Below are 51,017 nucleotides of genomic sequence, written 5' to 3' on the forward strand. Positions count from 1 at the left end.
TGATGGACGGCTACATCGACAGCGCCGAGCGCACGGCCGAAGCGATGCGCGACAACGCCTACCACACGGGCGACATCGCCACGCGCGCTGCCGACGGCTACATCACCTACGTCGGCCGCAGCGACGATGTCTTCAAGGCTTCCGACTACCGCATCAGTCCGTTCGAACTGGAGAGCGTGCTGATCGCGCATCCTGCCGTCGCCGAAGCGGCCGTCGTGCCCAGTCCGGATCCCGTGCGGCTGGCTGTGCCGAAAGCCTTCATCGTGCTGGCGCCGGGATGCGAGCCGGGCCGCGCCGTGGCCCGCGAGCTGTTTGGCTTCCTGCGTGAACAGCTGCCGACCTTCAAGCGCATCCGCCGCATCGAGTTCGCCGAGCTGCCCAAGACCATCTCCGGCAAGATCCGCCGGGTGGAGCTGCGCGCCAACGAGGCCGAGCGGCGCGCGGGTGGCACGCGCGGCGCGCTGGAGTTCTTCGAGGAAGATTTCTTCGGGGTGTGACGGCGGTCGCGGATTGCGGGCGAGGCCCGCAATGACATCCCATGCATTGCGGCAAACATGTTGGCCTCCTCCTACAGAGGCCGCACTGCCCGCCCGCCACACTTTTTGCCCGACCGGCCTTCGCCGTGCTCGGCCCTTGGAGAAATCGCATGAGCAAGAAAACGACTGGCGACCAGATGCTGGAGCGCCTGCATGCCTGGGGTGTGCGGCGCGTGTTCGGCTATCCCGGCGACGGCATCAACGGACTGATGGGCGCTTTCCACCGCATGGGCGAGCGCATGCAATTCGTGCAGGCTCGGCACGAGGAACTGGCCGCCTTCATGGCCTGCGCGCATGCGAAGTTCACCGGCGAGGTGGGCGTGTGCATGGCCACCTCGGGCCCGGGCGCGATCCACCTGCTCAACGGCCTCTATGACGCGAAGGCCGATCACCAGCCGGTGGTCGCGATCGTGGGGCAAGCGGCGCGCTCCGCGATGGGCGGCGACTACCAGCAGGAGGTCGACCTGATGAGCCTCTTCAAGGACGTCGCGCACGAGTTCGTCCAGACCGCGATGGTGCCGGACCAGATCCGCCACCTGGTCGACCGCGCGGTGCGCATCGCGCGCGATCAGCGCACCGTGACCTGCATCATCGTGCCGCACGACCTGCAGGAGCTGGAGGCGGTGGAGACGCCCGCGCGCGAACACAACACCGTGCACAGCGGCATCGGCAGGACCGGCCGCAGCGTGGTGCCCTCCGCGTCCGGCCTGCACGCGGCGGCCGACGTGCTGAACGCCGGCAGCAAGGTGGCGATCCTGGTCGGCGCCGGTGCGCTGGAGGCGACCGACGAAGTGATCGAGGTCGCCGAATTGCTCGGTGCCGGGGTCGCCAAGGCCCTGCTGGGCAAGGCGGCCTTGCCCGACGACCTGCCCTTCGTCACCGGCGCCATCGGCCTGCTCGGCACGCAAGCGAGCTGGCAGCTGATGAACCAGTGCGACACGCTGCTGATGATAGGAACGAGCTTCCCCTATTCCGAGTTCCTGCCGGCCGAAGGCAAGGCGCGCGGCGTGCAGATCGATCTCGATGGCCGCAAGCTGGCGCTGCGCTATCCCACCGAGGTCAACCTGGTCGGGGACAGCCGCGAGACTCTGCGCGCGCTGATCCCGCTGCTGCAACGCAAGGCCGACCGGGGCTGGCGCGAAACCATCGAGAAGGAAGTGCGGCAGTGGTGGGACGTGCTGCAGGCGCGTGCCATGAACGCTGCCAACCCGATCAATCCGCAGCGCGTCTTCTGGGAGCTGTCGCCCCGCCTGCCGGACAACTGCATTCTCACCTGCGACTCGGGCAGCACCGCCTTCTGGTATGCGCGCGACCTCAAGGTGCGGCGCGGCATGAAAGCCTCGCTCTCCGGCGGCCTGGCCACGATGGGGCCGGCAGTGCCTTATGCGCTGGCGGCGAAACTGGCCTATCCGGAACGCGTCGTGATCGGCATCAGCGGCGACGGCGCCATGCAGATGATCGGCATCAACGGCCTGGTGACCATCGCGCATCGCTGGCGCGACTGGTCCGATCCGCGGCTGGTGATCCTGGTCCTGAACAACGGCGACCTCAACATGGTGACCTGGGAACAGCGCGTGATGTCCGGCGACCCCAAGTTCAAGGACTCGCAGGTGCTGCCCGCCTTCCCGTATGCGGAGTACGCGCGCAACCTGGGCCTGCTCGGAATCCGCGTCGACCAGCCGGAGGCGATCGCCGGCGCGTTCGACGAAGCGCTGCGTGCCGACCGCCCGGTGCTGGTCGAAGTAGTGACCGACCCCAATGTGCCGCCGCTGCCGCCTCACGTCGCAGCCAAGCAGGCGAAGTCGTATGCCAAGGCCATCGCCCACGGCGATCCCGACTCGGTGCAGTTGGTGATCGCCACGGCCAAGGAGTGGTGGGACGGGCTGGTGGCCGGGCGCAAGGAGTGAAGCGCCAATCGATGTCATTGCGGGCTTGACCCGCAATCCATGACGGCGTTCGATCAACCGCCGCGTGGATCCCGGGTCAAGCCCGGGATGACATCCGAATACTGCTCCGGGATAACGTCCGGAAGCATGTCATTGCGGGCTTGACCCGCTATCCATCGGCGTAGATCAGCCGCGCCGCCCGAACAGCAGCCCCGCGACCGCGGCCAAGCCCAGTGCCGCGAGCCCCACCTCCGTGCGATGCGTGGTCAGCCAGAACTGCGAACTGTCCGCGTGCGCCTGCGCGTCGAAACGTCCGTGCGCGCCGTGGTCGCCCGGCACCGGCTCCCACAGGTTGTCCTTGCGGCCTGGCGGCAGCGGTTCGTCGGTGTGCTGGCCGTCGACGGCGGTGCGCCCCAGCATTTCATCGAGCAGGCCGGGAATGAATTTCGTGCCGACAATGGCTTGCACGGCGGGCCATCCGACCCACAGCTCGCGGCGCCTGTGCGTCGCCGCGAAGTAGACGGCGCGCGCGGCCAGCTCGGGCTGGAAGATCTTGCCCATGGGGCGCGGGCGCTTGGTGAGATTCGTGCGGCCCCAGTCGAACTGCGGCGTGTTGAAGGCCGAGAGCTGCACCATGGTCAGGTGCACGCGGCTGCGGTCGTGCACGAGCTCGGAGCGCAATGAATCGGTGAAGCCGCGGATGGCCGCCTTGGCGCCGCAGTAGGGCGCCTGCAGCGGGATCGAGCGATACGCCAGCGCCGAGCCGACCTGCACGATCGTCCCGCGGTTGCGCGGCTTCATGCGGCGCAGCGCCGCGAGCGTGCCCCACACCGTGCCGAAGTAGGTGACCTCGGTGGCGCGGCGAAAGTCGGCCGGCGGAATCGACAGCGCCTCGGTGAAGATCGTCGCCATCGCATCGTTGACCCAGACATCGATCGTTCCCCACGCCGCTTCGACCGCGGCGGCTGCCGCTTCGACCTGGTCTTCGTCGGCGACGTCGGTGGGCAGCTCCAGCGCCTCGCCACCGAGCTCCTCGACTTCGCGCCGCGCGCCGGCCAGGCCATCGACGCCGCGCGCAAGCAGCGCCACGCGCCAGCCATGCCGGCCGAACTCCTGCGCGATCGCGCGGCCGATCCCGGCCGAAGCCCCCGTCACCACCACCACCGGCCTGCCGCCGTGCTCGTTCATGGATGTCGCTCCAGTTGCTGCGGCTGCTGGAAGGCCGCGGGTTGTTCGGAACGGGTCGCCTGTTCCAGCCCGCCCAGCACCAGCAGGATGCAGAAGGTGGCCAGCGCCACTGCCGCCACGATGCGCAGCAGCGCCCCGGCGCGCGCGAGCCCCATGAACAGCGTCACGACGATCGCCGACTTCACGACGGCGATGGCCAGGCCGGCCAGCGCGTTGCCAATGCCCAGGGGCAGGTAGGCACTGCCCAGGCTGGCCAGCATCAGCGCGATCAAGGCGAGCCAGGCGATGCCCAAGTGCCGGACGTGCCGGCGGAAGTCGCGATCGTTCATGCGTGCCGCTCCACCAGGTACAGCAAGGGATAGAGAAAGATCCAGACCAGGTCGACGAAGTGCCAGTAGAGGGCGACGGCCTCGACGCGTTCCGGCGTGGCCCAGCCCCGCCGCGCCGCGCAGGCCCGCGCGAACAGCAGAACCGCGGCGATGCCGCACAGCATGTGCACGGCGTGCAGCCCGGTCATCGTGAAATAGAGCATGAAGAACAGCTGGGCGCCGGGCTCGTGCAGCGTGAAGCCGGCGCCGGGGAACAGCCCCTCCTGCCATTCCATGCCGTACTCCAGGCCCTTGACGGCGAGGAACACGCCACCGAGGGCGGCGGTGGCCCAGAGCAGGCGCGCCGTCCAACGTCGATGCCCGTCATGGTGGACGCAGGCGACGGCCGACGCGATCAGCGCGCTGCTGGTGAGAAGCACGCCTGTATTCAGCGTGCCGAGCAGCACGTGGGTATGCCGGCTGGCCGACGCAAAGCCCGGCCCCGCATGCAGGCGCGCATATCCGTAGGCCGCGAGCAGGCCGCCGAAGAACAGCAGCTCGGAGGCCATGAAGATCCACATGCCGAGCGCCGGCGGCGCACCGCGCTCGGCGGGCAGGGTGGCCGGCACTGCGCTCACTGGACTACCCTCCGCACTACGCGCTGCGGGACTATTCGCCTTGGGGCGGCCCGGCGGCTCATGCGGGACTCCCCCGTGGCACCGTGGGGTCGTAGTCGTAGACGCGCTCGGGCGGCCGCGGCGCGGCGTCGAAGTTGTGCGTGGGCGGCGGCGAGGGCGTGGTCCACTCCAGGCCCTTGGCCTCGAAGGGATTACTGCCGGCACGGGCGCCGGCGCGCAGCGACCAGGCAAAGTAGAACAGCGGCAGCAGGTAGCCGATGGCCAGCACGACCGCGCCGGCCGAGGACAGCAGGTTCAGCACCTGGAACTCCGGCGGATAGCTGTGGTACCTGCGCGGCATGCCCTGCACGCCCAGGATGTACTGCGGGAAGAAGGTGAAGTTGAAGCCGAGGAAGACCATCACGGCGGCGATGCGCGCCCAGGTCTCGGGATACATCCTGCCGGTGGCCTTGGGCCACCAGAAATGCAGGCCCCCGAAGTAGGCCATCACGGCGCCGCCCACCATGATGTAGTGGAAGTGCGAGACCACGAAGTAGGTGTCGGTGAGGTGCACGTCCAGCGCCAGTGACGCAAGGAACAGTCCGGTGAGGCCGCCGATCGTGAACAGGCCGACGAAGCCCAGTGCATAGAGCATGGGCGCATCGAAGCGGATCGAGCCCTTGTACAGCGTGGCCGTCCAGTTGAAGACCTTGATGCCCGAGGGAATCGCCACCAGGAAGCTGAGCAGCGAGAACACCAGGCTGGCCGTCACCGACTGGCCGCTGACGAACATGTGGTGGCCCCACACCAGGAAGCCGATGCTGGCGATGCCGAGAATGGCATAGGCCATGAAGCGATAGCCGAAGATGCGCTGGCGCGCGAAGCAGGGCACGATCTCGCTGACCACCCCCATCGCCGGCAGCACCATGATGTAGACGGCCGGGTGGGAATAGAACCAGAACAGGTGCTGGAACAGCAGCGGGTCGCCGCCGAAAGCCGGATCGAACACGCCCACATGCAGCAGGCGTTCGGCGACCACCAGCAGCGCGGTGATGGCCAGCACCGGCGTGGCCAGCACCAGGATCACGCTGGTTGCATAGATCGCCCACACGAACAGCGGCAGCTTGAACCAGCCGAGGCCGGGCACGCGCTGCGCATGCACGGTGACGATGAAGTTCAGGCCGGTGACGATGGAGGAGAAACCGGTGATGAACACGCCGGCCAGCGCCACGCTCACCCAGCTGTTGGAGAACATCGTGGAGTAAGGCGTGTAGAAGGTCCAGCCGGTGTCGACGCCGCCCAGCGCCAGTGCCGCCAGCAGCGTCAAGCCGCCGGCGAGATAGAGGTACCAGCTCAGGAGATTCAGGCGCGGATAGGCGAGGTCGCGCGCGCCTATCATCAGCGGCAGCAGGAAGTTGCCCAGCACCGAGGGGATGGAGGGGATCAGGAACAGCCAGACCATGATCATCCCGTGGGCCGTGAACAGCTTGTTGTAGGTGTCGTGCGAGACGAGGTCGCCGGCGGGCGTGGCCAGCTCCAGCCGGATCAGCGTGGCCGCCGCGCCGCCCACGAAGAAGAACAGCGTGATCGACACCGCATAGAGGATGGCGATGCGCTTGTGGTCGGTGGCGAGCAGCCACGAACGCAGGCTGTGGCCGTCTTCGAGATAGGTCATCGCATCGCTCCCGCGCGCAGGTAGGCGATCAGCGCCTGGATGTCCTCTTCGCTCACCTGCCCGGCAAAGGAGGGCATCACCGGATCGAACCCTGCCACCACGTCCTTGCGCGGCAGCAGAATGGAGTCGCGCACGTAGTTGTCGTCCGCCACGACGGTGCGGCCGTCCTGCAGGTGCACCTGTCGTCCCAGCAGGCCGGCCAGCGAGGGTGCATGGACGGTGGAACCCGCCGCGTGGCAGCCGCTGCATCCGAGCTGCCGGAACAGCGCGAAGCCGTATTGCGCGACGCTGGGGCTGGAGGTGTCAGCAGCGAGCCAGCGCGCGTAGTCGGCCGGCGACAGCACCACGATGCGGCCGACCATCTGCGAGTGCTCCGAGCCGCAGTACTCCGCGCAGAACAGGTGGAACTCGCCCAGCTGCGAAGCCGTGAACCACAGGCCCGTGTAGCGGCCCGGCACCACGTCCTGCTTCAGGCGGAAGGCCGGCACGAAGAAGCTGTGGATCACGTCCTGCGAGGTCATCACCAGCCGCACCGGCTGGCCGAGCGGCACGTGCAGCTCGTTGATTTCGCGCCGGCCGTTGCGATGCTGCAGTTTCCACATCCACTGCTTGGCGACCACGTAGACCGGCAGCGCGTCGTCCGGCACCCGATAGAGCGCGACGAAGTCGTGCCCCGCCCAGACGAACAGGCCGATGAACAGCACGAGCGGAATGCTGATCCACGCGACTTCCAGGCCCAGCTTGCGGCCGACCCACCCGCGTTGCACCGTCGCGCCGTGGCGATAGCGCACGCAGAAGAAGACGATGGCCGCGCCGATCGCCAGCGCGATGGTGCCGCACAGCACCAGCATCGCGGTGAACAGCAGGTCGGTGCGACCGGCGATGGTGGAGGCGCTTTGCTGCAGCAGCCGGAAGCTGGCGCTCAGGCGGGCGTCGGTGTCGTTCATCGCCGGCCCCGTACCTGATGGCGCCAGGCGATGGCCACGAGTCCGGCCAGCGTGAGCAGGCCCGCCACGCGGGCAGCATCCAGCACCGCGGCGCTGTGTCGCCCCACGCTCGGCGCGAAGTGCGCGCACAGGACCGCCAGGCGCTCGCCGAGTCCGCCTATGCGTCCCTGGCCGGCCTCCGCCAGCGCGCTGCGCAGTTCTTCGGGCGTGAATTGCACGCCGTTCAGATAGCGCGCGACCATGCCGGCAGGCGTGGCCACGATTACCGTGGCCGGATGCGCGATCTCGCCCGCGGCGCCACCGGACGAGGGCGGCTGCGCCTGGTAGCGCAAGCCGATCGCTTGCGCGATGCGGCTTGACTGCGCGCCGTCGGCAACCAGCACGTCGAGGTGCAGCAGCGTGTCGGTGCCACGTGCGCCTTCGAGGAAGCTGGCATAGGCCAGGTCGAGATCGCGTCGCCGGTGCGCGTCGGCCGGTTGGTCGCCGGGAGCAATGCTGAAGACGACGATGCGCCAGTCGGAACGGGGCAGGCCGCTTTGCTGCAGGCCTTGCAGCAGGCCTTGCATCAACAGCCCGCACAGTTCGGTGCAGCGGTAGTACGCCGGCACGAGCAGCACCGGCTGGCCAGGATGGAAGTAGTCGCCCAGGCGCACCGGCTGGCCGAGGTCGTCGCGCAGGAGCGCGTCGAGCGGCAGCAAGGCGCCGGGCCGCTGCACCAGGCCGGCCTGCGGCGGCGACGGCAAGGCGAGCGGCTGCGCGCTGGCGCCGAGCGCCAGCAGCAGGAACAAAGCGGCGAGCAGGCGGATCAAGGCTTGCCTCCGGCTGGCTGCGGCGCCGAGGCCGCCGAAGCGGCCAGCATTGCCATCGCATCGGCAATCGGAATGCGCGCGATGCCGCGCTGCGCATCGAGCCAGGCAGCCGAATCCAGCTGGCGCTGCTGGTCGGCGCGGTAGCCCGCCAGGTCCGGTTGCGGCGCGCTTTGCAGCAGCGGGCCGGGCCGCAGCAGGTCGTAAGGCAGGCGCACGCGGCTGGTATCCGGCGGCATGCCCCATAGGTGCAGCAGCAGGAACACGCCGCCGATCACGGCCAGCACGGTGGCAGCGATGGCCAGTCCGCCCCAGAGCAGCGGCCGCACGGAGACATCACCCTGCATGTTGCAGCTCCCCCTCCGAGGGCGCGTAGGCTGCGCGCGATTTCCTTGCGGGCACAAGCATCAAGAGCGCGGCGCCCGCGAACAGCAGCGGGAACAGCCACCAGCCATGCAGCGTGTGCGGGTCGACCGAGGGCAGCACCGTCCAGGCGCTGTCCAATGCCGTGGCGGCCAGCAGCAGCATGGCCACGCGCACCAACCGGTGCGGCTGGTCCTTGATGCCGCGCATGAGGAGCGCGAGGAAGGGCAACACGAGTTGCACGATCACCAGCGCGAGCCCCACGCCGGCCCACCCGGTCTGCAGGCGCGGCACGTACCAGGCGATCTCGCGCGGCAGGTTCTCGGACCAGATGATCAGGAACTGCATGAAGGCCAGGTAGGCCGCGGTCATGACCCACATCAGCAGCAGGTTGCCCAGGTCGCGGCTCACCGGCACGTCGGGCTCCACGGGCCGGTGCGTTGCCTCGCCCGGCGCGCCGGGCGTCCACAGCACCGCCAGCGCCGCACCCGAGAGCGCCTGTGCCGACAGCACCACCAGGCCGAAGGCGGTGCTGAACCACCCCGGCACCAGTGACATCAGCAGGTCCACGGCGGCCAGCGAGGTGAGCAGCACGTGCAGGATCAGCGAGGCCGCGGCGCGTGCCTTGTGCAACAGCGAGGCCGGCTGCGTGATCCACCACCAGGCCAAGGCATAGACGACCAGTCGCGCAATGAAGAAGCCGGGCGACAGCCAGGCGCGCAGGAAGCCGGGCCGCGCGATGTCGCGCAGCCAGCCGCTGGCCGGATCGGCCCAGGGATAGAGCCACCGGTGCGCCACTGCCAAGGGTAGCAGCGCCAGCAGCAGCCAAGGCAGCGCGCGGCGCGCCGCGAGCGCGGCAGCCTGCACGGGTTCGCCCCAGCGCCCGCCCGTGAGCCGGCTCATCCAGCCATTGACGAAGGCGCCCAGCATCAGCCCCAGCGCCCACCACCACGCGGCCAGCCAGCCGGCCAGCAGAATGCGCGGAGCGAGCAGCGCACCGGCGACCGCCGCTGTCGCGACGAGCACCAGCCCCGCCAGGGATGCGCGCTTCATCGCTTGCCTCCCGGGCCATCCGACAGCTTGGCGCGCACTGCCGGCGGCAATTGCGCCGCGCTCGCGTTCTGACTCAATTGCAGCGCGCGGATGTAGGCGACGATCGCCCAGCGATCCGCCGGCGCCACCCGGTCGCCATACGAATGCATGATCCCGTAGCCCTTGCTGATCACGTCGTAGAAGTGGCGGTCCGGTGCGTCGCGCAGGCGCTGCTCGTGATAGCTGGGAGGCCGCGGGAAGCCGCGGCGCACCACCGGGCCGTCGCCGTCGCCGACCGGGCTGTGGCAGGGCAGGCAGTAGATGCCATAGCGCTCCTGTCCGCGCGCGAGCAAGGTGCTGGTGATCGCCGGCAATTGCGCGCTGTCCTTGGCGACCTGCCATTGCGTGGGCAGGTCGCGACCGGCGCGGCCGCTGCTGGTGGCCGCCAGCGTGCCGGCGGCCACGGGCACTGCGCCCGCCGGCGCCGGCCGATCGGCGCGGCCGTCCGGGAACAGGGCACTCGCTTCGTCGCGGTCGTAGCGTGGCTGGCGATACATGTCGTGCATGTGCCGCTCGCAGCCCGCCAGCAGCAGGCACGCGCAGGCGCAGCTTGCAAGGAGTCGGCTCACGGCTGCACCTCCACGCAGGCGATGGGCCGCAGGTCCTGCAGCAGTGCTCGCGCCTGCTGCGCGTGGAAGGCCGCGTCGTCGCTGCGCAGGCACAGGAAGAACCGGTTGCGGGTGGCGAGGTCGAAATCCGGTGAGCCGAACAGCGGATGCCGCAAGCGCGGCAGCCCGGCGCTCACGAGGAAGGACAGCACCGCGGCAAACGCCGCGCCCAGCACCGCGAGCTCGAAGCTCACCGGCACGAACATCGGCCAGCTATGCACCGGCCGGCCGGCGATGTTGACGGGGTAGTCGATCACCGCTGAATACCACTGCATGAAGTAGCCACCGGTGCCGCCCGCGAGGCCACCGAGGAAGGTGAAGAGCGGCACCCGATTGCGGGCACTCCCCAGGGCTTCCGCGAGGCCGTCGACCGGGAACGGCGAATACGCCTCGGCATGGCGGTAGCCCGCGGCGCGCACGGCACGCGCCGCGGCCAGCAGGGCGTCGGCGCTGGCGAATTCGGCCATGAGACGTGACGGCTCGCTCATCGCGCCTCCTTCACGCTCTCGCGCGCGAGCAGCCGCATCTCCGAAATCGAGATGGCCGGCAGCAGGCGGATGAACACGAGGAACAGCCAGGCGAAGGTGCTGATCGAACCGAGCAGGAACACCCAGTCCCAGGCGGTGGGAATGAAGCGGCCCCAGGAGGAAGGCAGGAAGTCGTGGGAGGTGCTCTGCACGACGATCAGCACCCGCTCCATCCACATGCCCAGGTTGATCAGCAGGCTGATGGCCAGCAGCAGCCCCGCGCTGCGCCGCACGCGCCGGAACCACAGCACCTGCGGCAGTGCCACGTTGATGGCGAGCATTGACCAATAGGCCGGTGCATAGAAGCCGGTCCAGCGATCCACCGTCATCGCGATCTCGTACTCGTCGCCGCTGTAGAAGGCCATGAAGATCTCGCTCGCATAGCCATAGGCCACGAGCGCACCGGTGGCAAGCAGCACCTTGGCCGCGTGGTCCAGGTGCACGGCCGTGATGAAGTCGTAGAGGTCGAAGGCGCGGCGCAGCGGGATGGCCAGCGTCAGCACCATGGCGAAGCCGGAGAACAGGGCGCCCGCCACGAAGTAGGGCGGGAAGATCGTGGAGTGATAACCCGGCGTGTTGCCGATCGCGAAGTCGAGCGACACCACCGAGTGCACCGACACCACCAGCGGCGTGGCGAGGCCGGCCAGCAAGAGGTAGGCCGTCTGGTGCCGCGCCCACTGGCCGGCCTCACCGCGCCAGCCGAGGGCCATGAGGCCGAAGACGATGCGCTTGAAGCGGGCATGCGCGCGGTCGCGCAGCGTCGCCAGGTCGGGAATCAGGCCCAGGTACCAGAACAGGAAGGACACGATGATGTACGTGCCGATGGCGAAGAAGTCCCACACCAGCGGACTGCGCCACTGCGGCCACAGGTTCATCCGGTTCGGGTAAGGCGCCAGGTAGTAGAACAACCAGGGCCGTCCCAGGTGCAGGATGGGGAAGGTGCCGGCCATGGCGGCGGCAAACAGCGTCATCGCCTCGGCGAAGCGGTTGATCGAGGTGCGCCAGCGCTGGCGCAGCAGCAGCAGGATCGCGGAGATGAAGGTCCCCGCATGGCCGATGCCGATCCACCAGACGCAGTTGGCGATGGCGAAGCCCCAGCCCACCGGAATGTTCACGCCCCAGATGCCGACGCCGGTGACGAACAGGTAGGTCGTCGCGCCGATGAACACCAGCGTGCCGGCGAGCGTGCCGAGAAAGGCCAGCAACCAGGGCCAGCGCACCGGCCGCGTCAGCACGAGGTCGCTGATCTTGTCGCCGATGCTGGCGTAGCCCCAGCCCGCGCGCAGCACACCGATGTCGCGCGAAGTGGTCGTGTGCTCGGCCGGCGTGCTCACTCGACTACCCCCCGCACTACGCGCTGCGGGACTATTCGCCTTGGGGCGGCCCGGCGGCTCATGCCTTCCTGGCCCCGGTGCGGGCGAGATAGGTGGTGCGCGGTTGCGTGTCCAGTTCCTCCAGCAGCACGTAATGGCGCGGCGATTCGCGCAGCTTGCGCACCTCGCTGGCGGGATTGCGCAGGTCGCCGAAATGGATCGCGCGCGTCGGGCAGACAGCCTGGCAGGCAGTGACCACGTCGCCGTCGGCCAGCGGCACGCCGGTGGCCTGCGCCTGCTGGCGGCCGCGGGCGATGCGCTGCAGGCAGTAGGTGCACTTCTCCATCACGCCGCGATTGCGCACCGTGACTTCGGGATTGCGCTGGCCCTTGAGCGACTCGGTCACCTCGTCGCTGTACTGCAGGAAGTTGAAGCGCCGCACCTTGTACGGACAGTTGTTGGAGCAAAAGCGCGTGCCTATGCAGCGGTTGTAGACCTGCACGTTCAGGCCTTCGCTGTCGTGCATGGTCGCGCCGACCGGGCACACCAGTTCGCACGGCGCCTTCTCGCAATGCATGCAGGGCACCGGCTGGAACACGCTGCCTCCCGGCAACTCGCTCTCGTAGCGGTCGACGCGGATCCAGTGCATCTCGCGGCCGCGCGCGACTTCCTCCTTGCCCACCACCGGGATGTTGTTCTCCGCCTGGCAGGCGATGGTGCAGGCGTTGCAGCCGATGCAGGCATCGAGGTCGATCACCATCGCCCAGGCATGCTCGCCTTGCGGGCTGGGCGGATAGAGCGACGCCAGCGACTTGGCCTCGGTGCGCCGGCCCGCGGGCAGCGTGCGCGCCGGCTCGCGACCGGCTGGATCCTGCGTGTTCTGCGTCAGCGCGAAATCGTGTCGGCCACCGATCCGTTCGAGGCGCACGGGCACCAGGCCCGAACCGATCGGCCGCAGGCGGTAGGCGTCGAAACCGACGCCGTTGCCCACACGCCCCGCCGACCGCCGGCCGTAGCCCAGTGGCAGGGTCAGCGCGCCTTCCGCGTGCAGCGGCTCGATCCACACGGGGGCCTCGACGCTGCGGTCGCCCTCGGTCACGCGCACGCGGTCGCCGGTGCTCACGCCCGCGGCCGCGGCGGTGCGAGGGCCGAGCAACAGGGCGTTGTCCCAGGTGTACTTGCCAAAGGGCCGCGGCAGTTCCTGCAGCCAGCCGTTGTTGGCGTGGCGCCCATCGAGGGTGGACGGGTCGGCGCTGAACACGGCGATCAATGCAGCCGATGCGGCCGGTGCCACGGAGGGCGGCGCGGTCGCCGGCGGCAGCGAGAGCGGCGCCATCGCGCTGCCCTCGACCACGCCGCGCTGCAGGCTGGCGCGCCAGCGCGCGTCGAAGTCGCCACCCCATTGCGCGCGCCAGCTCGCCTGCACGATGCGGTAGCCATCGCGCTCGTCGTCCTGCGCCAGCAGCGCCAGCACTTGATGCGGCGAGCGCGTGTCGTACAGCGGCGCGATCGCCGGCTGCAGCAAGGTGGCGCTGCCGTCGTGCGCGAGCGCATCGCTCCAGTGCTCGCAGGTGTGCGAGATCGGCAGGTGCCAGCCGCAGGCGCGCGCGGTCTCGTCACGCCAACTGCCCGCGTGGACCGTGAAGCGCACCTCCTGCAGTGCGCGCTCGAAGGCGAGCGCCGCGGGTGCGTCGTAGCCCGGATTGGCATCGAGCATCACCAGCGTATCGACGACGCCCAGGCGCATCGCATCCACCAGCTCGCCCAGGCTGGCGGCCTCCTTCGCCATCGCCAGCGGCGGCAGCAAGTCGAGGGTGCGGCCGACCGCGCCCAGGCGCTGGTGCAAGGCGTGCACGGTGGCATGACTGGCGGGGGAGAGGCAGTCGCCGGCGAGCAGCAGACTGTCGGGGCCGGCCGCGCGCAGGGCCGCGGCGAGTTCGTTGCCGAACGCAAGCGCCGCCGGCGAGATCGTGCCCGCGGTCGGTGTGCCGAGCAGCGAAGCGGCCAGCACCTGCACCACTTCGTCGAGCTGCGCCGGCGCCAGCGCAACGCGCCGATCCGCCCGCGCACCGAACAGGCCGGGCGCAACCTCTGCCGCGAACAGCGTGGGTGCGCGCTGCGCCGCGCGGGCGGCAGCCCAGTCCGCGGCGTGGCGCACGCAGCCCGGCCCGTCGCTGAAGGGATCCGCGCCCAGCGCCGCAATGCAGCGCGCCTTGTCCATGCGCGCGAGCACCTGCACGGCTTGTCCGAAGGCAGTGCGCGCGCCGGCCTCGGCCGCCGCGTTGTGCAGCGGCGCATGCTGATGCCAGCCCGCCTGCGGCAGGGCCGCGAGCCAGCGGGCGATCTGCGCGCGCAGCGTCGGCGAGGTGATCGGCCCGGTCAGCAGCCGCAAGCCTTCGCCGCGAGTGGCGCGCAAGCGGGGCGCCTCGTCGCGCCAGGCGGCAGTGAACGCATCCCAGCTCGATGCCGCGGCCGCCCGGCTGCGCGTGGGCTCGCCGGCGGCGGCCAGCCGCTGCATCACGGACTGCGAGCGGTCCGGGTCCCACAGGTCCAGCACCGCGCCCTGCGCAAAGGGATCGGTGGCGCCCAGGCTGGAGGGATGCGCCGGGTTGCCCTCGATCTTGATGGGGCGCCCCTCGCGCGTGCCGACCAGCACGCCCTGCGCGTGCCCCTCGCGCAGCACGGCGCTCGCGTAATACAGCGCATCGGAGGCGCCGCGCGCTTCCGGCATCTGTACCCAGGGATGGATACGCTCGCGCGGCTGCGGCGTGCAGCCGGCATTGGCCAGGGCCGCCGATGCAGCCATCCACGCCAGCGCGCGCCGGCGTGTGACGCCCGGCGGTGCGGCGGCGTGGAACACGAGGGGCTGTTCGTCCATGGGCGTCACCGGTGGCAGGTGGAGCAGTCGGTCAGGCGCTGGCGGCTTTCCAGGTGCATCAGTTGCGTGAGCTCCTGCGACTCACGCGCCGACACCGGGCCCGGCGGCATGCGGAACACGTCCTCGTGCGCATGCAGGTGCGGCGCCGGGTCGCGGTGGCAGCCCAGGCACCATTGCATCTGCAGGGGCTGCGCGCGCCAGGTGAGCGGCATCTGGTCGATGCGGCCGTGACACTCGTAGCAGGCGACGCCCTTGGCGACGTGCACGCTGTGGTCGAAGAACACGAAGTCGGGCAAGGTGTGCACGCGCTGCCACGCGATCGGGATGCCGGTGCGCGCGCTTTCGTGCAGGGGCTTGAGCACGTCGGCGTCCGGGTACAGCTGCGAGTGGCAGGTCAGGCAGATGCTGGTGCCGGGCAGGCCGGCATGGCGATCGGTCTCGACGCCGGTGTGGCAGTACCGGCAGTCGATGCCGTTGTCGCCGACGTGGTGCTTGTGGCTGAAGGGAATCGGCTGCTGCACCGGCCCGCCGATCTCCTGCACCGAACTCTCTCGCCAGACGCCCAGCGCCAGCAGCGCGGGGAAGCCGAGAAACAGCGCCAGCACGGCCAGCCGGATGCCGAGCACGAGCCGCTCGCTGAAGACCTGTTCGTGGGCGCTGCGCGGCATCGTCTCAGCACCGTGCGCGTTGCGCTTGCGCCGTCGTGACACGACCGGTCGGTTTCATTTGCCGGAAATCTATCACCGACCGTCTCTGCCGTGGGGCGGAAACGGCGTGAGCGAGGGACAAGCGCAAGGCCTGAAGAGCTATGCCCGCGGGCTTTGGCTGACGGGGCCCTTACCGCGCCACGATGCCGGCGTCGCGGATCACCTTGGCCCAGCGCTTCGTCGCGCGGGCGTGCCCTGGTAGCGCACGGGCAGCAGCCGCACGCCTACTGCGCGGACCGCTGGATCTGCCGCGCCAGCAGGCGGGCAATGGCTGGCCCGGTGGCCATCACGAAGAGCATGCGCAGCACCTGCATCGTCAACACGAAGGGCACGTCCACCGGCGACGAGGCCGCGATGATCGCCACCGAGTCGGCGCCGCCGGGGCTGGTGGCGAGGTAGGCCGTCAGCGGATCGATGTGCGCCCAATGCACCAGCGCCGCCCCGAAGGCGCCGCACAGCAGGATCAGCGTGAGCACCGAAGCCAGCACCTTGTGCAGCGAGCGCGCCGTGACGATCAGCACCTGCCGGTTGAAGCGCATGCCGATGGTCCAGCCCACGATGGCGTAGGCAACGGCCAGCAGGAGCGGCGGCAGTTCGATCGGGATGCCGAACACGTCCTGCAGCACGATGCCGGCAATCATCGGCAGCAGCAGGCCGCCGGCCGGCAGCCGCAGGCGCACGCCGATGGCCGCGCCGCCCAGGCCGACCAGCAAGGTGGCGAGCAGGCCCGGCCAGCTGGCGGGAGGCAGCAGCAATCCATGCGCGGGTGGCACCAGGTGCGGCAGCGTGCCGCCGGCCTTGCTGACCCACCAGTGAGACACCAGCGAGGCGGTGAAGGTCACGCACACCACGCGCAGGTATTGCATGAAGGCCACCAGGCGCACGTCGGCCCCGTGCGCCTCCGCCATGATCATCATCGCCGAGGCGCCGCCGGGTGCCGAGCCCCAGATCGCCGTGTCGCCGGGGAACACGTTCCAGCGCGAAAGCAGCCAGCCCAGCGCGTTGGCCAGCACCGTGACGGCAATGACCCCCGCGAGGAACGACGGCCAGTGCGCCAGCAGCGTGGAGCCGATCGAGGCCGGCACGCCGCGCGCAATCAGGCAACCGACCATGCCCTGTGCGGCAACGAAGGCCGTGCCGGGCAGGCGCACGTCGCGGCCCGAGACCGCCAGAGCGATCGCGGCCACCATCGGCCCGAGCAGGCGACCGGCCGGCAGGCCGATGGCGTCGAACAGCGCCGACAGCAGGAGGGACAGTGCGAGCAGGAAGGCCCAGCGGAGTTGTTGTCGGGTGGGCGTGAGGGACATGCGCGGGGCGGGGATTGCAGGGCGATTATCCGGGCAGAGTGGGCGCAGGCTCGCCGCGTGTGCACCGGCCGGGACGCACAGGGCCGCTGGATATAATCTTCGGTTGATCCTGAAAATGCGAATTCACTAGAGGACGCCATGAGCGACACGCTGGAAGAAGCCCACACCGGCCCGATCAAGACCCCCAAACAACTCCTGGTCACGGTGCTGTTTGCCTTCGTCGCTCCCGTGTTGATCATCATCGCGCTGGTGGCCTACGTGACCTCCGAGAACAAGCCGGCCGGCACCAACGAAGTCGAGAAGTACGTGCTGGGTGGCCTGACCGCGCAGGACCTGGAGCGCGGCGTCAACGAGCGCATCCGCAAGGTCGGCACCGTGGTGATCATGGATCCGAACCGGCCGCAGCGCACGGGCGAACAGGTGTTCAAGGCGCAGTGCACCACCTGCCACAGCACCGGCGCCGCCGGTTCGCCCAACTTCGGCGATGCCGGCGCCTGGGCCAATCGCATCAAGACCGGCTTCGACGCGCTGGTGAACTCGGCGCTGCATGGCAAGGGCGCCATGCCCGCGCAAGGCGGCGGCGAGTTCAGCGACCTCGAAGTGTCCCGTGCCGTGGCCTACATGGCCGATGCCGGTGGCGCCAAGTTCCCCGAGCCCGCCGCGCCTGCTGCTCCGGAGGCTGGTGCTGCCCCCGCTGTCACTCCGGTGGCGGCTGCCGGCGCGGCGCCTGCTGCTGCTCCCGCAGCAGCTGCCGCTGCAGCGCCGGCCGCTGCGACCACCGCGGTCGTGGCCGCTGCCCCGGCAGCGGCGGCGGCCCCCGCCGCTGCGAGCGGCAACGGCCAGGCAACGTATCAGCAAATCTGCATCGCCTGCCACGCGGCCGGTGTCGCTGGCGCACCGAAGTTCGGCGACAAGGCCGCCTGGGCGCCGCGGATCGCGCAAGGCCTGAACACGTTGCACAACAGCGCTTTGCACGGCAAGGGCGCGATGCCGCCCAAGGGTGGCAGCAGCGCCCCCGATGCCGACGTGATGGCGGCGGTCGACTACATGGTGAACGCGGCGAAGTAAGCGCGTCGCGCGCCAAGACAAAGCCGGCTCGCGCCGGCTTTGTCGCCTTGTTTTCGGATGTCATCCCGGGCTCGACCCGGGATCCACGACGGTGTCTGTTCAAGCGCCGCATCGATTGCGGGTCAAGCCCGCACTGACATCCGCAGGCGTCGCGCCCACCTCAGGCCGCGGGGCTCGCCCTCCGCCCCGCCACCGGACTCGGCACGAACGCGAAGCGCGTGGGCAAGTCCGCACCGCGCAGTTCCTGCGGCGTCCAGCGCCCCGACTCCACGGCCTCCACCGCCTGCACGACGTCCTGCGTGTGCACGATGCCGATGCCCAGGTCGGTGTCGAGATAGAGGCGACCCGTTTCGTCGGTGAAGCAGGCGCGCACCTGCGCGGGTCGGCCCGTGTGACTGGTCACGCCATCGCCAGCGGCCAGGCGCCACACCCAGGGCGTCGCCTGCAGTTCGACGTATACGCGCTGCGGCCCGTTCTGGAAGAACCACTGGCCGCCCTCGTCGCGGTCGTAGTTGCGATGGATGAAGTCGATCAGCTTCTCGTGCCGCAGCAGCGAGCCCTTGGCCTGCGCAAAGGCACCGGCCGCCTGGGTGCGGTCGTCGCGCATGTACCAGTTGCCGCGCTCGTCCAGGCCGAGCCAGCCGTAGCAATGCGGCACGTTGGGCCACTTGGCCATCGCCTGGCGCACGATGTCGTCCATCGCGCGATTATCGGCCGCCGCGTGTCAGTGCAGGAAGGCGTCGTAACCCGTCTTGAGGATCAGCGCGCTGACCACGAAGATGAAGACGCCGCGCACGAAGGAGGCGCCATGCTTGAGCGCCAGGTGCGTGCCCAGCAGGCTGCCGATCACATTGGCGATCGCCAGCGTCAGCGCGTACTGCCACCAGACGTGACCCTTGAACGCGAACAGGATCAGGGCGGCCAGGTTGGTGGCCGTGTTCAGCAGCTTGGCCGCGGCCGACGCATGCAGGAAGTCGTAGCCCAGTACCCGCACGAACAGGAAGACGAAGAAGCTGCCGGTGCCCGGGCCGAAGAAGCCGTCGTAGAAGCCCAGCACCAGTCCGATGCCGCACGCCGTCAGTGTCCGTGCCTGGCCGAACAGGCGCGGCGCGTGATCGCGGCCGAGATCCTTGCGTGCCAGCGTATAGAGCAGCACGGCGAGCAGCACGATGGGCAGCAGCTTGCGCAGGATGTCGGGCGAAATCGCGGTGACTGCCCAGGCCCCGGCAAAGCCGCCGCAAAAGCCCGTGGCCGCGGCCGGCAGCAGGCTGGGCCAGTGCATCTCGACCCTGCGGCTGAACTGGCGCGCCGCAATGGCGGTGCCCCAGATGGAGGCGCTCTTGTTGGTGCCGAACAGCGTGGCGGGGTGGGTGGTGGGGAACACCGCGAACAGCGCAGGCACCAGGATGAGGCCGCCACCCCCCACGATCGCATCGACAAACCCGGCCAGCACGGACGCCAGGGAAACCAGCAACAACTCCATTGGCGGGATTGTCGCATCCGGGCAAGAGGCGCCCGCCCGTCCCGCGCCCCAAAAAAAAGCGCCGCGAGTGCGGCGCTTTCGAGAGGGGTCGCGCGGCCTGCTTTGCAGTGCCGCCTGTTCGAATTCTTCGGGGGTTTGTCTCCTCGGTCCCTCGTCCTGTCGCTCCGGGGAGCAACGCGAGTGCATGAACTCTAACCGCATGCACACGGTTGGGGCATCGGGACTTTCCCGGCTCGTTCGACTGCCCGAAGCCGTGCATGGCGCGCCCCCATTGATACCTTCGACTGCACCACGCGGTCCCGTGTGGTGCGGGGCCGACGGGCGCCTTCTGCGCTGAGATGCCGAAGCAAGCCAGGCGCCCAACCGAAATCAGCAGCGCGCGTCCTGCGCGATCCACTCGGCGGCCTTCTCCGCCATCATCAGCGTCGGCGAATTGGTGTTGCCGCTGGTGATGGTGGGCATCGCGCCGGCATCCACCACGCGCAGGCCGGCCACGCCGCGCACGCGCATGCGGCCATCGAGCACCGCGCGCGGATCGTCAGCGCGGCCCATCCGCGTCGTGCCCACCGGGTGGAAGATGGTGGTGGCGATGTCGCCCGCCAGCCGTGCCAGGTCCTCGTCGCTCTGGTACTGCGGGCCCGGCCGCCACTCCTGCGGCTGATAGCGGGCCAGCGCCGGTTGCGCCGCGATCCGGCGCGTGACGCGCAGCGAGTCGGCGGCCACCCGCCGGTCTTCCGGCGTGCTGAGATAGTTGGTGGCGATCGCCGGCGCATCGGCGAACCTGTTGCTGCGGATGCGCACCCAGCCGCGGCTGGTGGGATTGAGATTGCAGACGCTCGCCGTGAACGCGTTGAAGCTGTGCAGCGGCTCGCCGAACGCATCGAGGCTCAGGGGCTGCACGTGGTATTCGAGATTGGGCTCGGGCTGGTCCGGCGAGCTGCGCGTGAAGGCGCCGAGCTGCGAAGGCGCCATGCTCATGGGGCCGCTGCGCTTGAGCGCGTATTCCATGCCGATCTTCAGCTTGCCCCACCAGCTGCTGGCCAGCGTGTTGAGCGTGGCGACGCCATCGACCTTGAACACCGCCCGGATCTGCAGGTGGTCCTGCAGGTTCTCGCCGACGCCAGGCAGGTCGTGCACCACCGGGATGTCATGCTGCTGCAGCAGCCCCGCCGGCCCGATGCCCGAGAGCTGCAGCAGGTGCGGCGAGCCGATGCTGCCCGCGCACAGCAGCACCTCGCGCGCCGCGTGCACCTGCACCATCTCCGAGCCGGTCCACACCTGCGCGCCGGTGCAACGCTGGACGCCATCCGGCCGCGTCTCGAAGTTCAGGCGCGCGACGTGGGCGCCGGTCCAGAGTTCGAAGTTGGCGCGCCCCGAGCACGCAGGCCGTAGGAAGGCCTTGGCCGTGTTCCAGCGCCAGCCGTTCTTCTGGTTCACCTGGAAGTAGCCGACGCCTTCGTTGCTGCCGCGGTTGAAATCTTCGCTGTGCGGGATGCCCGCCTCCTGCGCCGCCTGCGCAAACGCATCGAGCACGTCCCAGCGCAGGCGCTGCTTCTCCACGCGCCATTCGCCGCCCGTGCCGTGCAGGTCGTCGGCGCCCTTGTAGTAGTCCTCGTGCTTCTTGAACTGGGGCAGGCAGTTGTCCCAGGTCCAGGCGCCATCGCCGATGCCCTGCGCCCAGCCGTCGTAGTCGCGCGCCTGCCCGCGCATGTAGATCATGCCGTTGATGCTGGAACAGCCACCGAGCGTCTTGCCGCGGGGATAGCGCAGCTTGCGGCCGTTGAGCCCTTCGTCCGGCTCGGTGTAGTACAGCCAGTCGGTGCGTGCGTTGCCGATGCAATAGAGATAACCGACCGGAATGTGGATCCAGTGATAGTCGTCCTTGGTGCCCGCCTCGATCAGCAGCACCCGCTTGGCAGGATCCGCCGAAAGCCGATTGGCCAGCAGGCACCCCGCCGTGCCCGCACCGATGATGACGTAGTCGAAGTTGTTGTCGCTCAATCTCGGGTCTCCTCAGGCGCTCTGTGGCGGCTCGTCGAACTCCCAACGACCGGACGCAGAAAACGCGGAAGTTACGCAGAAGGCGCAGAAAAGACAAAGAAATCTTCAATGTCTTCTTCCGCGTCTTCTGCGCTACTTCTGCGCCTTCTGCGTCCGGTTGCTGGAATTCAGTTCGGCGTCGGCATCACGAACTCCGCGCCCTTGCCGATCGACTCCGGCCAGCGTTGCATGATCGATTTCTGCTTGGTGTAGAAGCGCACGCCTTCCTCGCCGTAGGCATGCATGTCGCCGAACAGGCTCTTCTTCCAGCCGCCGAAGCCGTGCCAGGCCATGGGCACCGGAATCGGCACGTTGATGCCCACCATGCCCACCTGCACGCGGCGGCTGAATTCGCGGGCCACGTTGCCGTCGCGCGTGAAGCAGGAGACGCCGTTGCCGTAGTCGTGGGCGTTGATCAGGTCAACCGCTTCCTTCAGGTCCTTCGCGCGCACGCAACCCAGCACCGGGCCGAAGATCTCCTCGCGGTAGATCTTCATGTCCGGCGTCACGCCGTCGAACAGCGTGCCGCCCAGCCAGAAGCCCTGGTCGCAGCCGGCGCCGATCTGTGCACGATCGAACTTGCGGCCGTCGACCACCAGCTTCGCGCCTTCGCTCTCGCCCTGCGCGATGTAGCCGGTGATGCGCTGGTGCGCGACGGAACTGACGATCGGACCCATCTCCGCATCGAGCTCCACACCGTTTTTCACTTTCAGTGAAGCGGTGCGCTCGGCCAGCTTGCCGATGATCCTGTCGGCGGCTTCGCCCACCAGGATGCCCACCGAGATCGCCATGCAGCGCTCCCCGGCGGAGCCGAAGGCCGCGCCGATCAGCGCGTCGACGGCCTGGTCCATGTCGGCATCGGGCATCACGACCATGTGGTTCTTGGCACCACCCAGCGCCTGCACGCGCTTGCCGTGGCGCGCGCCGGTCTCGTAGATCTTCTGCGCGATCGTGGTGGAGCCGACGAAGGAGATCGCCTTCACGTCCTCGTGTTCCAGCAGCGCGTCGACCGCTTCCTTGTCGCCCTGCACCACGTTGAACACGCCATCGGGCAGGCCCGCTTCCTTGAGCAGTTCGGCCATGCGGATGGAGGGCGTCGGATCCAGCGGGCTGGGCTTGAGGATGAAGCAGTTGCCGGCGGCGATCGCCACCGGGAACATCCACATCGGCACCATCACCGGGAAGTTGAAGGGGGTGATGCCGGCCACCACGCCCAGCGGCTGGCGCAGCGTCCAGTTGTCCATGCCGGTGGAGACCTGGTCGGTGTAGTCGCCCTTGAGCAGCTGCGGAATGCCGCAGGCGAACTCCACGATGTCGATGCCGCGCGCGACTTCGCCCTGCGCATCGGTGAAGACCTTGCCGTGTTCGGCCGTGATCATGTGGGCCAGTTCGTCCCGATGCCGGTTCAGCAGTTCGAGGAACTTGAACATTACCCGCGCGCGCCGGATCGGCGGCGTGTCCGCCCAGGCCGGGAAGGCGGCCTGCGCCGAGGCGACGGCCTGCGCCACTTCCGCCGCGTTGGCCATGGCCACGCGTGCGCTCACCTGGCCGGTGGCGGGATTGAAGACGTCGGTGCGCCGGCCGCTCTGGCTCGGCACGAGCTTGCCGGCGATCCAGTGTTCGATGCAGGTCTGGGTGGCGGGGGGGCGGGAGCTGTCGGGAGCGTTCATGGGGAGTTCCGCGTTGGGCCTTCTGCGTTGGGGTTCGTAGGTGGGCTGCGCGGTAGCGCAGCCCACCAAGCGGCCGTCCAGTCTAGGCCCGCTCGCGCCTTTTGCCTATCCGCCGCCGCCGATCACATTGTTTGCCAAAATGAACAATCCGCCATGACCAAAACCGCCCCCTCCCCCGAATTCGCCGACCTGCACCTGCTGACCGTGCTGGGCGAGACGCGCAGCTACACGCAGGCGGCGCGGCGGCTGGGGATTTCCAAGGCTTCGGTCAGCACGCGCATCGCCGATCTCGAACGCGCCGCCGGCGTGCCGCTGGTGCGCCGCACCACCCGCTCGGTCGCGCTCACGCAGGCCGGCCAACAACTGGCCGACGAAACGCGCGCATCCTTCGAACGCATCGCGCAGAGCTTTGCCGGCATCCGCGACCTGGCCGGGCATCCCCGCGGATTGCTGCCTGTCACCGCGCCGGTGGCGCTCGGGCGGCAGGTGGTGGCGCCGACGCTGCCGGCCTTCCTGCAGCAGTACCCCGAGATCCGACTGGAGCTGGACCTGAACGACCGGCTCGCGAACCTGCCGCAGGAGGGCTTCGACCTGGCGATCCGGCACACGCAGGCACCGCCGGAGACGCATGTCGCCTGGCAATTGTGCGGCTCGCGCTCCCTGCTGGTGGCGAGCGCGGAATACCTCAGGCGTCACGGGCGGCCGACGCATCCCTCCGAGCTGAGTGAGCACGCCTGCCTGCTCTATCTGCGCGACACGGCGGGGCAGAGCTGGTCGTTCGAGCGGGGCAGCGGGCGCAAGGCGGAGCGGGCGGTGGTCGCGGTCGACGGGCCCTTGCGCGCGAACAACAGCGAGGTGCTGCGCGACGCCGTGCTGGGTGGCCTGGGCGTCGGGCTGCTGCCGGATTTCAGTGCGACGATGCATCTGGGGCCGAGGCAACTTGTGCCGGTGCTGCCCGAGTGGCGGCCGCTGGGCTTCTTCGGCGATTCGATCTACGCGATCCGCCCGTGGGCGCCGCAGGTGCCGCGGGCGGTGCAGTGCTTCGTGGATCACCTGAAGGCGGTGTTCGCGCAGGGCTTCCGCGTGTAGGCTGGGTTCGCGCAGCGACCCCAGCGATGTGCGCCCGCAAACGCTGGGGTGCGCTGCGCGCAGCCCAGCCTACGAAAAGCCGGAAGGCACACGCACCGGCATCGCCAACAACACCTGCGCCATCCCCTTGCCCAGGGCATCGTTGCGCAGCGACGCGAGCCCGCCGCCATCGAGCGCCTGCATGCACACGAAGTTCAAGGCATGGATGCCGGGCAGGTCGTAGCGCGTCACATCTCCAAGCACCAGGTGGCCGAGCCAGGACTTCACCGCGGCTGGCGTCAGTTGCGCGCGCAACCAGGGCAGCCACTCGGGGCTGCGGGCGATCACGCCGATGTTGGACTGGTCGCCCTTGTCGCCGCTGCGCGCCCAGGCCAGTCGCACGAGCGGCACCTCGATCCAGTCCGGCTGCGGTGGCACCGCGTCCACCGCCGCGATCGACTGTTGCGGCGGCACCGCGGCCTGGCCGGTGCGCACCGCCACTGCGCGCACTTCGGTCCCGAGGTGCACCTGCGGCTGCACATGCCCCTTGTCGATCAGGAAGGAAATGCCGCGCACCACCGGCGCCACGGCGGGCCGGCCGCTCGCTCCCGTCGTGCCCGGCGACCAGCTGGTGCCGGCCGGCGCGATCTCGCGCGCGAACAGCTCCAGCGCCTCCTTCTGGGGGTGCGTCACGCTCACCTGCAGCACGACCTCGCGCACCTCCTGGCCGCGCGCATGCGGGCCGTAGTTGGCGATCTCCGAGCCCAGCACCTCGATGTGCGTGCGCGTGTACGGCAGCCAGCGGCGGCGCGCCAGCAGCTCGCGGGTGCGCGCCAGGATCCCCTCGCCCGTGCGCTGCGCCTTGCGCGCCGCGTCGAGCCCGACGACGGTGAGCTGCCCGGTGCAGCGATGGCCATCGAACCAGGTGGCCGACACCTTGTACGCCGGCCCGGGCGGGATGCCGCGCGCGCCGCTGACCTGCACGCGGTGCTCCCCGAGTTGTACGAGGCGCACCTGCGTGAAGTCGCAGGTCACGTCGGGCAGCAGGTAGCGGCGCGGATCGCCGATCTCGTAGAGCAGCTGCTCGGCGACCACCGCGGTGTTCACCAGTCCGCCCGTGCCGCGCGGCTTGGTCACAACGAAGCCGCCGTCCGACTGGCACTCCAGCACCGGATAGCCGATGTGCGCCCAATCGGGCACATCCTGCCAGTCGGTATGCAGGCCGCCGGTGGCCTGGCAGCCGCATTCGATCAGGTGCCCGGCCAGGCTGCCCTGGGCCAGGCGGTCCCAGTCGTCCTCGCGCCAGTCGAAGGCATGGAGCAGCGCGCCCAGCGTGACGGCGCTGTCGACGCAGCGGCCGGTGATCACCACCTGCGCGCCGGCGTCCAGGGCAGCGCGGATCGGCAGGGCGCCCAGATAAGCGTTCGCGCTGAGCAGCCGATCGGGCAGAGGCGCACCGCCATCCAGGTCGCCCACGCCCTGGGCGCGCATCTGCGGCAGGGCGGCAGTGACGTCGTCGCCGGTCACCACCGCGATCTTCAGCGTGACGCCCTGTTCGGTCGCCAGCGCGCGCAGCGCCTGGGCGCAAGCCTGCGGGTTCACGCCGCCCGCGTTGCTGATCACGCGGATGCCGCCGCCCACCACGTCGGCAAGGATCGCTTTCATGGTCACCTGCACGAAGTCGGTGGCGTAGCCCAGCGTCGGATCGCGCGAGCGCGCCGTGGCCAGCAACGCCAGGGTCAGTTCGGCGAGGTAGTCGAACACCAGGTAATCGAGCTGGCCGTGCGCCACCAGCTGCGGGGCGCCCACGCAGCTGTCGCCCCAGAAGCCCGAGGCGCCGCCGATGCGAATCGTCTTGTCCATGCCGCGTCCCCTCGTTGCGCCTCGTTATAGCGCGGGCTGAGCGCGGCCCTTTCTCCTACACGGCCGCCGAAGGCTCTGCCATTACGATGGACGCCCCAGGACATGACCGACGCCACGCCCCGTATCGAAAAGGCGCCAGTGCCGCAAGGACGCTCCGTCCGCCTGCTTGGCGAATGGACGGCCGGCCAGTTCGCCCGTCCCGGGGTGTTCCGCGAGCTGCTGCGCGGCCTGCCCCGGCCGACGGCGCAGCAGGGCTGGGACCTGCGCGAGGCCGCGCTGCTGGACCACGTCGGCGCGCAGATGCTGTGGGACCACTGGGGCCAGCGCTGGCCCGAGCAGGTGGAACTGCTGCCGCCGCAACGCGCCGTCCTGGAGCGGGTGGCGCAGTTCACCGCGCGACCGCCGCCCCATCCGCGGCCCGGCCTCTACGCGCTTTACCTCGGCTTTGGCGGCGAGCTGCTGCGGGCCCTGGGCCACATCCGTGCCTTCGTGCGGTTGATCGGCCAGCTCACGCTCGACCTGCGCGAGCTGCTGCGCGCACCGCACCAGGCGCCCTGGCGCGATTTCTCCGGCAACCTCTATCGCATCGGCGCCACCGCATTGCCGATCACGGCTCTGGTGGGCGGGCTGATCGGCGTCGTGCTGGCCTATCTCACGGCGCAACAGCTCAAGCAGTTTGGCGCCGACGCGTACATCGTCGACATCCTGGGGATCGCCCTGGTGCGCGAGCTCGGGCCCATGCTGGCCGCCATCCTGATCGCCGGCCGTTCGGGCTCCGCGATCACGGCGCAGATCGGCGTGATGCGGGTCACCGACGAACTCGACGCGATGCGGGTGATGGGCATCTCGCACACCTACCGCCTGGTGATGCCGCGTGCCATGGCGCTGGCCATCGCCATGCCCCTGATCAGCGGCTGGACCACGCTGGCCGGCTTGCTGGGCGGCATGGTGGCGGCCGACCTGTCGCTGGGCATCAGCCCGCTCTTTTTCGCCAAGGGCCTGCCCGCCGCCGTGAGCCTGCCCAACCTGATCCTCGGCACCTCCAAGTCGGTGGTCTTCGGCATCCTCATCGCGCTGATCGGCTGCCATTTCGGCCTGCGGGTGCGGCCCAACACCCAGAGCCTGGGCGAGGGCACGACGGCCTCGGTGGTGACGGCGATCACGGTGGTGATCCTGGTGGACGCGCTGTTCGCCGTGCTCTTCAGCAGCGTGGGGCTCTGATGCCGGAACCCGCCATCGTCCGCGCCGACTCCGAAGTGCCGCTGGTGGAGATCCGCAAACTGCGCTCGGAGTTCGAACTGCCGGACCAGCAGCGGATGGTGGTGCACAAGGACCTGGACCTCACGGTGAAGCGCGGGGAGGTGCTGTCGATCGTCGGCGGCTCGGGCTCGGGCAAGACGGTGCTGCTGCGGCAGATGCTCGGGCTGGAGCACCCGGCCGCCGGCGAAGTGCGCATCATGGGTCAGCCGCTGCAGACCATGTCGCGGCGCGGCGCGTCGAGCCGCATCGGCATGCTGTTCCAGCAAGGGGCGCTGTTCTCGGCCTTCACGGTGCTGGAAAACATCGCCTTCCCGCTGCTCGAACTCAAGACGCTGCCGCTGCCGCTGATCGAGGAAGCGGCGATGGTGAAGCTGCAGATGGTGGGGCTGAAGGCCAGCGACGCGGAGAAGATGCCGTCGGAGCTTTCCGGCGGCATGATCAAGCGCGCGGCGCTGGCGCGCGCGCTGGTGATGGACCCGCCGCTGCTGTTGCTCGACGAGCCCACCGCGGGGCTGGACCCCGACAGCTCGGACGGCTTCGTGCACCTGCTGCGCTCGCTGCACCGCGACCTGGCGCTGACGGTGATCATGGTGACGCACGACCTGGATACGCTGTTCGAGCTGTCCACGCGCATCGCCGTGCTGGCCGAGCAGCGCGTGATCGTCACCGACACGCCGCGCGAGGTGATCGCCTTCCGGCATCCCTTCATCGAGGAGTTCTTTTTGGGCGAGCGCGGGCAGCGGGCCATGGAGCTGCTGCGCGAGTACCCCTTCGCCATCTGAGAGCCATGAAAGAGTAGAACGCACCATGGAAAACAAGGCACATGCGATGGCCGCGGGCATCTTCGTGGCGCTGCTGACGGCGCTGGTGCTGGGGCTGGCCGCCTGGCTCACGCGCGACACGGGCAAGCACGACCCGTACGAGATCTCCACCCGGGAGTCCATCACCGGACTGGCGGAGCAGGCGCCGGTGCGCTTTCGCGGCGTCGACGTCGGCAAGGTCAAGCGCGTGGGCTTCGATCCCAAGGTGCAGGGCAACGTGCTGATCCGGCTCGATGTCGACCGCGATGCGCCGCTCACGCGCGGCACCTTCGCCACCCTCAGCTACCAGGGCGTTACCGGCGCGGCGTTCATCCAACTTGACGACGAGGGCAAGCCAGCGCCGCGCCTCGTCCCCAACGACCAGGTGCCGCCGCGCATCCCGCTGCGCCCCGGCCTGCTCGCGCGGCTGGAGGAGCGAGGCGAGGCGATCCTCGACCAGGTGCAGCAGGTGACGACGCGCGTCAACACGCTGCTGGGCGAGCCGAACCAGAAGCGCATCGCCAGCGCGCTTGACAACTTCAGTCGGGCGGCCGACAACACGCAGCAGCTGGCCGCCAACATCAACGCCACGGTCACGCGCAAGCTCGATCCCGCGCTGGACCAGGCGACGGTGACCTTGCGCGGCGCGCAGCGCACGGTGGACCAGGTCGGCGCCGCCGCCACGCAGTTCGGGCAGACGGCGCAGCGGCTCAATGCCTCGGGCGGCCCGATCGATCGCCTCTCGGACGGCACCGATGCGCTGTCGCATGCCGCCGAGACCTTCGGCGCGACGACGCTGCCGCGCATCAACCAGGCGACCGAGCAGACCACGCGCACGATGCGCACGCTCGATCGCGCCGCCACCGACTTGACGGAGAACCCGCAGATGCTGATCTACGGCGAGGGCACGCCGCGGCCCGGCCCCGGCGAACCCGGCTTCCAGGCCCAGGGGGCGCGGCGATGAGGTGGGGCGCTTGCGTGCTCCTGCTGGCCACTGCGCTGGCCGGTTGCAAGGCGCTGCCGGACAAGCCGCAGCACCAGACCATGTACGACTTCGGGCCGACCGCTCCCTATGAAGGCACGGTCTCGGCACAGCGCCCCGCGCTGCTGCTGCCCGATGTGGAGGCGAGCGGCATCCTGGAGACGTCGGCGCTGCTCTATCGCCTGGGCTACCAGGACCCGCACCAGCTGCTGCCCTATGCCTTCGCCCGCTGGAGCGCGCCACCGGGGCAGCTGCTGCGCCAGCGGCTGCGCGACGTGCTGGGGCGCGACCGGCCGGTGCTGGATAACGCCGGCGGCGCAGCGCTGACCCGCCGCGGCGCCACGCCGCCGCCGGTGCTGCGGGTGGAGCTGGAGGAGTTCAGCCAGCTGTTCGACGGGCCCGGCGACAGCAAGGGCGTGCTGCGCCTGCGCTGCACCTTGCTGGAAAACACCGCCGGCGGCGAGCGCCTGGTGGCGCAGCGCAGCTTCGACGTGCAGCGGCCGGCGCCCAGCGCCGATGCGGCCGGGGGCGTGCGCGCGCTCACTGCCGCCACCGAAGCCGCCGCGCAGGAGATCGCTGCCTGGTTGCGGCAGCCCTGAACACCATGATGATGCGACCGCTCGACGAACGCATCCGCGAGGCCGGACTCGAGGTCGTGGGCTGCTGCGATCGCCTGTCGCACTGGCCCGGCCTGATGCAGAACAGCTTCCTGCTGGAGGACTTCACGGCCGAGGAAGCGGACGTGCTGGGCTCGCTGATGCTGCGCGTGCGCGCACAGCCGGGGCAGATGCTGATCGTCGAAGGCGACGCGGAAGAATGGATGATGCTGCTGCTGTGCGGCACCGTGGACGTGGGCAAGCGCATCGGCCGCGAGGCCGAACGCGAGGAGCGCGGCGACAACACGCGCCTGGCCGTCCTGCGGCCGGGAACGGTGCTGGGCGAGATGTCGATGTTCGATGGCGAGCCGCGCTATGCCAGCTGCTGGGCGTTGTCGGAAGTGGAAGCGGCGGTGCTCGACCAAGCCGCGGTGGGCCGCCTGATCAAGGCGCGCCCGGACATCGGGGCCAAACTGCTGATCAAGCTGACTCAGTTGCTGGCGCAACGATTGCGCAACATCAGCGTGCAGCTGGTGAAGGTGCTGCATCGCGAAACGGGCTGAACGGCCCGGCGAAGGAGGACGACATGTTCCAGGCCCTGGTGCTCGACAAAGACCCCGAATTCCGTGCCGCCGTGCGCGCGGTGGACGACAGCTTCCTGCCCGAGGGTGACATCACCGTCGCCGTGGAATATTCGACCCTGAACTACAAGGACGGCCTCGCGATCACCAACCGCTCGCCGGTGGTGCGCAGCTGGCCGATGGTGGCGGGCATCGACGGCGCCGGCACCGTGCTTGCAAGCGCGTCGCCGCAATGGCGGCCGGGCGATGCGTTCGTGCTCAATGGCTTCGGCGTGGGCGAGACGCACAAGGGTTGCCTCGCGGGGCGCGCGCGCCTGAAGTCGCAGTGGCTGGTGCGCCGGCCGGCCGGCTTCAGCGCGCGGCAGGCCATGGCGATCGGCACCGCCGGCTACACGGCCATGCTGTGCGTGCTGGCGCTCGAAGGACATGGGCTGCGGCCCGGGAGCGGCGAAGTGCTGGTGACGGGCGCCACCGGCGGAGTCGGCTCGGTCGCGATCGCCTTGTTGGCGAAGCTGGGACACCAGGTGGTCGCCGCGACCGGCAAGGCTGCGGAGGCGGATTACCTGAAGGCGCTGGGCGCCAGCGCGATCGTCGAGCGGGCGGAACTCGCGGTCCCCGGCAAGGCGCTGCAGAAGGAGCGCTGGGCTGCCGTGGTGGACGCGGTGGGCAGCCACACGCTGGCCAACGCGCTGGCGCAGACGCGTTATGGCGGCGCCGTCGCGGCCTGTGGCCTGGCCCAGGGGCTGGACCTGCCGGGAAGCGTTGCGCCCTTCATCCTGCGCGGCGTGGCCTTGCTGGGCATCGACAGCGTGATGGCACCGATGGCGCGGCGCGAAGAGGCGTGGTCGCGGCTGGAGCGCGATCTGGATCCCGCGTTGTTGGAGCGGATGACGACGGAGATCGGATTGGACGAAGCGGTCGCCGCCGCGCAGAAGCTGATGGCGGGGGAGGTGCGGGGGCGGATCGTGGTGCGGACGTCCTGAGTCGCCGCACGGCCATGTGATTGCGGGCTGCGCCCGCGATCCACAACGGCGTGGCCGCGCGCTCCCCTATAGTGGCCGGGCGCATGCATTCCGCCCAGCCTTCACCGCGCGCTCGCCGCAACCGCCTCTTGCGCCACGCCAGCGTGGCGCAGCGGCGCGCGCTGCGCCTGCCCGGCGATGTCCGCGCGCTGCTCTGGTCCGGCACCTCGGGGCTGGTGTTCGTGGTGCTCAACGCGATCATGCGGCAGCTCGCGGTGACGCTCGGCACCTCGCAGACGCAGTTCCTGCGCTACCTGATGGGGCTGCTGGTGATGCTGCCGCTGGTGCTGCGCGCCGGCCCGCGCAGCTTCTGGCCGCACAACGTGGTGGGGCAGTTCACGCGCGGCGGCATTCACACCGTGGCCCTGGTGCTTTGGTTCATGGCGCTGTCGCACATCACCATTGCCGAGACCACGGCCATCAGCTTCACGACGCCGATCTTCATCATGCTGGGTGCGCTGCTGGTCTTCCGCGAGCCGATGCGCTGGCCGCTCTGGCTGGCCGCGGGCATCGGCTTCGGCGGCGTGCTGATCGTGGTGGCGCCCAAGCTCGGTGGCGCGGGCGGCAGCTACAGCCTGCTGATGCTGGCCTCCTCGCCGGTGTTCGCGGCCTCCTATCTCATGACGAAGGCGCTCACCCGCTACGAGCGCGCCGAGGTGATCGTCGTCTGGCAGGCGATCAGCGTGACGGCCCTCAGCCTGCCGCTCGCACTGTGGCATTGGCACGCGCCCACGCCCGGTCAGTGGGCGACCTGCCTGGTGTGCGGCATGCTGGGAAGCACGGGGCACTACTGCCTGACCCGCTCCTATGCGGCCGCTAACATCTCGGCGACGCAGTCGGTCAAATTCCTCGACCTGGTCTGGGCCACCCTGATCGGCTGGCTGGCCTTCGGCGACCAACCAAGCCGCTCGACCCTCATCGGCGGCCTGGTGATCTGCGGCTCGACCCTGTGGATCGCGCGGCGGGAGGCGCGGGGGGCGCGTCAGGGCGGTTGAATTCGGACATCCGGACATCCGGACGCAGAAGACGCAAAAGCTACGCAGAAAGCGCAAAAGGAAAGCCATTTCAAATGGTTCTCCTCGGGACCAGGTGCCGCGCGAATCAACACGCAGGGCACGCAAGGACCGCAGAGAAGTGCTTTCGAGGTCTTCTGCGCATTCTGCGCAACTTCTGCGTCTTCTGCGTCCGGATGCTGGTCTTTCGCCGTCCGACCCCCTCAAACCATCACGTTCGCGATCCCCGCTGCCACATGCCCCGACGGCACATGCAACGCTGCGTGCGTCACATGCCGCGTCTGGTCGTCGAAGAAGAAATCGGGTTCGAATTCGCGCAGGAATTCGCCCTTGGGCAGGCCGCCCAGGAACATCGCTTCGTCGACGTCGATCTTCCAGTCCATCAGCGTGCGGATCGCGCGTTCGTGCGCCGGCGCGCTGCGCGCCGTGACCAGCGCCGTGCGCACGCGCATCTGCGGATTGCTCGCCTGCTGCAGCCGGTGCAGCGCCGTCAGCAGCGGCTTGAAGGGGCCGTCCGGCAGCGGCTGCGTGGCCTTGCTCGATTCGTGTTCCTGGAAGGCCTCCAGCCCGCGGGCCTGAAACACCTGCTCCGCCTCGTCGGAGAACAGCACCGCGTCGCCGTCGAAGGCGATGCGCACTTCCTTCGGATGCGTGGCGCTGGCCAGCACCGACTCGGTCAGCACGCGCGCCGCCGGAAAGCCCGCGGCCAGCGCGCCGCGCACGTCGTCGGCATTGGCCGAGAGGAACAGCGTCGCCTTCAGCGGCCGCAGGTAGCCGAAAGGCGAGCGGCCCTGTGTGAACACGCCGCGCTGCAGGGCTATGTCGTTGGCCTGCGCGGAGCGGAACACGCGCATGCCCGAGACCGGGTCGTTGCGCGAGAGCACGACCACCTCCACCCGCTGCATGCCCGCATCGTTGAAGGCCAGCAGCTTCTTCACCAGCGAGAAGGCGATGCCCGGCTTGGCGGGGCGGTCGAGGCGTTCGAACTGCAGCCGCATGTAGCCGGTGGCATCGCCGCCTTCGAAGACACGGTTCTCCTCCTCGAAGTCGAACAGGGCGCGCGAGGAGATCGCCACCACCAGCTTGTCGTCGAGGGTTGGCGCGGCCACTATCGCACCCACTGGTTCAGCTGGATGATGGGCAGCAGCACCGCCAGCACGATCAGCATCACGATCAGCCCCATACCGACGATCAGCAGCGGCTCCAGCAGCGTGGCCAGCTGCATGGCACGGCGCTGCACTTCCGCCGACAGCTGCGTCGCTGCGCGCTGCAGCATCAGGTGCAACTGGCCGGTCTGTTCGCCCAGGCGCGCGAACATCGACAGCAGTCCTGGAAAGCGCTTCTTCTGCGCCAGCGCGGAAGCCAGCGGTGCGCCTTCGCGCACCAGCACCAGCGCGTCGAGCGCATCGGCGCGCATGGCGCGATTGCCCAGCGTCTCGGCCGCGGCCTGCAGCGCTTTCAGGATAGGCACGCCGGCGCCGGCCAGCATCGCCAGCGTGCCGGCAAAGCGCGCCGCGTTGTAGCCGCGCGAGAGCCGGCCCACCAGCGGCAGGTTCAGCCAGCCGGCATCGAAGCGCTCGCGGAAAGCGGGGTTGCGCAGCGCCAGCCGCAGCAGGCCAAAGCCCGCGGCCAGCGCGGCCAGCACCGCAAGTCCCCAGCTGCGCACGAAGGCGCTGATCGCCAGCATCACCACGGTCAGCACCGGCAGCGCGTGCTTGGTGCCGACGAACACGCTGGCCACCTGCGGCACCACGTACGTCATCAGCAGCAGCACGATCACGACGGCCGCCAGCGTGACGATCGCCGGATAGAGCGTCGCGGCCAGCAGCTTGGCGTTGAGCGCCTGCCGCTCCTCGAGGTCGTCCGCCAGCCGTTCCAGCACGGCGCCCAGGTGGCCGCTCTGCTCGCCCGCGCCGACCACGGCGACGTAGATATCGGGGAACTCGCGCGGAAAGCGCGCCAGCGCCTTGCCGAACGAGGAGCCGGCATTGACCTCGGCGCGCAAGGCGGCCAGCAGGTGGTGCAACTGCTGGTTCTCGGCCTCGTCGGCCAGCGCCGTGAGGGCGCGCTCCAGCGTGAGGCCGGAGCCGACCAGGCCGGCCAGCTGGCGCGTCCAGATCGCCAGGCCGGTGGCGCTGAAGACGGCGCGCTGGAACAGCACGATAGGCGCGGAACTGCCGGGCGTCTCGCCGGAGCCCACGGGGCGGACCTCGAGCGGCACCAGTGCGCGACCGCGCAGCAGGCCGCGCGCGGCCCGCGCGGTGTCGGCCTCGATCACGCCCTTCTGGGTGGCGCCCTCCGGGTCCAGTGCCTCGAATGCATATGCAGGCATGGCAGGATCATACGGGCGCGGGCCGCCGGGCTCGGGTGTCCGTGCGGCGGCGGCCTACATGGCTGCGCGCCGCGCTGCGTCAGCATGCGGTCTGCCCCGCATCATGGAGACCACGATGAGCGAGCCCTCGCAAGCCGGCGTCCGCCCGGACCGCATTGATCTCGACGACCCGCAGGCCGCGGCGGCCTGGGCCAGGCGCCTGGATGTCACGCCGGAGCAATTGCGCGAAGCCGTTGCCGCGGTGGGCGACCAGGCGGCGGACGTCGAGATGCACCTGAAGGGCGCCCGCAGCACCACCAACTCGGACCGCGTGCGCGAATTGGGCGGCTGACCCGTGCGGATGAAGAGCGTCCTCGCCGCCTTCGGCGTCGCGCAGGGGGTGCTGGCGCTGCTGTTCGCCCTCGCCAGGCAGGAGGACGACAAGCTCAAGTAGCGGACCGGCACGCTAGCATTCGCTTATGAGCGTCCACCTGCCCACCGCTTTGCCCGGGTGCGTGCTGCGCGCTTGGCGCGAGTCCGATCGCGCGGACCTGGTGCGCAATGCCAACGACCGGCGGGTGTGGCGCAACATGACGCACACCTTCCCGCACCCCTACACCGACGCCGACGCGCAGCTGTGGCTGGCGATTGCGGCCGATCCCGGCGCCAGCATCCAGCTCGCCATCGAGGTCGGCGGCCGGACCGCGGGCGGCATAGGCGCAATCGCGGGCGAGGGCATCTTCAGCGCCACGGCGCAGTTCGGTTACTGGCTGGGCGTGCCGTACTGGGGCCGCGGCGTCGGCAGCGCCGCAGCCGCGGCGTTGGCCGAACGCATCGCCGTGGAGCAACTCTTCGCACGGCTGGAGGCGCAGGTGTTCCAGTGGAACCCGGCCTCCATGCGCGTGCTGGAAAAGGCCGGCTTCACCCGCGAGGCCGCCCTGCGCAGCGCCGCCACGAAGGACGGCCAGTTGATCGACACCGTGCTGTACGCGCGCGTGCTGCGCAGACCCGGCGGCCCGCCCGCGTCATCAGGGTAAATTCCCCGACGCGGCGCCCGGCAGTCGACAAGAATTCGGGATCAAGAATTCCTGAGGAGGAGATATCGTGCGTCCCATCAAGATGCTGCTGGCCCTGCTGCTCGGGGTCAGCCTGGTCGCCTGCGGCAGCGGTCCGCAGCCGCAGGTCACCGGCGCACCCGAGGCGCGGGCGCCGCTCAAGGAGGTTGTGCAGCTGAAGCTGGTCGTGCTTTCCGGGGGCTTCAACTGGCCGCTCTGGGTCGGCATGTCGCAGGGCTTCTTCGCCCGCAATGGGGTCGGGGTGAAACTGGAGGCAGCGCCCACTTCCAGTTTTCGGCTGGTCGGCGTGGTGAACGGGACCTTCGACATCGCCATGGGTCCGGCCGACGAGACCATCGCCCAGCGGGAAGGACAGGGCACCCAGGGCGTGAACGCCAGCGACCTGGTGATCGTCATGGGCGGCGACGGCGGCTTCCTCCACCTGGCCTCCGTGCCCGAGGTCCACGGCATCGCCGACCTGCGCGGCAAGGAGCTCTCGGTCGACACGATCAGCACCGGCACCTCCTTCGTGCTGCGTGAGATGCTGGAGCGCAGCGGCCTGGAGTGGAATCGCGACTACACCACCGTGCCCGCCGGTGCGGTGCAGGAGCGCTATCAGCAGCTGCTGGCGCGCAAGCACGCGGGCACCATGCTGATGTCGCCGCTGGACGTGATCGGGCGCGAGCAGGGCCTGAACATCCTGGCCGACGTGCCCGGCACCCTGGGCCCCTACCAGGGCATGGTGGCCTCGGTGCGCCGCCAGTGGGCCCAGCAGAACGAGGCGGCGCTGATCGGCTTCATCCGCGGCTACCGGCAGTCGCTCGAGTGGCTGTACAACCCGGCGAACCGCGACGCGGCCCTGGCCGTGTTCCGGCGCAACCTCGAGTCCGATGCCGCCACCGCCCAGACGGCGTACCGCCTGCTGGTGGATCCGGTCAATGGCTTCGAGCCGCATGCGCGCGTCAACGAGGATGGCCTGCGCACGGTGCTGCGGCTGCGCGAGAAATACGGCCGCCCGGCCAAGAAATTGCAACCGCTGTCGGCCTACTACGAGCCCCGGTACTACGAGGCCGCGTCGCGCTGAGAGACAGGCGCGCAGCTCAAGGCTCCCAGCCCCCGCCCATGGCCTGGCTGAGGGCGACGAGCGTCGTCAGTTCGTCGGTCATGGCCTGGATCAGTGCCAGCTCCGCCGTCAGCACGCCGCGCTGCGCATCGAGCTGCTCCAGGTACGACGAATACCCCGCGCGGTAGCGCCGCTGCGCGTGGAACAGCGCATCGGCCAGCGCTGCGCGCTCAGCCTGCAGGTGCGTGCGCTGCTCGCGTGTGTGCACGACGGCGGAGAGGTTGTCCTCGACCTCGCGGAAAGCGGTGAGTACCGCGCGCTGATACGCATAGGCGGCCTGCTCGCGCCGGGCGCCAGCCGTATTCACCTGCGCCTCGATCCGGCCGCCGTCGAACAGCGGCGCCAGCACGCTCGCCCCGAGCGACCAGATCGTGATCGGTTCCAGCGGCGTCACTAGCAGCCGACCGAGACTGGCGGTGAGCTGCAGCGAGGGCAGGAACTGCGCGCGGGTGGAAGCCAGCGTCGCATCGGCGGCGACCAGCGTGCTTTCGGCCTGGAAGAGGTCGGGGCGGCGGCGCAGCAGGTCCGACGGCAATCCGGCGGGAATCGGCGGCGGCGTCAAGCCCGCGAGCGGCCGGCCGCGCGCGATGTCGCGCGGCGCGGTGCCGGTGAGCAGGGCCAGCGCGTGCTCCTGCCGCTCGATGGCCAGGCGGGTTGGCGGCACCTGCTGCGCGGCGGATTCGTATTCGGCCTCGGCCTGCCGCAGTTCCAGGTCCGAGGTGTAGCCCACGGCCGCGCGCTCGCTCGCGACGCGCATCGCATCGCGCCGCTGGCGCACCGTTTCCTCCAGCAGCGCCAGGCGCGCGTCGAGCGAGCGTAGCGTGATGTAGCCGGTGGCAGTGGCCGCCGCGACCGACAGCGCCGCGGCGGCGCGAGCCGCCTCGCCCGCCTGCGTGCCCGCGTGCGCCGCGCTGACCTGTTCCGCGATGCGCCCGAACAGGTCCACCTCGTAAGCAGCCTCGAAGACGCGCTGCCGGGTGGTCGAGGTGGTCGGCACACCGAAGGGGTTGTAGGTGCGGCCCCGGCTGTTGCTGTTGCTGAAATCGAGCGTGGGAAACAGCTGCGAGCGGGCGAGGTCTTCCTGCGCCCGCGCCTCGCGCACGCGGGCCGCGGCGGTTGCCACGTCGAGGTTGTTGGCCAGCGCCGCCTCGACCAGCGTGGTCAGCACCGGATCGCCGAAGCCGTTCCACCAGGCCAGGGCCAGCGGCGCCTGCGGGCCGGCCGCGGTGCGCCAGTCGGCGGGCACTTGGGGCTCGTCGCCACGCGCATCGCGCTGCGGCACGTGGCTGCACGCCGCCAGCAGCAGCGGCACGGCGAGCACGGCGAGGCGGTTCATGGGGCGGCGCGACTGGCGGTGTCCACGCTCGCCTCCACCGACATGCCGGGACGCAGCCGGGCCACCAGCGGCTGGTTCGGATCGAGTTCGATGCGCACGCTGATGCGCTGCGGCACCTTGATGAAATTGCCGGTCGCGTTGTCCGGCTTGATCACCGAAAACTCGTTGCCGGCCGCAGGTGCCAGCCGTGCCACGCGGCCGCGCAGCGTGGCGCCGCCAAGCGCGTCGACCTTCACCGTCGCCAGCTGACCCGGCGCCATGCGGGCGGTCTGCGCCTCCTTGAAGTTGGCCACCACCCAGACCGTGGGCGGGACCAGGAAGAGCAGTTGGGTGCCGGCGGTGACGTACTGGCCCACGCGCACGCCGACCTCGCTGACGGTGCCGTCGCCCGGCGCGGTGATCACCGTATTGGCCAGGTCGATCTGCGCCAGTTGCTGCGTGGCGCGCGCGCTCTCCACCGCCGCTGCCAGGCCGCCTCGGCCGACGGTCACGCTGCGCGCCTGCTCCTGGGCGACGGTGTGCTGCGCCTGCGCCTGGCGCAGCGCCGCCTCGGCCTGGCGCAGCGTCGCCACCGCCTGGTCGCGTTCGCGCAGCGACACCGAACGGTCCACGGCCAGTTCCTCGATGCGCGCGAGATCGGTGCGGGCGCGGGTCACCTGCGCGGCGGCATTGGCCACCGCCGCCGCCTGGCCTTCGACCGAGGCGGCGCTCGAGCGCTGGCTCTGCGCAAAATTCGCGAGGTTGGCGCCCTGGGTGGAGACGCCGGCCTTGGCCTGCTCCACCCGCTGCGCGTACACGCGGTCGTCGATGCGCACGAGCACTTCGCCCTGCCTGACCGCCTGGTAGTCCTGCACCAGCACCTCGCGGACGTAGCCGCTCACCTGCGGCGCGATGATGGTCGTCTGGCCGCGCACGAAGGCGTTGTCGGTGGTCTGCAAGGCGCGCGTGAAGGGCGGCAGCCGCCACGCATACAGCACGACCAGCGCACCGATCACCGCCAGCACCAGGATCACCACCGTCACCCCCCAGCCACGCTTGGGGGGCGCCCAGCCGCGGGAACGCGCAGCCGGCGTCTGGGGGGTCTCCACGGGATCGTCGAGGCGTTCGTTCGCTTCGAGGTGGGCCGCAGCCGCGGCCTCGTCGGCGCGCGCGCGCTCCAGTTCACGCTCGGCTTTCATGTCCGCATCCGGTCGATCTCTCTCACCCATTGGCTCTGGCCTGCCTCAGTTTCTGGAGCGCTGCGATGTCCTCCGCCAGCGGATTGATGCCCTTGCGCCGGAAGTACAACCAGCGGGCCGCGATCAGCACGAAGGCCACCGCGGCCAGGAGCGCGATCAAGAGGAACACGTCGTTGTAGGCCAGCACGTTGGCCTCACGCGTGACCTGCTGCCCGAGCAGCGCCGCGCCCTCGGCCTGGCGCAGCGCCGGATCGCCGAGCACCCGCGCATAGGCGCCGGAGAGTTGCGCCATGCGGTTCACGTCCAGTGGATCGGTGAGCTGGATGCCTTGCACCAGCTCGTTGGAATAAAGGCGCTCCCGGGCAATCTGGATCGATCCCAGCAACGCCGTTCCGGCCAGTCCGGCTACGGTTTGCGAGATGCCGAAGACGGCGGTGTAGCTGACCATGTGGCTGGGGCCGCGCGAGAGGGCGCGGAACATCGCGATCATCATCAGCGGCCCGACGAACAGGAGGGTGGCGAAGGCGATCAGTGCCTGGCTGAAATAGAGATTGGCCGGCCGCGTGAGATTGGTCGCGTCCGAGTCCATCCAGGCAGCGATGCCGATCAGCGCCGTGGAGACCAGCAGCGGTCGCAGCACGTCGTTGGGATTGAGCGTGACCACGCCTACGACCAGGCCGCAAATCGAGGCGAGCGTGACCACCGCATAGAACTTGACAAGCTGGTCCGGCCCCATGCCCAGCACCGTCAGCAGGCCCACCGAGCCGAAGCCCTGTTCGGACAGCAGGACCCGCATGGTCGCGGCCAGCAGCGTGAACAGCACGATGTTGCGGCTGGCCATCCAGCGGATGTTGAGCAGTGGATTGGCGCGGTTGTGCTCGATGGCGTTGACGGCGGCAATCAGCACGATGGCCCCCGCGAGCGCCCAGCCGATCCACGGCGTGGTCCACCAGACGGTGCGCCCCTGCGACAACACGCCGCAGAGCAGGGCCAGGCCGGGTGCCAGCAGGCCGAAGCTGACGAAGTCCAGCGGCTCGAAGGCGTCGAAGGTCTCGGACGGCGGCAGCGGCAGCACCGCCGTGCCCGCGAGGCACAGCAGGCTCAGACCGAGTTCGAAGGCGAACAGGTGATGGATGTCGCCTTGCGCCAGCAGCAGCGGCGAGATCGCGCGGGCGAACGGCAGCGCGACCTGTGACATGCCCACGCCCAGCACCATGCCGGCCAGCCGCGTGGCCGGTGTCATCGACTGCATGAAATAGAACAGGGCAAAGCTGGTGAGGCCGCTGCCCACGATGCCGCTGATGCCGCGCAACAGCAGTTCGAGCGGATAGCTGTCGAGAAACAGCTGCGCGCAGCTCACGATGGCGAACGCGGGCAGGAAGATGCGCGCGAACAGGGCCACCCCGAACTGCTGCCGGAACTTGACCAGCATCATGCTCGTGCAGACGTTCGTCATCGAGTACGCGGCCGCGAGCCAGCCTACCTCGACCGAGCTGAGGCCGAAGGCGCCCTGGATCTGTTGCGTGTTGCCCAGCAGCAGCCCGTTGGCGAAACCGCCCGCGATCCCCAGCAGCACGCCGACCAGGAAGTAGCCGATGCGCCGCGGCAGCGGGTGATCCGGAGTCGCCGGCGAGCCCGGCATGAAGGGCCGCTCGTGCGGCTTGAACTGGTAAGGAGCGCGCTCCCCTGGGGGAAGCCGCCCGGGCGAGGGACTGCGGGCCACGGGTTGCAGTATCACGGAAGCTGAGCGCGTCGTGTGCCCGACCGCGGGTAGTAAGCATGTATATAATCAGCGCACTGATGAAGTCCGCGCTGTCCGCCCGCTTCGGCTTCCTCGTCAACGAGGTGAGCCGGCTCTATTCCCAGCAGTTCGACCGGCTGGCCCGCGAACAGCTGGGGCTGTCGCAGGCGCAGTGTCGGCTGCTGGCCACATTGGCGTGGCACGACGGGGAAGACGCAATGTCGCAGGCCGAGCTCGCGCACAAGAGCGGGCTGACGCCGATGGCTGTCGCGACCATGTGCGACCGCCTCGGCGCGGCCGGCTGGATCGAGCGCCGCCCGCACCCCGAGGACCGCCGCGTGAATCGCCTGCATATCAAGCCCGCTGCCCGCAAGGCACTCGACCGCGCACTGGGCATCGGCGACGAGTTGACCGCCGGCACGCTGGCGGGCCTGTCCGCGTCCGAACGCACGCAACTGCTCGCCCTGCTCGGCAAGGTTCGCCAGCGACTGCTGACCATCAACGAAACCGAAGGAGCCGCCAAGTGAGCACGGCCCCGCAGGAGGTGAAGCACCGCGGCATGATCACCGTTTCGATCATGCTGGCGACCATCATGCAGGCGCTGGACACGACGATCGCCAACGTCGCCCTGCCGCACATGCAGGGCAGCCTGCAGGCTTCGCAGGACCAGATCACCTGGGTGCTGACCTCCTACATCGTGGCGTCCGCGATCGCGCTGCCGCTGACCGGCTGGCTGTGTGCCCGCTACGGCCGGCGCATGGTGTTCCTGGTGTCGGTGATCGGCTTCACGATCGCGTCGGCGCTGTGCGGACTGTCGACCTCATTGGGCGCGATCGTCGCCGCGCGCCTGCTGCAGGGGATCTTCGGCGCTGCCCTGGTCCCGCTGTCGCAGGCCGTGCTGCTGGACATCAACCCGCCGCACAAGGTGGGACAGGCGATGGCTATCTGGGGCGCCGGCATCATGGTCGGCCCGATCCTCGGCCCCATGATGGGCGGCTGGCTGACCGAGAACTTCGACTGGCGCTGGGTCTTCTTCATCAACCTGCCGGTGGGCCTGTTCGCCCTGTACGGCATCTGGCGCTACCTGCCGGAGAACCGGCCGAAAAGCAGTCCGCTGGACCTGTTCGGCTTCTTCGCCTTGAGTCTCGCGATCGGCCTGCTGCAGATGTTCCTGGACCGCGGCGAGCTGCTGGACTGGTTCGACTCGTGGGAGATCCGGCTCGAGGCGGCCGGCGCGCTGGTCGCCTTCGCCTTCCTGGCGGTGCATACGTGGACGGTGCAAGGCACGTCGTTCGTCAATCGCGACCTGCTGAAGGACCGCAACTTCGTCACCGCCTGCGTCTTCGGCTTCATCGTCGGCATCGTGCTGTATGGAACGATGGCGCTGCTGCCCACCTTCCTGCAAAGCCTGATGAACTATCCGGTGGTCTACACCGGGATGGTCACGGCGCCGCGCGGCATCGGCACCATGATCGCGATGATCGCGGTCGGCCGGCTGGTGCAGCGGGTCGACCTTCGGCTGATCATGACCGCGGGCTTCGGCTTGACGGCGATCGCGCTGTGGCAGATGACGCACATCACGCTGCAGATGGACAGCAGCGTCATCGTCACGTCCGGCTTCATCCAGGGCCTGGGGATCGGCTTCACCTTCGTGCCGCTGTCGGCTGCCGCGTTCGCGACGCTCGCGCCGCGCCTGCGCAATGAGGGCACGCCGATCTTCAGCCTGCTGCGCAACATCGGCGGCAGCGTCGGCATCTCGGTCGTGCAGGCGTTGCTGACGCGCGGCACGGCGCAGGCGCACGCGCAGCTCGCGACCTTCATCAGCCCGGGCAACCTGGGGCTGGCCGACCTGCCCCCGTCCATGAGCCTCGACAGCGGAGCCGGGCTGGCCTTGCTGAACGCGGAGGTCACGCGCCAGGCCGCATTGATTGCCTATGTCAACGACTTCTGGATCATGATGGCGGTGACGGCGCTGGCGATTCCGTTGCTGCTGTTGGTCAGGCCGCCGAAGCGCACGCAAGCCGCCGCGGGTGGGGACGTGCCGCACTGAGCGGCGGCGGGGCGCCGGGGACACCTGGAATGTGCTCGCAGGAAAATTCCAGGGGTTCCTGCTGCGGGATTGGACGAAAGGCCGCAATCGTGGGCGCAGTGAGCGCGGCCCGGCGACCAATCGGGCCGGAAGCGATGCCGCCCCCATGAGGTGCCAAGGATGAGCCTCCGTCCTACAGGCCGAGCGTTGACGCACCGGTGGCGGATTCGCCAGAATTCCCCATGGACTCCCTCGTGCAGAAACTGGATTCGCAATTGGCCGCCTTGCCGGTGACGGTGGCGCTCGAACTCCCGGGCGGCCGGCGCGTGGGGCCACCCCAGGCTGCCGTCAAGCTGGCGTTCCAGGACTGGTCCAGCCTGGCCACCCTGGCTGCCGGCCAGATCGGCAAGCTGGCCGAGGACTACGTGGAGCAGCGGGTGCGGCTGGAAGGGCGAATGCGCGACATCATGGCCGCCGCGGCCGGCCTGCTGCCCGGCAACCCGGCGGCCAGCGACACCAGCTGGTGGACGCAGATGCTGCGCCGGGCGCGCTCGCTCGCCTCGCACACGCAGCAGAAGGACGCCGAGCAGATCCGCTTCCACTACGACGTGTCCGACGATTTCTATGCGCTGTGGCTCGATCCGCGGCGGGTCTACTCCTGCGCCTACTACAGCGACGCGGAGATGACGATCGCGCAGGCGCAGGAGGCCAAGCTGGATCACATCTGCCGCAAGCTGATGCTGCGCCCGGGCGAGCGCTTCCTCGACATAGGCGCCGGCTGGGGCGGGCTGCTGCTGTGGGCCGCGGAGAACTACGGCGTCAAGGGCACCGGCATCACCCTGTCGCGCAACCAGCATGCCTACGTCAACGGACTGATCGAGCAGAAGGGCTTGCAGGACCGCGTGCAGATGCTGCTGCTCGACTACCGCGACCTGCCCGAGGGCCAGCCCTTCGACAAGATCGCCTCGGTGGGTATGTTCGAGCACGTGGGGCAGGTGAACATGCCCGCGTACTTCGGCAAGATCTTCCGGCTGCTCGCGCCCGGCGGGCTGGTGATGAATCACGGCATCACCGCCGGCAGCCTCGAGCCCGGTCAACTCGGCGCGGGCATGGGCGATTTCATCGGCAAGTACATCTTCCCGGGCGGCGAGCTGCTGCATCCCAGCCTGGTGTTGCGCGACATGGCCGTCGGCGGCCTCGAGATGGTCGACACCGAGAACCTGCGGCCGCACTACGCGCGCACGCTCTGGGCCTGGTCCGATGCCCTGGAGGACCGCCTGGACGAAGCGCGGGTCGTGCTGGAGAAGACGCACGGGCCGCAGGGCGCGGGTACCGTGCTGCGGGCGTATCGCCTCTATCTGTCCGGGTGCGCGATGACGTTCGAGCGCGGCTGGATCGCGCTGCACCAGATCCTCGCGACGCGCCCCGACGGCAGCATGAACACGGGCGCGCTGCGCGGCGCGCAGTCGCTCTACCCGTTCACCCGCGATTACATCTATCGCTGAAACTCGGGACCATGCTCTATAAATTCAAATCGAAGGCAGCCGGCGACCTGATCATGCTCGAGCCCAACGGCCGCCGCGTGCTGGAGATCATCGGCAAGGATGCGGGTGCTAAGGGCATCATCCTGCCCGAGGAAATGCCGGCCGCCACCCGCGCCCTCGAAGCCGCGATCCAGCGCGAAGAGGCCGACCAGCAGGCGGCGAACGAAACCGCCAAGGCCAAGGGCCAGGTCGCTGCGCGGCTGGAGGGTGGCGTGTCGCTGCGCCAGCGCGCCGTGCCCTTCCTGGACATGCTGCGCAGGTGCAGCCAGGCGGGCAAGGAGATCGTCTGGGGGGTCTAGGCGAACGACTCAGCCACCGGGCAAGTGCCCGGAAGCCTTGCGCAGCTGCTGCGCGTCGGCGTAGTGGCGCTGCAGGATGATGACCGTCGTCTGCGCGAAGTTCTTCAGGTCGCCGTCCTCGTGGCGGCCCTTGATCTCCTGGTTGAACAGGTCGACCGCCTTCTGGTGGTCGCGCACCATGCCATCGAGGAAGCGCTGGTCGAACGCATCACCCGACAGGCGCTGCAGCTCACGCAACTCAGCCGGCTGGTCGCTTGCGGGCTGGCCGGGCAGCGGCAGGCGTCTGACCGCAGCGATCTGTTGCAGTCGCGCGTTGGCCGCCCGGTGGTCCGACACCAGCTGCCGGGCGTAATCGCGCACGCGCGGATCGCGCGCCCGCTGCATGGCGAGCTGGCCGAGGGCGATTTCGGAGAGCCCCGATTGCGCGGCGGCTTCGATGAACTTGCGGTCGGTGCGGCCGATGTTCGAAGCATCGCGCGCCGGCCCATGCTCACCGGCGCGGGCCCAGGGCACCCCCGAGCGCTGCGGGTTGATCGCCGCCGGCGCCGCGGTCTGGGCGAGACAGGCGCCGCACGTGAACAGGGCGGCGAGCAAGGAGACAGTGCGGATCATTCCGGCGAAGTTACGCCGCTGCGAGGGCAGCGGTGTGGGCGCCGGCTGCCTCGGCCTGTCAGCCGATATCCCAGCGTCAGTCGACCTTCGCGCCGGACGCTTTCACCACGGGCGCCCACTTCTTCAGTTCCCGATCGATCAGTTGCGCGAACTGCGCCGGCGTGTTGCCGCTCGGAATCGCGCCCTGGGCCTCCAGGCGCTCCTTCATCGTCGGCGTCGCCAGCGCTTTCGCGGTTTCCTGCTGGATGCGGTTGACGATGTCCATGGGCGTGCCGGCGGGGGCCAGCAGGCCGAACCAGGAGCTGGCCTCGAAGCCCTTCAGGCTGGGGCCGCCGGCCTGTTCCACCGTCGGCACGTCGGGCAGCGCCTGCGAGCGCGTCGAACTGGTCACCGCCAGCGCCTTGAGCTTGCCGGCCTTGATGTGCGGCATGGCCGAGGGCAGGTTGTCGAACATCACGTCCATGTCGCCCGACATCAGGCTGAACAGCGCCGGGTTCGAGCCCTGGAAGGGGAAGTGCGTCATGTGGACGCCGGTCATGGTCTTGAACAGCTCGCCAGCCAGGTGGATCGACGTGCCGTTGCCGCTGGAAGCCATGTTCACCTTGCCGGGATTGGCCTTGGCGTAGCGGATGAAGTCCTGCACGTTGTTGATGTGGCGCGCAGCGGCCTTCTCGGTGTTGACCACCATCACGTTGGGCACGCCGGCCACCAGCGTGATCGGCTGGAAGTCCTTCTGGGGGTCGAAGGGCATCTTCGAGTAGAGCCACTTGTTGATCGACTGCGTGCCGACAGTTCCCATCAGCAGCGTGTAGCCGTCGGGTGCTGCCTTGGCCACCGCGTCGGCGCCGATGTTGCCGCCAGCGCCCGGCTTGTTGTCGATCACGAAGGTCTGGCCGAAAGACTTCGTCAATTCCTGCGCCACGGCGCGGGCCAGGATGTCGGTGGTGCCGCCGGCCGAGAAGGGCACGATGACGCGCACCGGCTTCGTCGGCCATGCTGCCTGGGCATGGCCGGCAAGGGGCAGCAGGGCGGCCGCGGCGCAGCTAGTTGCCAACGCAACGAACCGGCGGCGGGAGGAAAACGCGATACGACTCAAACTGGTCTCCTTCAATGCAACCAGGAATGATGCCACGCGCTTCCCCCGCCCCCGGCGGCCGCAAGCCTACTCGACGTACACCCCGGCCGCCTTGATCAGCGGCGTCCACTTGTTGATCTCGGACTGCACGAACTTCTTGTGCTCGGCCGGTTCGACGCGCTTGTCGTTCACCACCACGGCGCCCAGGCTCTCCTCGCGGTTGACGAAATCGGGGTCCTTCAGGGCGACCTTCAGCGCGTCGTTCAGCTTCTTCAGGATGGGCGCCGGCGTGCCCTTGGGCGCGTACAGGCCGTGGAAGATGGTGACGGCGAAGCCCTTGACGCCCAGTTCCTGCATCGTCGGGATGTCCTTGAGCGCGGGCACGGTCAGGCGCCCGGGCGTGGTGACGGCGAAGGCCTTGACCTTCTTCGCCTCGATGGTGGTGCTCGTGTTGGTGGTCTGGTCGCACATCAGGTCGATCTGGCCACTCATCAGGTCGATCATCGCCGGCCCGGTGCCCTTGTACGCCACCGCCGTCATGTCGATGCCCACGGCGTGCTGGAACAGCATGCCGCACAGGTGCGAGGCCGAGCCGACGCCCGCGTTGCCCAGGTTGATCTTGCCCTTGTTCTGCTGCATCCAGGCCACCAGCTCCTTGTAGTTGTTGGCGGGCAGCGAGGGCTTGCCGATGATCGTCATGGGCACGTCGTTGATCATGCCCAGGTACTCGAAGTCGTTCATCACGTTGAACGGCAGGTTGCGCAGCAGGCTGGGCATGGTCGCCATGCTGATGTGATGCAGCAGCAGCGTGTAGCCGTCCGGCGGCGCCTTGGCCACCTTGTTGGCGCCAATGGCCCCGCCGGCACCGGCCGCGTTTTCGACGATCACCGTCTGGCCCAGGGGCTTGCGCAGGGCCTCCGCGAAGTCGCGCGCCACCTTGTCCGTGGGTCCGCCGGCCGCGAACGGCACGACGATGGTGATGGTGCGCGTGGGATAGGCCTGCGCAGCGGCGTTGAAGGCCGTGGCGGCCAGGGCCAGCGGCAGCAGCGAGCGGATCATTTTGTGCATCGGTGAGTCCTTGGAAAAAACGCGGGCAATGATAAGACCCCGCGGATTGTGCGGGCGGCGCACTGCCGGGGTGAGGCATCCGAGGGTGAATCCCGAGCGCGTGGACGGCCGCAGTGCGGCGTCCGTCACGGTCAGTTTATTTCGCCGGCTGCCTGGCCGCGAGAGCGCGCGCGTGCTGCAGCAGGTCGGGCAGGGCGGCTGCGGGCAGCGAGGCACCGGCGCCGGGGCCGCCTTTCTGCCACAGGAACAGGGTGCGGCCGTTGTGTGCGCCGGCATGGGCGCCGTCGCCGATCGCCACGAGGGCGCGCGCGGGTCCGCCCTGCGGCATCGCGACCGCGGCGACGCTCACCTCGTACCACGAGTCGGGATGTTCCTCGCCGCGCCGCTCGCGCATCGAGTAGCGCACTTGCAGCAGCGCGAAGGGCGGCTGGGCCGCGCGGCCGTCGATCGCGCGTGGGAACTGCAGCTCGCCGTCGGCCGCCCAGGTCGTCCAAGGGGCAGGACCGAAGGCGGCGAGATCGTCGGGGGAAAGCGAGCGGCGAAAGTTGCCCTTCACGCGCAGTGCCGCCTGCTGCCAATCCGTATCGCGGCCGGCCTCGATGCGCCGCCCGATCGCGAACACCAGCGCGAAGGCCAGCGCCACCAGCAGCACCGCGGGGGCATGCTGGCCACGCGACCATGCGGTCCACGCAGCGAACAGGGAGCCGAGCACGGCAGGCACCAGCCAAATCATGCAGCGATGCTACTGGAGCGCGGCCGGGCCGCCTGTGCACAATGCGAAGCGACATGAACAGCGACGCGCCCGCCACCACCACCCGACTGAACAAACGCATGGCCGAACTGGGCCTGTGCTCGCGCCGCGAGGCGGACGAATGGATCGCCCGCGGCTGGGTGAAGGTCGACGGCGCAGTGGCGACCATGGGCCTGCAGGTGGGGCCGCAGGCGCGCATCGACATCGATCGCAAGGCGCGCGGCCAGCAGCAGGAGCAGGTGACCATCCTGCTGCACAAGCCGATCGGCTACGTCAGCGGGCAGGCGGAGGACGGCTACGAACCCGCCAAGGTGCTGGTGCAGCCAGGCACGCACTGGAAGGAAGACCGCTCGCCGCGTCGCTTCTCGCCCGGCCAGTTGCGCAGCCTGGTGCCGGCTGGGCGCCTCGACATCGACTCCACCGGCCTGCTGGTCCTGACGCAGGACGGACGGATCGCCCGCCAGCTGATCGCCGAGGACGCGGGGATGGAGAAGGAGTACCTGGTGCGCGTGGCGTTCGGCGCGACGGCGACCGACGTGCAGTCCGCGTTTCCCCCGGCCCAACTCGCTCGCTTGCGCCACGGCCTGAGCCTGGACGGCCAGCCGCTCAAGCCCGCGCAAGTGGATTGGCAGAACCCCGAGCAATTGCGCTTCGTGCTCACCGAAGGCAAGAAGCGCCAGATCCGCCGCATGTGCGAGGCGGTGGGGCTGAAGGCGGTGGGCTTGAAGCGCGTGCGCATCGGGCGCATCACGCTGGGGCACCTGCCACTGGGACAGTGGCGGTATCTCGGACCGAACGAGAGGTTCTGAGAAGGATGTCCCTGTCACCCATGTCCTCGCACGGGTGTTACCCAGGTCCCCGGTCCATCCACCTCCCCCGCAAGGGGAGGGAGCAAGTCCGGAACAAAAAAAAGCCCGCGGTGCGAGCCGCGGGCTTTTTCGTTCGAGCGTCCCGAGAGGACGCTCAGGCGGACATTACATGTCCATGCCGCCCATGCCACCCATGCCGCCGCCCATGCCGCCACCCATGGAGGGAGCGTCTTCCTTCGGCGCTTCGGCGACCATGGCTTCCGTGGTCAGCATCAGGGACGCGACCGACGCGGCGTTCTGCAGCGCGGTGCGGGTCACCTTGGTCGGGTCCAGGATGCCCATCTCGATCATGTCGCCATACGTGTCGTTGGCGGCATTGAAGCCGTAGTTGCCCTTGCCGTTCAGAACGGCATTGACCACCACGCTCGGCTCGCCACCGGCGTTCGCCACGATTTCGCGCAGGGGCGATTCCACGGCCTTGAGCACCAGCTTGATGCCGGCTTCCTGGTCCGGGTTGTCACCCTTGATCGTGCCAGCCGTCTGGCGGGCGCGCAGCAGGGCGACACCGCCGCCGGCCACGATGCCTTCTTCGACGGCAGCGCGGGTGGCGTGCAGCGCGTCTTCCACGCGTGCCTTCTTTTCCTTCATTTCCACTTCGGTGGCGGCACCGACCTTGATCACGGCAACACCGCCGGCCAGCTTGGCCACGCGCTCTTGCAGCTTTTCACGGTCGTAGTCGCTGGTGGCTTCCTCGATCTGCACGCGCACTTGCTTGACGCGGGCTTCGATGTCGGCAGGAGCACCGGCGCCATCGATGAGGGTGGTGTTTTCCTTGCCCACTTCGATGCGCTTGGCCTGGCCCAGGTCGGCCAGCGTCACCTTCTCGAGCGTCAGGCCGACTTCTTCCGAAATCACCTTGCCGCCGGTCAGGACAGCGATGTCTTCCAGCATGGCCTTGCGACGGTCGCCGAAGCCGGGAGCCTTGACGGCCACGACCTTCAGGATGCCGCGAATGGTGTTGACCACCAGGGTCGCCAGCGCTTCGCCTTCGACTTCTTCGGCCACGATCAGCAGCGGACGCGAAGCCTTGGCAACCTGCTCCAGCACGGGCAGCAGGTCACGGATGCCGGACACCTTCTTGTCGTACAGCAGCACGAAGGGGTTGTCGAGCAGCGCGGATTGCTTTTCCGGGTTGTTGATGAAGTAGGGCGACAGGTAGCCGCGGTCGAACTGCATGCCTTCGACGATGTCGAGTTCGTTTTCCAGGCTCTTGCCGTCTTCGACGGTGATCACGCCTTCCTTGCCGACCTTGTCCATCGCCTTGGCGATGATGTCGCCGATGGAGGCGTCGGAGTTGGCCGAGATGGAGCCGACCTGCGCGATTTCCTTGCTGGTCGTCGTCGCCTTGGAGGCCTTCTTCAGCTCTTCGACCAGGGCCGTCACGGCCTTGTCGATGCCGCGCTTCAGGTCCATCGGGTTCATGCCGGCGGCCACGTACTTCATGCCTTCGCGCACGATCGACTGGGCCAGCACCGTCGCGGTGGTGGTGCCGTCACCGGCGATGTCGCTGGTCTTGGAAGCAACTTCCTTGACCATCTGCGCGCCCATGTTCTGCAGCTTGTCCTTGAGTTCGATTTCCTTGGCCACGGACACACCGTCCTTGGTCACGGTAGGGGCGCCGAACGAGCGCTCCAGCACCACATTGCGGCCTTTGGGGCCCAGGGTGACCTTGACCGCATTGGCCAGGATGTTCACGCCTTCGACCATGCGGGCGCGGGCGTCACCGCCGAAAATCACGTCTTTTGCTGCCATTGTTCGTTACCTCAGTGAGATGAATTGGGGGATGGAAGATCCGGAAGGCAGGGCGCTTACGCGACCTTCT

The 51,017-nt window shown here is 69.3% G+C and carries 47 protein-coding genes and 1 pseudogene; 19 read left to right on the forward strand and 29 right to left on the reverse strand.

The window, feature by feature from the left end; all coding sequences use genetic code 11:
- A pseudogene (locus tag JWP60_RS25805) lies at positions 1-497 on the forward strand (AMP-binding protein); the annotation flags it as partial.
- Between the two features lie 149 nt (positions 498-646).
- Positions 647-2,443, forward strand: coding sequence for a thiamine pyrophosphate-requiring protein (locus JWP60_RS25810; protein WP_299798180.1), 1,797 nt, complete (start codon positions 647-649; stop codon positions 2,441-2,443).
- A 165-nt stretch (positions 2,444-2,608) separates the two neighbouring features.
- On the opposite strand, the gene JWP60_RS25815 is transcribed toward JWP60_RS25810, so the two are convergent.
- The 14 genes from JWP60_RS25815 to JWP60_RS25880 all read right to left on the reverse strand — a co-directional run bounded on the left by JWP60_RS25815 (position 2,609) and on the right by JWP60_RS25880 (position 16,758).
- On the reverse strand, positions 2,609-3,610 hold the full coding sequence (locus tag JWP60_RS25815; RefSeq protein ID WP_299798183.1) for an SDR family oxidoreductase: 1,002 nt from the start codon (positions 3,608-3,610) through the stop codon (positions 2,609-2,611).
- Positions 3,607-3,939 (reverse strand): cytochrome C oxidase subunit IV family protein, encoded by a 333-nt coding sequence (locus tag JWP60_RS25820; protein WP_299798186.1) that lies wholly within the window; start codon positions 3,937-3,939, stop codon positions 3,607-3,609. The genes JWP60_RS25815 and JWP60_RS25820 overlap by 4 nt, the downstream gene beginning before the upstream one ends.
- Positions 3,936-4,556, reverse strand: a complete 621-nt coding sequence (locus tag JWP60_RS25825; RefSeq protein WP_299798189.1) for a cytochrome c oxidase subunit 3 — start codon at positions 4,554-4,556, stop codon at positions 3,936-3,938. The genes JWP60_RS25820 and JWP60_RS25825 overlap by 4 nt, the downstream gene beginning before the upstream one ends.
- Positions 4,557-4,614: 58 nt before the next feature.
- Positions 4,615-6,210, reverse strand: coding sequence for a cytochrome c oxidase subunit I (ctaD, locus tag JWP60_RS25830; RefSeq protein ID WP_299798193.1), 1,596 nt, complete (start codon positions 6,208-6,210; stop codon positions 4,615-4,617).
- Positions 6,207-7,157: a cytochrome c oxidase subunit II gene (coxB, locus tag JWP60_RS25835; protein ID WP_299798196.1), complete on the reverse strand. Its 951-nt coding sequence runs from the start codon at positions 7,155-7,157 to the stop codon at positions 6,207-6,209. The genes ctaD and coxB overlap by 4 nt, the downstream gene beginning before the upstream one ends.
- Complete coding sequence (locus tag JWP60_RS25840; protein WP_299798199.1) at positions 7,154-7,966, reverse strand: hypothetical protein; 813 nt, start codon at positions 7,964-7,966, stop codon at positions 7,154-7,156. Before JWP60_RS25840 ends, coxB begins: the two co-directional genes overlap by 4 nt.
- Entirely contained in the window at positions 7,963-8,310 is a 348-nt protein-coding gene (locus JWP60_RS25845) for a hypothetical protein (RefSeq protein WP_299798202.1), read from the reverse strand. Before JWP60_RS25845 ends, JWP60_RS25840 begins: the two co-directional genes overlap by 4 nt.
- A complete protein-coding gene (locus JWP60_RS25850) occupies positions 8,300-9,379 on the reverse strand; it encodes a hypothetical protein (protein WP_299798204.1) in 1,080 nt (359 codons plus the stop codon). The genes JWP60_RS25845 and JWP60_RS25850 overlap by 11 nt, the downstream gene beginning before the upstream one ends.
- Entirely contained in the window at positions 9,376-9,987 is a 612-nt protein-coding gene (locus JWP60_RS25855; RefSeq protein ID WP_299798207.1) for a cytochrome c, read from the reverse strand. The genes JWP60_RS25850 and JWP60_RS25855 overlap by 4 nt, the downstream gene beginning before the upstream one ends.
- Positions 9,984-10,514, reverse strand: coding sequence for a DUF3341 domain-containing protein (locus JWP60_RS25860; RefSeq protein WP_299798210.1), 531 nt, complete (start codon positions 10,512-10,514; stop codon positions 9,984-9,986). The genes JWP60_RS25855 and JWP60_RS25860 overlap by 4 nt, the downstream gene beginning before the upstream one ends.
- On the reverse strand, positions 10,511-11,887 hold the full coding sequence (nrfD, locus tag JWP60_RS25865) for an NrfD/PsrC family molybdoenzyme membrane anchor subunit (protein ID WP_299798213.1): 1,377 nt from the start codon (positions 11,885-11,887) through the stop codon (positions 10,511-10,513). Before nrfD ends, JWP60_RS25860 begins: the two co-directional genes overlap by 4 nt.
- A 58-nt stretch (positions 11,888-11,945) precedes the next feature.
- A complete protein-coding gene (locus tag JWP60_RS25870) occupies positions 11,946-14,744 on the reverse strand; it encodes a 4Fe-4S dicluster domain-containing protein (protein ID WP_299798216.1) in 2,799 nt (932 codons plus the stop codon).
- A gap of 5 nt (positions 14,745-14,749) precedes the next feature.
- On the reverse strand, positions 14,750-15,412 hold the full coding sequence (locus JWP60_RS25875; protein ID WP_299798219.1) for a cytochrome c3 family protein: 663 nt from the start codon (positions 15,410-15,412) through the stop codon (positions 14,750-14,752).
- Between the two features lie 263 nt (positions 15,413-15,675).
- On the reverse strand, positions 15,676-16,758 hold the full coding sequence (locus JWP60_RS25880; protein ID WP_299798222.1) for an AbrB family transcriptional regulator: 1,083 nt from the start codon (positions 16,756-16,758) through the stop codon (positions 15,676-15,678).
- Positions 16,759-16,896: 138 nt separating this feature from the next.
- Between JWP60_RS25880 and JWP60_RS25885 the strand changes: the two genes are divergently transcribed.
- Positions 16,897-17,826 carry a c-type cytochrome gene (locus JWP60_RS25885; protein WP_299798225.1) on the forward strand — a complete coding sequence of 310 codons (930 nt, stop codon included), beginning with the start codon at positions 16,897-16,899 and terminating at the stop codon, positions 17,824-17,826.
- 160 nt (positions 17,827-17,986) lie between these two features.
- On the opposite strand, the gene JWP60_RS25890 is transcribed toward JWP60_RS25885, so the two are convergent.
- The 4 genes from JWP60_RS25890 to JWP60_RS25905 form a co-directional block, all read right to left on the reverse strand.
- A complete protein-coding gene (locus JWP60_RS25890) occupies positions 17,987-18,526 on the reverse strand; it encodes a DUF2946 family protein (RefSeq protein ID WP_299798228.1) in 540 nt (179 codons plus the stop codon).
- 24 nt (positions 18,527-18,550) lie between these two features.
- On the reverse strand, positions 18,551-19,309 hold the full coding sequence (locus JWP60_RS25895; RefSeq protein ID WP_299798231.1) for a TSUP family transporter: 759 nt from the start codon (positions 19,307-19,309) through the stop codon (positions 18,551-18,553).
- 369 nt (positions 19,310-19,678) lie between these two features.
- A complete protein-coding gene (locus JWP60_RS25900; RefSeq protein WP_299798234.1) occupies positions 19,679-21,310 on the reverse strand; it encodes a GMC family oxidoreductase N-terminal domain-containing protein in 1,632 nt (543 codons plus the stop codon).
- Between the two features lie 167 nt (positions 21,311-21,477).
- Complete coding sequence (locus tag JWP60_RS25905; RefSeq protein ID WP_299798237.1) at positions 21,478-23,019, reverse strand: CoA-acylating methylmalonate-semialdehyde dehydrogenase; 1,542 nt, start codon at positions 23,017-23,019, stop codon at positions 21,478-21,480.
- 153 nt (positions 23,020-23,172) lie between these two features.
- Here JWP60_RS25905 and JWP60_RS25910 point away from each other — a divergent pair, with 153 nt between their 5' ends.
- Positions 23,173-24,108 carry a LysR family transcriptional regulator gene (locus tag JWP60_RS25910; RefSeq protein ID WP_299798239.1) on the forward strand — a complete coding sequence of 312 codons (936 nt, stop codon included), beginning with the start codon at positions 23,173-23,175 and terminating at the stop codon, positions 24,106-24,108.
- A gap of 69 nt (positions 24,109-24,177) precedes the next feature.
- On the opposite strand, the gene JWP60_RS25915 is transcribed toward JWP60_RS25910, so the two are convergent.
- Complete coding sequence (locus tag JWP60_RS25915) at positions 24,178-25,950, reverse strand: acyclic terpene utilization AtuA family protein (protein WP_299798242.1); 1,773 nt, start codon at positions 25,948-25,950, stop codon at positions 24,178-24,180.
- 102 nt (positions 25,951-26,052) lie between these two features.
- On the opposite strand from JWP60_RS25915, the gene JWP60_RS25920 reads away from it, so the two are divergent.
- The 7 genes from JWP60_RS25920 to JWP60_RS25950 all read left to right on the forward strand — a co-directional run bounded on the left by JWP60_RS25920 (position 26,053) and on the right by JWP60_RS25950 (position 32,186).
- Positions 26,053-27,171 (forward strand): ABC transporter permease, encoded by a 1,119-nt coding sequence (locus tag JWP60_RS25920; RefSeq protein WP_299798245.1) that lies wholly within the window; start codon positions 26,053-26,055, stop codon positions 27,169-27,171.
- A complete protein-coding gene (locus tag JWP60_RS25925; protein ID WP_299798248.1) occupies positions 27,171-27,992 on the forward strand; it encodes an ATP-binding cassette domain-containing protein in 822 nt (273 codons plus the stop codon). The genes JWP60_RS25920 and JWP60_RS25925 overlap by 1 nt, the downstream gene beginning before the upstream one ends.
- Before the next feature lie 25 nt (positions 27,993-28,017).
- Positions 28,018-28,974 carry an MlaD family protein gene (locus JWP60_RS25930; RefSeq protein ID WP_299798251.1) on the forward strand — a complete coding sequence of 319 codons (957 nt, stop codon included), beginning with the start codon at positions 28,018-28,020 and terminating at the stop codon, positions 28,972-28,974.
- The gene (locus JWP60_RS25935; RefSeq protein ID WP_299798254.1) at positions 28,971-29,591 is read left to right on the forward strand and encodes an ABC-type transport auxiliary lipoprotein family protein; all 621 of its coding nucleotides are present in this window, start codon (positions 28,971-28,973) and stop codon (positions 29,589-29,591) included. The genes JWP60_RS25930 and JWP60_RS25935 overlap by 4 nt, the downstream gene beginning before the upstream one ends.
- Positions 29,592-29,596: 5 nt before the next feature.
- Positions 29,597-30,151, forward strand: a complete 555-nt coding sequence (locus JWP60_RS25940) for a cyclic nucleotide-binding domain-containing protein (RefSeq protein WP_299798257.1) — start codon at positions 29,597-29,599, stop codon at positions 30,149-30,151.
- Between the two features lie 23 nt (positions 30,152-30,174).
- Positions 30,175-31,152 carry an MDR family oxidoreductase gene (locus JWP60_RS25945; RefSeq protein WP_299798259.1) on the forward strand — a complete coding sequence of 326 codons (978 nt, stop codon included), beginning with the start codon at positions 30,175-30,177 and terminating at the stop codon, positions 31,150-31,152.
- Between the two features lie 83 nt (positions 31,153-31,235).
- Positions 31,236-32,186, forward strand: coding sequence for a DMT family transporter (locus JWP60_RS25950; protein WP_299798262.1), 951 nt, complete (start codon positions 31,236-31,238; stop codon positions 32,184-32,186).
- Positions 32,187-32,407: 221 nt separating this feature from the next.
- Here the strand turns inward: JWP60_RS25950 and JWP60_RS25955 are convergent, their stop codons facing one another.
- Positions 32,408-33,313: a 5'-nucleotidase gene (locus JWP60_RS25955; RefSeq protein WP_299798265.1), complete on the reverse strand. Its 906-nt coding sequence runs from the start codon at positions 33,311-33,313 to the stop codon at positions 32,408-32,410.
- The gene (gene gspF / locus JWP60_RS25960; RefSeq protein ID WP_299798268.1) at positions 33,313-34,536 is read right to left on the reverse strand and encodes a type II secretion system inner membrane protein GspF; all 1,224 of its coding nucleotides are present in this window, start codon (positions 34,534-34,536) and stop codon (positions 33,313-33,315) included. The genes JWP60_RS25955 and gspF overlap by 1 nt, the downstream gene beginning before the upstream one ends.
- Positions 34,537-34,651: 115 nt before the next feature.
- On the opposite strand from gspF, the gene JWP60_RS25965 reads away from it, so the two are divergent.
- The 3 genes from JWP60_RS25965 (at position 34,652) to JWP60_RS25975 (ending at position 36,654) form a co-directional block, all read left to right on the forward strand.
- Positions 34,652-34,867, forward strand: coding sequence for a DUF3606 domain-containing protein (locus JWP60_RS25965; RefSeq protein ID WP_299798271.1), 216 nt, complete (start codon positions 34,652-34,654; stop codon positions 34,865-34,867).
- A 127-nt stretch (positions 34,868-34,994) separates the two neighbouring features.
- Entirely contained in the window at positions 34,995-35,552 is a 558-nt protein-coding gene (locus JWP60_RS25970) for a GNAT family N-acetyltransferase (protein ID WP_299798274.1), read from the forward strand.
- Between the two features lie 67 nt (positions 35,553-35,619).
- Complete coding sequence (locus JWP60_RS25975; protein WP_299798277.1) at positions 35,620-36,654, forward strand: ABC transporter substrate-binding protein; 1,035 nt, start codon at positions 35,620-35,622, stop codon at positions 36,652-36,654.
- Positions 36,655-36,670: 16 nt separating this feature from the next.
- On the opposite strand, the gene JWP60_RS25980 is transcribed toward JWP60_RS25975, so the two are convergent.
- Genes JWP60_RS25980 through JWP60_RS25990 form a run of 3 tightly spaced genes read right to left on the reverse strand, consistent with a single transcriptional unit; the run spans position 36,671 to position 40,930 of the window.
- Complete coding sequence (locus JWP60_RS25980) at positions 36,671-38,029, reverse strand: efflux transporter outer membrane subunit (RefSeq protein ID WP_299798280.1); 1,359 nt, start codon at positions 38,027-38,029, stop codon at positions 36,671-36,673.
- The gene (locus JWP60_RS25985) at positions 38,026-39,207 is read right to left on the reverse strand and encodes an HlyD family secretion protein (RefSeq protein WP_299798283.1); all 1,182 of its coding nucleotides are present in this window, start codon (positions 39,205-39,207) and stop codon (positions 38,026-38,028) included. The genes JWP60_RS25980 and JWP60_RS25985 overlap by 4 nt, the downstream gene beginning before the upstream one ends.
- A gap of 22 nt (positions 39,208-39,229) precedes the next feature.
- Positions 39,230-40,930 carry an MFS transporter gene (locus JWP60_RS25990; RefSeq protein WP_299798286.1) on the reverse strand — a complete coding sequence of 567 codons (1,701 nt, stop codon included), beginning with the start codon at positions 40,928-40,930 and terminating at the stop codon, positions 39,230-39,232.
- Positions 40,931-41,007: 77 nt separating this feature from the next.
- Between JWP60_RS25990 and JWP60_RS25995 the strand changes: the two genes are divergently transcribed.
- From JWP60_RS25995 to JWP60_RS26010, 4 genes are all read left to right on the forward strand, one after another.
- A complete protein-coding gene (locus JWP60_RS25995; protein WP_299798289.1) occupies positions 41,008-41,475 on the forward strand; it encodes a MarR family transcriptional regulator in 468 nt (155 codons plus the stop codon).
- Positions 41,476-41,507: 32 nt separating this feature from the next.
- Positions 41,508-42,998 carry a DHA2 family efflux MFS transporter permease subunit gene (locus JWP60_RS26000; protein WP_299798312.1) on the forward strand — a complete coding sequence of 497 codons (1,491 nt, stop codon included), beginning with the start codon at positions 41,508-41,510 and terminating at the stop codon, positions 42,996-42,998.
- A 221-nt stretch (positions 42,999-43,219) separates the two neighbouring features.
- A complete protein-coding gene (locus JWP60_RS26005) occupies positions 43,220-44,482 on the forward strand; it encodes a class I SAM-dependent methyltransferase (protein ID WP_299798292.1) in 1,263 nt (420 codons plus the stop codon).
- 11 nt (positions 44,483-44,493) lie between these two features.
- Positions 44,494-44,820 (forward strand): DUF1840 domain-containing protein, encoded by a 327-nt coding sequence (locus JWP60_RS26010; RefSeq protein ID WP_299798295.1) that lies wholly within the window; start codon positions 44,494-44,496, stop codon positions 44,818-44,820.
- A gap of 9 nt (positions 44,821-44,829) precedes the next feature.
- Here JWP60_RS26010 and JWP60_RS26015 read toward each other — a convergent pair whose 3' ends face one another.
- The 4 genes from JWP60_RS26015 to JWP60_RS26030 form a co-directional block, all read right to left on the reverse strand.
- Positions 44,830-45,432, reverse strand: coding sequence for a DUF4142 domain-containing protein (locus JWP60_RS26015; RefSeq protein ID WP_299798298.1), 603 nt, complete (start codon positions 45,430-45,432; stop codon positions 44,830-44,832).
- A gap of 76 nt (positions 45,433-45,508) precedes the next feature.
- Positions 45,509-46,486, reverse strand: coding sequence for a tripartite tricarboxylate transporter substrate binding protein (locus JWP60_RS26020; RefSeq protein WP_299798315.1), 978 nt, complete (start codon positions 46,484-46,486; stop codon positions 45,509-45,511).
- Positions 46,487-46,594: 108 nt separating this feature from the next.
- Entirely contained in the window at positions 46,595-47,575 is a 981-nt protein-coding gene (locus tag JWP60_RS26025; RefSeq protein ID WP_299798301.1) for a tripartite tricarboxylate transporter substrate-binding protein, read from the reverse strand.
- A 136-nt stretch (positions 47,576-47,711) separates the two neighbouring features.
- Positions 47,712-48,308 carry a hypothetical protein gene (locus tag JWP60_RS26030; RefSeq protein ID WP_299798304.1) on the reverse strand — a complete coding sequence of 199 codons (597 nt, stop codon included), beginning with the start codon at positions 48,306-48,308 and terminating at the stop codon, positions 47,712-47,714.
- A 53-nt stretch (positions 48,309-48,361) separates the two neighbouring features.
- Here JWP60_RS26030 and JWP60_RS26035 point away from each other — a divergent pair, with 53 nt between their 5' ends.
- Positions 48,362-49,135 carry a pseudouridine synthase gene (locus JWP60_RS26035; RefSeq protein WP_299798306.1) on the forward strand — a complete coding sequence of 258 codons (774 nt, stop codon included), beginning with the start codon at positions 48,362-48,364 and terminating at the stop codon, positions 49,133-49,135.
- A gap of 165 nt (positions 49,136-49,300) precedes the next feature.
- On the opposite strand, the gene groL is transcribed toward JWP60_RS26035, so the two are convergent.
- Positions 49,301-50,947: a chaperonin GroEL gene (gene groL / locus JWP60_RS26040; protein WP_299798309.1), complete on the reverse strand. Its 1,647-nt coding sequence runs from the start codon at positions 50,945-50,947 to the stop codon at positions 49,301-49,303.
- Between the last annotated feature and the right edge of the window lie 70 nt (positions 50,948-51,017).

It is taken from the genome of Ramlibacter sp. (genome assembly GCF_028291745.1).
Taxonomy (GTDB): domain Bacteria; phylum Pseudomonadota; class Gammaproteobacteria; order Burkholderiales; family Burkholderiaceae_C; genus Ramlibacter.

What these genes read in the sequence shown, in the direction of transcription:
- gspF (WP_299798268.1), bottom strand. Translation starts at nt 34,536, where the DNA reads ATGCCTGCATATGCATTCGAGGCACTGGACCCGGAGGGCGCCACCCAG.
- JWP60_RS25880 (WP_299798222.1), bottom strand. Translation starts at nt 16,758, where the DNA reads ATGTCCCTCACGCCCACCCGACAACAACTCCGCTGGGCCTTCCTGCTC.
- ctaD (WP_299798193.1), bottom strand. Translation starts at nt 6,210, where the DNA reads ATGACCTATCTCGAAGACGGCCACAGCCTGCGTTCGTGGCTGCTCGCC.
- JWP60_RS25860 (WP_299798210.1), bottom strand. Translation starts at nt 10,514, where the DNA reads ATGAGCGAGCCGTCACGTCTCATGGCCGAATTCGCCAGCGCCGACGCC.
- JWP60_RS25965 (WP_299798271.1), top strand. Translation starts at nt 34,652, where the DNA reads ATGAGCGAGCCCTCGCAAGCCGGCGTCCGCCCGGACCGCATTGATCTC.
- JWP60_RS25940 (WP_299798257.1), top strand. Translation starts at nt 29,597, where the DNA reads ATGATGATGCGACCGCTCGACGAACGCATCCGCGAGGCCGGACTCGAG.
- groL (WP_299798309.1), bottom strand. Translation starts at nt 50,947, where the DNA reads ATGGCAGCAAAAGACGTGATTTTCGGCGGTGACGCCCGCGCCCGCATG.
- JWP60_RS26030 (WP_299798304.1), bottom strand. Translation starts at nt 48,308, where the DNA reads ATGATTTGGCTGGTGCCTGCCGTGCTCGGCTCCCTGTTCGCTGCGTGG.
- JWP60_RS25985 (WP_299798283.1), bottom strand. Translation starts at nt 39,207, where the DNA reads ATGAAAGCCGAGCGTGAACTGGAGCGCGCGCGCGCCGACGAGGCCGCG.
- JWP60_RS25930 (WP_299798251.1), top strand. Translation starts at nt 28,018, where the DNA reads ATGGAAAACAAGGCACATGCGATGGCCGCGGGCATCTTCGTGGCGCTG.
- JWP60_RS25890 (WP_299798228.1), bottom strand. Translation starts at nt 18,526, where the DNA reads ATGGACGACATCGTGCGCCAGGCGATGGCCAAGTGGCCCAACGTGCCG.
- JWP60_RS26000 (WP_299798312.1), top strand. Translation starts at nt 41,508, where the DNA reads ATGATCACCGTTTCGATCATGCTGGCGACCATCATGCAGGCGCTGGAC.
- JWP60_RS26010 (WP_299798295.1), top strand. Translation starts at nt 44,494, where the DNA reads ATGCTCTATAAATTCAAATCGAAGGCAGCCGGCGACCTGATCATGCTC.
- JWP60_RS25995 (WP_299798289.1), top strand. Translation starts at nt 41,008, where the DNA reads ATGAAGTCCGCGCTGTCCGCCCGCTTCGGCTTCCTCGTCAACGAGGTG.
- JWP60_RS25935 (WP_299798254.1), top strand. Translation starts at nt 28,971, where the DNA reads ATGAGGTGGGGCGCTTGCGTGCTCCTGCTGGCCACTGCGCTGGCCGGT.
- JWP60_RS25820 (WP_299798186.1), bottom strand. Translation starts at nt 3,939, where the DNA reads ATGAACGATCGCGACTTCCGCCGGCACGTCCGGCACTTGGGCATCGCC.
- JWP60_RS25845 (WP_299798202.1), bottom strand. Translation starts at nt 8,310, where the DNA reads ATGCAGGGTGATGTCTCCGTGCGGCCGCTGCTCTGGGGCGGACTGGCC.
- JWP60_RS25885 (WP_299798225.1), top strand. Translation starts at nt 16,897, where the DNA reads ATGAGCGACACGCTGGAAGAAGCCCACACCGGCCCGATCAAGACCCCC.
- JWP60_RS25870 (WP_299798216.1), bottom strand. Translation starts at nt 14,744, where the DNA reads ATGGACGAACAGCCCCTCGTGTTCCACGCCGCCGCACCGCCGGGCGTC.
- JWP60_RS25810 (WP_299798180.1), top strand. Translation starts at nt 647, where the DNA reads ATGAGCAAGAAAACGACTGGCGACCAGATGCTGGAGCGCCTGCATGCC.
- JWP60_RS25970 (WP_299798274.1), top strand. Translation starts at nt 34,995, where the DNA reads ATGAGCGTCCACCTGCCCACCGCTTTGCCCGGGTGCGTGCTGCGCGCT.
- JWP60_RS25875 (WP_299798219.1), bottom strand. Translation starts at nt 15,412, where the DNA reads ATGCCGCGCAGCGCCCACGAACAGGTCTTCAGCGAGCGGCTCGTGCTC.
- JWP60_RS25945 (WP_299798259.1), top strand. Translation starts at nt 30,175, where the DNA reads ATGTTCCAGGCCCTGGTGCTCGACAAAGACCCCGAATTCCGTGCCGCC.
- JWP60_RS25910 (WP_299798239.1), top strand. Translation starts at nt 23,173, where the DNA reads ATGACCAAAACCGCCCCCTCCCCCGAATTCGCCGACCTGCACCTGCTG.
- JWP60_RS26015 (WP_299798298.1), bottom strand. Translation starts at nt 45,432, where the DNA reads ATGATCCGCACTGTCTCCTTGCTCGCCGCCCTGTTCACGTGCGGCGCC.
- JWP60_RS25920 (WP_299798245.1), top strand. Translation starts at nt 26,053, where the DNA reads ATGACCGACGCCACGCCCCGTATCGAAAAGGCGCCAGTGCCGCAAGGA.
- JWP60_RS25980 (WP_299798280.1), bottom strand. Translation starts at nt 38,029, where the DNA reads ATGAACCGCCTCGCCGTGCTCGCCGTGCCGCTGCTGCTGGCGGCGTGC.
- JWP60_RS25925 (WP_299798248.1), top strand. Translation starts at nt 27,171, where the DNA reads ATGCCGGAACCCGCCATCGTCCGCGCCGACTCCGAAGTGCCGCTGGTG.
- JWP60_RS26025 (WP_299798301.1), bottom strand. Translation starts at nt 47,575, where the DNA reads ATGCACAAAATGATCCGCTCGCTGCTGCCGCTGGCCCTGGCCGCCACG.
- JWP60_RS25850 (WP_299798204.1), bottom strand. Translation starts at nt 9,379, where the DNA reads ATGAAGCGCGCATCCCTGGCGGGGCTGGTGCTCGTCGCGACAGCGGCG.
- JWP60_RS25950 (WP_299798262.1), top strand. Translation starts at nt 31,236, where the DNA reads ATGCATTCCGCCCAGCCTTCACCGCGCGCTCGCCGCAACCGCCTCTTG.
- JWP60_RS25915 (WP_299798242.1), bottom strand. Translation starts at nt 25,950, where the DNA reads ATGGACAAGACGATTCGCATCGGCGGCGCCTCGGGCTTCTGGGGCGAC.
- JWP60_RS26035 (WP_299798306.1), top strand. Translation starts at nt 48,362, where the DNA reads ATGAACAGCGACGCGCCCGCCACCACCACCCGACTGAACAAACGCATG.
- JWP60_RS26005 (WP_299798292.1), top strand. Translation starts at nt 43,220, where the DNA reads ATGGACTCCCTCGTGCAGAAACTGGATTCGCAATTGGCCGCCTTGCCG.
- coxB (WP_299798196.1), bottom strand. Translation starts at nt 7,157, where the DNA reads ATGAACGACACCGACGCCCGCCTGAGCGCCAGCTTCCGGCTGCTGCAG.
- JWP60_RS25815 (WP_299798183.1), bottom strand. Translation starts at nt 3,610, where the DNA reads ATGAACGAGCACGGCGGCAGGCCGGTGGTGGTGGTGACGGGGGCTTCG.
- JWP60_RS25905 (WP_299798237.1), bottom strand. Translation starts at nt 23,019, where the DNA reads ATGAACGCTCCCGACAGCTCCCGCCCCCCCGCCACCCAGACCTGCATC.
- JWP60_RS25895 (WP_299798231.1), bottom strand. Translation starts at nt 19,309, where the DNA reads ATGGAGTTGTTGCTGGTTTCCCTGGCGTCCGTGCTGGCCGGGTTTGTC.